Origin of the sequence: Modestobacter sp. I12A-02662, assembly GCF_041028325.1 — a bacterium.
In the GTDB taxonomy this organism is placed as follows: domain Bacteria; phylum Actinomycetota; class Actinomycetes; order Mycobacteriales; family Geodermatophilaceae; genus Modestobacter.
On record NZ_JABGDE010000012.1, the window covers coordinates 111899 to 167571 of the forward strand.

The following is a 55673-nucleotide window of genomic DNA, read 5'->3' on the forward strand; positions in this document are numbered from 1 at the left end:
GTGCACGCGGCGCAGCAGCCCGGCGCGCTCCAGGGTGGCGAGGTCCCGGCGGACGGTCTCGGTGGTGACCCCGAAGTGCTCGGCGACGGCGGTGACGGCGACCCGGCCGCGCTGCGTGACGAGCCCGGCGATGGCCTGCTGTCGCTCCTCGGCGTACATGGTGGTCACCTCCCGGCAGGTGTGGCGCTGGGGCGATCGGAACGCCGTGGGCGTGCCCGGTCATGTGGGATCGGACTTGTCTTCCTGTTGTTCTACGTGGGACCTGTTGACAAGTCAAGACCGCTTCGTGACTCTGGTCACCGGAAGCACCATCGTCGTTCCGCCGGTCCCCGATCCGCCAGTCCGTGCCGCCGCGAGGACGAGCGTCCGTTCCCGGACGTACTCCCGCTGGCCCCAAGAGACAGTGAGGCCCTCGATGTCCACCACTCCGACCCGCGCCGGGCTCGACTCGGCGGACCTCTCCCGGCCGGTCGTGCTCACCGGCACCCCCGTGGTACCCGGCGTCGCCGTGGGGCCCGTGATCCGCCCGGTCGGCGCCGTGGAGCTGCCCTCGACCGAGGGTCCGTGGATCGCCGAGGACGAGCGCGCGGCCGAGAAGGACCGCTTCGGCGCCGCCGCGGAGGCGGTGGCCCGGCGCCTGGCCGAGCGGGCCGCCGCCGCCACCGGCGTCAGCGCCGAGGTGCTCGCCACCACCGCGCAGCTCGCCCGTGACCGCGGGCTGCTCTCGGCGGTGGAGCAGCGGATCGGCGAGGGCTCTTCCGCGCCCGTGGCCACGGTCGCGGCCGCCGCGCAGTTCGTCGACCTGTTCACCAGCCTCGGGGGGGTGATGGCGGAGCGGGCCACCGACGTCCGCGACGTCCGGGACCGGATCGTCGCCGAGCTCACCGGGCAGGGGGAGCCCGGCGTACCGACGCCGGGGACGCCGTCGGTGCTGCTCGCCGACGACCTCGCCCCGGCCGACACGGCCGGCCTGGACCCCGCGCGGGTCATCGCCCTGGCCACCCGGCTGGGCGGGGCCACCAGCCACACCGCGATCATCGCCCGCCAGCTGGGCCTGCCCTGCGTCGTGGCCGTCGGCGGGCTCGACGACGTGCCCGAGGGTGCGGTCGTCCTGGTCGACGGGGAGGCCGGCACGGTGACCGTCGACCCCGACCTGCAGGACGCCGGGGCCCGGGTGGCCGCGTCGCGGGAGGCGGCCGCCGCGCTGGCCCAGTACCGCGGCCCGGGCAGCACGCGCGACGGCCACGCGGTGCAGGTGCTCGCGAACGTGCAGGACGGTCCCGGGGCGCGCGCGGCCGCTGCGGCCCACGCCGAGGGGGTCGGGCTGCTCCGCACCGAGCTGGCCTTCTTCGGCCGCACCGAGGAGCCGCCGGTCGAGGAGCAGGCGCGGATCTACGCCGAGGTCTTCGCGGCCTTCCCGGGCGGCAAGGTCGTGCTCCGCACGCTGGACGCCGGCTCGGACAAGCCGCTGCCGTTCGCCACGGCGCCGGACGAGGCCAACCCGGCCCTCGGCGTCCGCGGGCTGCGCACCGCCCGCCGGGACCCCGGCCTGCTCACCCGCCAGCTCGACGCCGTCGCCCAGGCCGCGCAGGAGACCGGTGCCGCGCCGTGGGTCATGGCGCCGATGGTCGCCACCGTGTCCGAGGCCGCCGACTTCGCCGCGCACGTGCGGGAGCGCGGGCTGGTGCCCGGGGTCATGGTCGAGGTGCCCTCGGTCGCCGTGCTCGCCGACCGGTTCCTCGAGCACCTGGACTTCCTGTCCATCGGGACCAACGACCTGTCGCAGTACACGCTGGCCGCCGACCGGCTCTCCGGTGACCTGGCCGACCTGACCGACCCGTGGCAGCCGGCGCTGCTCGCGCTGGTGGCGCAGACCGCCTCGGCCGGGCAGCAGGTGGGCAAGCCGGTGGGGGTGTGCGGCGAGGCCGCGGCCGATCCGATGCTGGCCTGCGTGCTGGTCGGCATGGGGATCACCTCGTTGTCCTGTGCGGCGTCCTCGATCGCCGGGGTCGGCGCCCGGCTGGCCACGGTCGACCTGACCACCTGCCGGGAGGCCGCGGACGTGGCGCTCGCCGCCGCGGACCCGCAGTCGGCGCGCGCCGCCGTCCGCGAGGTGCTCGCGAAGGCCTGAGGAAGGACCCCGTTCCCTCCACGCTCCGCAAGCTCAGCGCGGGCCCCCGAACGGGGCCGGAGCCCCGCCGGTACCCGACCGGCGGGGCTCTGCCGCGTTCGGGCGAACCGAGGTGAAACGGCCTCCTGAGCAACGTTTCCATGGTCATCGCCCGGACGAGTGACTCAGATCATCGGCGACTTAGGGACTCGCCCTTCGATCCTATGGAATATGTGTACGTCCACCGGTATTACTACGGGTGTAACACACATCAGGCACGACCGAGAGAAGGCAGTGACATGAGCAGCGTGACCTCCACCTGGCGTCAGCGTCGGATGGCGGCGCGTACGCGCCGGGCCCTTTCCGCCGCGATGGCCCGCTCCAGCAGCCCCGCCCTGCGCGACGAGCTGCTGACCCTGGCGAACAGCGCCCCGTTCAGCAACCTGCGCTGAGCCAGGACCCCCTCGCCCCCCGCCGCTCGCGGCAGCCCCTGCGAGGGGGCCTACGTGAAGGCCCCGTCCTCCTCGGGCGGGGCCTTCCTCAGTTCCGGAGGCGGGCGCGCAGCGCGGCCTGCTCGTCGACGCCGAAGCCGTGCTGGTCCAGCCAGCCCACCGGTCCACCCCAGCGCTCGTCGAGCAGGTCCAGGACCCGGCGCATCGACTCGGCGCGGGGCGTGTGGTGCGCGACGCCCCGGGTGGTCATGTCCTCGGCGTACGTCGGGCTGGCCGCCAGCTTGGCCACCAGCGCGTCGATGACCTCGGCGGTCTGCGCGTAGTCGGCGACGATCGCCTCCGTCGCCACGCCCGCCACCGCGAGCGCCAGGGCGACCACGACGCCGGTGCGGTCCTTGCCGGCGGCGCAGTGCACCACCGCGGCGCCCGGCCCGCCGGCGGCCAGCGAGTGCAGCGCGGCGACCACGTTCTCCGCCCCGTCGGTCAGGTAGCCGAGGTAGGAGCGGACGGCGGGCAGCTCGCCGTCGGAACCCGGCGTGACCTGGCGGGGCAGCAGCGACTCGGCCCAGTCGGCGGGCAGCCCGGCGCGGATCAGCGCCGCGTCCTCCTCCTCCGCGGCGAACACGTCGGTGCGCCGGCCGCGCTCGGGCAGCAGCGTGAAGTGCCGGTGGGTGACCGCGTCGACGTCCCGCAGCGGGCCGCGGCCCTCCAGCAGGATCTCGGCGGTGGTGCGCAGGTCGACCACCTCGGTCAGCCGGACCTCCGCGACCAGCCGGTGGACGTCGTCCGGGCTGAGGGTCTGCAGGTTGTCGCTGCGGAGGATGCGCCCGCGCACCGTCTCGCCGCCGTCCGCCGTGGGCAGGCCCCCGAGGTCCCGGGTGTTCGTCGTCCCGTCGAGGCGGATCCAGCGGTCGGTGCGGATGGCGGTCACCCACCGACCGTAAGCCGTTTCCCGGACCGCGCGTCCCGGACCCCGAGCGGGTCGGCCCGGCGGCCCTATGCCGCCTCCATGGCCAGGAGGCCGTGGTGGTGCCGGCTCGGGTTCCACGCGTACGTGACCGCGCGCCCCGTGGACGAGCAGCTCGGGCGACCGTCGAAGGTGTGCCGACGCTGCGGGAAGCGTCGTGGGTCGGGGGTCGACGACCTCCCACCCGTCGTCCTCAGCTGACCGGCGGCCCTCAGCCGTCGAGCAGGTCCCGGCAGACCGTGAGCAGCCGCTGCCGGAGCTCGTTGCCGCGGGTGGCGAACCCCCGCTGCGCCGCGACGTACTGCGCCTTCCCCGCAGGGGTCTCGATCGCGACCGGCTCGTAGCCGGCGGCGCTCAGGTCGTAGGGCGACGCGCGCATGTCCATCTCGCGGACGTCCGACGCGAGGGTGAAGCAGTCGGCGAGCAGCTCCCCGGGCACCGCGGGGCTGAGCTTGTAGGCCCACTTGTAGAGGTCCATGGTCGCGTGCAGGCAGCCGGGCTGCTCCAGCTGCGGCTGTGCCTCCCGGGTGGGCGTGAGCGTGTTCCGGGGCCGCGCGGCCGGAGTGAAGAAGCGGAACGCGTCGATGTGGCTGCACTGCACCCTGTGCCGCTCGACGACGGCGTCGGTGCCGTCCTGGCCCAGGCGCAGCGGCAGCTGCTCGTGCCGCACCCCGCCCGGCCCCGGGCGGTAGAGCATCGCCCACTCGTGCAGCCCGAAGCAGCCGAACTGCGCCGGCCGCCCGGCGGTCGCGGCCAGCAGCCCCTCGATCCACGCCGCGGCGTCCCGGCGCCGGGCCAGGAACGCGGGGCGGTCCAGGCCCACGGCGCGCACCGCCTCCCCGTCGGGGGTGGTCGCCGCCACCTCGGCGTACATCGGCCAGTCCAGCCGTCCACGGGCCGCCGCGCCGGTGAGGGCCGTGCCGAGACCAGGGTGCCAGCGGCGCAGCCGACCCGGGGACTCGGAGTAGTAGGTGAACAGGAAGTCGAGCACCGGGTGGGTCACGCCGTCCCGGCGGCGCTGCCGGTGCGGTTCCAGCCAGGTGTCCATCCGCCGCTGGTACGCCGCCTCGCGCGCACGCCAGTCGTCGACGGCGAGCGCCGTGGGGCGGGTGTCGAGCAGCGGCGGCACGCGGCCAGCGTAGGTCGCGCCGCGAGCGGGACCCGCCCCTGCCGGCGGCGTGCGCCGGAGCGGGGTCCCCGCCGGGCGGACGGTCAGTGCGCGGTCCACCCGCCGTCCATGACCAGCGAACTGCCGGTCACCGAGGTGGCCGACGGCGAGCAGAGCCAGGCGACCGCGTCCGCGACCTCCTCCGGCTCGATGAGCCGCTTGAGGGCGGCCGGCGCGAGCATGACCTGCTCGAGGACCTGGTCCTCGGTCAGCCCGTGCGCCCGGGCCTGGTCGGCGATCTGGCCCTCGACCAGCGGGGTGCGGACGTAGGCCGGGTTGACGCAGTTGGAGGTGACGCCGTGCTCGGCGCCCTCCAGGGCGATCACCTTCGACAGCCCCTCGAGCCCGTGCTTCGCCGTCACGTAGGCCGACTTGTACGGCGAGGCCCGCAGCCCGTGCACCGAGCTGACGTTCACGATCCGGCCCCAGCCGCGCTCGTACATGGACGGGAGCGCCCCGCGCACCAGGCGGAAGGGCGCCTCCAGCATCAGCCGCAGGATGAGGCTGAACCGGTCGACCGGGAACTCGTGCACCGGGGCGACGTGCTGCAGGCCGGCGTTGTTGACCAGCACGTCGACGTCGAGGTCCAGGGCGTCCACCGCGTCGAGGTCGCTGAGGTCGACGGTCACCGCGGTGCCGCCCACCTCCGCGGCCACCCGCTCCGCCGCCGCGGCGTCGCGGTCCACGACCAGCACCTTGGCGCCCGCGTCGGCGAGCCGGACGGCACACGCCCGCCCGATGCCCGATGCGCCCCCGGTGATCATCGCCCGTCGTCCGGCCAGGAAGTCGTTGTGCGCCATGGCGGCACCGTAGAGCGGTGCCCGGGTCCGGGCGACCGGTGGGGGTCCGGCGGGAGCCCCGGCCTCGGCACCGCGACGGGTGCCGAGGCCGGGGCACGTGCTCATCCGGCGGAGTTGCCCGGGCGGGTCAGGTCGTCGTCGCGCTGCGCCTCGTCGTCGGTGAGCAGGACGGTGTCCTGCTCACCGCGGTCGCCGGCGTTGTCGCCGGTCTGCCCGTCGATCAGGTTGCTGTCGGCGTCGGCCGTGTCCGGCGACTCCTGGTAGCCGGTGTTGTCGCTCTCGGTCATGGGGTCCTCCAGAGGTCGGTGCCTGGGTCAGTCGGCCGGGTTCTTCGCGCGCTCGGCGAGCTCGGGCTGACCGGTGACCCGGGCGGACTGGTCGCCGCCGGTGGCCTGGTCACGCTCGACCGCCTCGTCCCGGGTCAGCGGGACGTCGCCGAACGAGTCGGTGCCGGTCGAGCTGTCGTCCCCGGTCCCCGAGGCCGTGGGGACGTCCTGCTGGATGCGGTCGCTGCCCTGCGGGTCGCTCATGGCAGCCCCATGCCCACGTGCCGGTCGGGGAAACGGCTCAGGACGCGGCCTCGTCGACCGCCATCAGCGCGTCGGGCGTCGCACGTCGGCCGGATGCGCCGCGGGCCGCCCTGGTGCGGTGCACGGGCCGGCGCTCAGCCGTCGAGGGCCGGGCCCGCCTCGTGCCGCGGGTGGCCGGACGTGCGTTCGCGCTGCTTCATCCGGGCCTCGTACACGTGCCGGTCGCCGTCGGCGAGCTCGGTGCGGGCCCGCTCGTCGAAGGCGCGGAACGTCGACCAGTAGGTCGCGTCGTAGTCCTCCACGACCTGGAACGTCCAGCGGTCGGCGATGACGTTGCGGCCGACGAGGTCGCGGTCGAGGTCGTCGGCGAGCTGCGTGTGGCCGGCGTCCCGGAGCTGCTGGACGGCGTCCTGCAGCAGCAGGTCGGCCTTGCCGGTGAGCTGGTGGAACCCGTACAGCAGCCCGCGGGCCTGCTCCACGGTCTCCAGGGCCTCGGAGAGCTTGCCGAGGGCGGTGACGGTGTCGTCGTCGAGGTCGGGACGGGAGCGATCGGTCATGGGCCCTTCTTCAGGCGGTCGCCGCGTCGATCAGCCGCTCGGCCAGCTGCCGGCCGTGGGAGGCGGGCCCGTCGGGACCGAGCAGCCCGCCGGACAGGTACATGCCGTCGATGATCAGGTGGATCTGGGCGGCGAGGTCCTCGCCACCGCCCGGGACCAGCTCGTCGGCCAGCCGCTCGAGCCGCAGGTGCAGCTCGAACTTGTAGTCGGCGGCGGCGCTGCGGGCCGGGTGCTGCGGGTCGTCGTACTCGCTGCTCACGTTGGTGAAGGGGCAGCCGCGGAAGCCGGTGCGGGTGACGTCCCGCTCCACGACGTCCACCACCGCCAGCAGGGCCGCCCGCGGGTCACCCTCCAGCCGGGCGAGCTCGGCGTCGAGGTAGGCGAGCACGGTCGCGGCCTTGCGCGCCAGGTACGCGCCGACGAGGTCGTCCTTGCTCTTGAAGAGCCGGTACACCGTCATCTTGCCCAGACCGGTCTCGCGGACCAGTTCGTCCATCCCCACGCTGCGCGAGCTGCGCGCCGAGAAGAGGCGCTCGGCGGTGTCCAGGACGATCTCCTGGCGCTCGGCCCGGGAACGACGGGCCGGCGCACCGTCGTCGGTCGTGTGCAGGGGGAGTGCGGCTGCGGTCACGCGGCCGATGGTGCAGGACGGCGTGACGGAGCGGTTCGCGGCACGCCGACGGGCCCGGGCGTCGTCACGCACCGCCGTGGCGCATGGCGAACCCCGGGACGACGGGGGTCGGTGGTGCCGTTGTGACGAGCCCGGGGGGCGGGCTCAGGCCCGGCGGATCCGGCGCGGGTTGGCCAGCAGGCGGGCGACGGGAGCGCTGGGCGACCCCGGGGTCGCCGACGGGGAGCGGATGTCCTCCTGGCGCTGTGCGCGGTCGTCGGCCATGGCGGCCAGTCTGCCCGCGGGGGCCGGAGCCGGGACAGCCCCGGTCGCGTGAACCGAACCCGGATCGGGTGAGACGCCGCTCACTGCCCGGGCTGCGTTACGCTACTGACAATCATTCTCATTCCCACCTCGGAGGTCCGATGCCGTCCCCGTTCCGCCGTGCAGCTCTGCTCGCGGCGTCGTCCCTCGCCCTCGCCGCCGCCGCCGCCTGCGGCTCGGAGGAGGACACGGCCGACGACGACGGCGTGCGCGCGGTCGCCTCGACCGACGTCTACGGCGACGTGGTGGCGGCCATCGGCGGCGACCGCGTCGAGGTCACCTCGGTGCTCGACGACCCGTCGGCCGACCCGCACTCCTTCGAGGCCAACACCCGCACCCAGCTGGCGGTGTCCCGGGCCGATCTGGTGGTCGCGAACGGCGGGGGCTACGACGACTTCATGGACGCCCTCGTCGCCGCCGACGGCACCGACGCCGTCGTGCTGGACGCGGTCGCGGCGTCCGGGCTCGACGCCGGGGCGGAGGGCTTCAACGAGCACGTCTGGTACGACCTCGAGGCGATGGACGCCCTCGCCGGCGAGGTGGTCACCGCCCTCGGCGAGGTCGACCCGGCCGGGGCGGAGGACTACGAGGCCAACGGCGCGACGTTCCGCGCGGGCCTGCAGGAGCTGGTCGCCGCCGGGGAGCAGGCGCGGGCCACCACGCAGGGTGCGGGCGTGGCGGTCACCGAGCCGGTCCCCGGCCACCTGCTCGAGGCCCTCGGGGCGGAGGACCTCACCCCCGCGGAGTTCGCCGAGGCGGTCGAGGAGGGCGGCGACGTCTCACCGGCCGTCCTGCAGGAGACCCTCGACCTGATCGGCAGCGGGCAGGTGCGCGCGCTGGTGTACAACGAGCAGACCAGCGGCCCGCAGACCGAGCGGGTGCTGGAGGCGGCGCGGGCCGCCGGCGTCGACGTCGTCCCGGTGACCGAGACGCTGCCCGAGGGGGAGGACTACCTCTCCTGGATGCGGGGCAACCTCGACGCGGTCGTCGCCGCCCTCTCCGCGTGAGATCGTCGGAGCGATGACCACAGCCTCGGGACCAGCTCTCAGCCTGCGGGACGCCCGGATGTCGTTCGGGGACCGCGTGCTGTGGAGCGGGCTGGACCTCGAGCTGCAGCCCGGTGAGTTCCTCGCCGTCCTCGGCCCCAACGGGGTGGGCAAGTCCACGCTGCTCAAGGCGGTCCTCGGCCAGCAGCCGCTGGCCGCCGGCCAGCTGCTCGTCGGCGGGCGGCCGCCCGGCCGGGGCAGCGCCACGGTCGGGTACGTGCCCCAGCAGAAGTCGATGGACGCCGCGACCCCGCTGCGCGCCCGGGACCTGGTCGCCCTCGGGCTGGACGGGCACCGCTGGGGCGTGCCGCGGCGCTCGACGGACGCCCGCCGGCGGGTCGACGAGGCGCTCGAGGCGGTCGGGGCCACCGGCTACGCCGACGCCCCGATCGGGCTGCTCTCCGGCGGCGAGCAGCAGCGGGTCCGGATCGCCCAGGCGCTGGCCACCGACCCCACGCTGCTGCTCTGCGACGAGCCGCTGCTGTCCCTGGACCTGCGCCACCAGCGGGCGGTCTCGGCGATGATCGACCGGCGGCGCCGCGAGCACGACACCGCGGTCGTCTTCGTGACCCACGAGATCAACCCCGTGCTCGACCTGGTCGACCGGGTGCTCTACATCGCCGGGGGCCGGCACCGGGTCGGGACGCCGGCCGAGGTGCTCACCTCCGCGACCCTCAGCGAGCTGTACCGCACCCCCGTCGACGTGCTCGACGTCCGCGGCCGGATCGTGGTGGTCGGGACGCAGGAGGAGCCCGGCGGCTGCGAGCACCACGAGCAGCACGGCGACACCAGCGCCGAGCCCGCCGCGAGCGTGCGCCGTGGGTGACCTGTTCGACTACAGCGACTACGGCCAGCTGCTCGGGCTGGTGCACAACTCGCTGATCGCCGCCGCGCTGCTCGGCCTGGTCGGCGGGCTGGTCGGCGTCTTCGTGCAACTGCGGGACCTGCAGTTCGCGGTGCACGGCATCAGCGAGCTGTCCTTCGCCGGTGCGGCGGCCGCCCTGCTGCTCGGCGCCAACGTGGCGCTGGGCTCGGTGGTCGGCTCTCTGCTGGCCGCGGCGCTCATCGGCGGCCTCGGCGTCCGGGCGCGCGACCGCAACTCGGTGATCGGCGTCCTCATGCCCTTCGGGCTGGGTCTCGGCGTGCTGTTCCTGGCCCTCTACGAGGGCCGGGCGGCCAACAAGTTCGGCCTGCTCACCGGGCAGGTGGTGGCGGTGGACACCGTGCGGCTGAACTGGCTGGTCGGCGTCTCGATCGTGGTGCTCGCCGGCATGGCGCTGATCTGGCGGCCGCTGCTGTTCGTCAGCGCCGACCCGGAGGTCGCCGTCGCCCGGGGGCTGCCCGCCGGCCTGCTGTCGGTGGGCTTCACCCTGCTGCTGGGCCTCGCCGTGTCGATGGCCGTGCAGGTGGTGGGCGCGCTGCTCGTGCTGTCCCTGCTGGTCACGCCGGCCGCCGCGGCGTTCCGGGTGACGGCCTCGCCGGTGCTCGCCCCGGTGCTCAGCGTGGTGTTCGCGGTGGTCTCCGCCGTCGGCGGGATCCTGCTCGCGCTGGGCGGGAGCATCCCGATCAGCCCGTTCGTGACCACGATCTCGTTCGTGATCTACCTGGTCTGCCGGGCCGTCTCAGCCCGGCGGGTCCGCGGCGGGTGGGGGCACCGCCTCCCCGCGGCCGCGGCGCCCACCCCCGTCCCGATCCCCTGACCCCGGGAGCGCCGATGCCCGTCCAGCCCGGCCGCACCTCCTACCGCCGGCCCACGGCACCGCCCCGCCGGCCGCGGCGCGACACCGAGCCGGTCGCCTCCGACGAGGCACCACTCGCCAGGACGGTGCCCGAGGAGCCGGTCGACCCGGAACGTCCCGACGCGGCCGGACAGGGCTGACGGATCAGACGCCGGTGACCCGGTTCCCCGGGTCGACGCCGGGCTGCTCGTCGGTGTCCTCGCCCTCGGCCGGCTGCTCGGGGTGCGGGGTCTGGCCGCCGCCCTGCTGGTCGGGGGCGTCGGTGCCACCCTCGGCGGGCTCGTCGGGGTGGGGCGTCCGCTCTGCGCTGTCGGTCATGCCGCTGCGGTGCCCCGGTCGCGCGCCCGGAAACCACAGCTCACGCCGGGCGGGCAGCCGCCGCGGACAGCCGCTCAGCGGTCCGACCGGGCTCGGCGCACCGCCGGCAGCCCGAACCACAGCCCCAGGGCCAGCAGGGTGACCAGCGTGCACCCGGCGACGGCCCAGCCCCGGCCGAGCACGACGTCGAGGACGAGCAGCACCGCGCTGGCGATCCCGACGAGCAGCAGCACCAGGCCCACCAGCAGCGCCCGGTCGGCGAAGGCGACGACGGCCTCCTTCTCGTGCTGACGGAACAGCACCCGGTGGAAGGCCACCGGCGCGATGAACACGATCGCCGCGCACGTCGCGCTGATCAGGGTCAGCGGGTAGAGGTCCCGCTGGAAGGCCGTGAGGTCCTCGAACCGGGGCGTGAACGGCAGGGTGAGCAGGAACGCGAACAGGAACTGCACCCCGGCCGTGGCGACCCGCGTCTCCTGCAGGAGCTCGTGGACGTTGCGGTCCAGGGTCTGCTGCGGCGACTCCCCGCGCCGGCGCGCGGAGTCCTCGACGTCCGTCCGTTTCCTTGCCACGGAGGTGCGGTACCGCACGGACCGATCGCCGACACGACGAGGGGACGACGATGGCCGAGGACGACCCGGACACCATCCGCCGCGAGTTCGGCGAGGCGGTGAACATGACCGCGGCCGAGCTCGAGCGGTGGCTGGCGACCGAGGAGTCGCAGTCCGTGGGGCAGAAGAGCGGCGGCTCGGAGGAGTCGACCGGGCACGAGTCCGGACGGCGGATCGTCGAGCTGCTGCACACGAAGAAGGCCGACCTCACCGACGACGACCTCGCCCACATGCGGAAGGTGCACGGGTACGTGCAGCGCCACCTCGCCCAGGCGCCGGCGAAGGAGGACGTCGAGACCTCGCGGTGGCGGTACTCGCTGATGAACTGGGGTCACGACCCGCTGAAGAAGAAGTAGCGTCGCCCCGGTGCGCCGCAACGACCTGGCCCAGTACGACGAGCTGGCCGACCAGTGGTGGGAGCCGGCCGGCGGCTTCGCCATGCTGCACTGGCTGGCGGCGTCCCGGGCCGGGCACGTGCCCCCGGCGCCCGGCCCCGGCGCGGTGCTGGTCGACCTGGCCTGCGGCGGGGGGCTGATGGCGCCGCACGTGTCCCGGCTGGGCTACCGGCACGTCGGTGTCGACCTCGGCCTGGCCGGGCTGCGCGTGGCGCGGGAGCACGGGGTCGTCCCGGTGCGGGGATCGGTGCTGGCGGTCCCCCTGGCCGACGGCTGCGCCGACGTCGTCCTGGCCGGGGAGGTGCTCGAGCACGTCGACGACGCCGAGCAGGTGATCGCCGAGTGCGCCCGGCTGCTGCGGCCGGGCGGCACGCTGGTGCTCGACACGATCGCCCGGACCCGGCTGGCCCACCTGATCGCGGTGCGGATCGCCGAGCGGGTCCCCGGCGGCCCGCCCCCGGGCATCCACGACCCGGCCCTGTTCGTCGACCGCCGGCAGCTGCTCGCGGCCGCGGACCGGGTGGGCATCGACCTGCGGCTGGTCGGCCTGCGGCCCTCGGTGCGCGACGTCGTCGCCTGGCGGCTCGGCCGCCGTACCGGCGTGCGGATGCGGCAGATGCGCCTCACCACGGTGTTGTTCGCCGGCTACGGAACGCGACGGGAGGATCCGTGGCGGGCGGCCGAGCGGCGTGCCACCGAGTCCGCACGTACCGTCGGGTCATGACCGGAACGGGGCGCTGCGGGGGAACGTGCTGGTGACCGCTCCGTGAGCGCTGCGGTCGTCACGGGCTCCGGGCGCGCGCTGCCGGCGACCTACGAGCAGGACGCCGTCTGGGAGGGCTTCTTCGCCCGTCACTACGCGGGGCTGCGGTCGGCCGAGCGGATCTTCAAGAACACCGGGGTGCGCACCCGGCACGCCGTCGCCGACCCGGTCACCGAGGACCTCTCCGGCTGGGGGACCGCGGCCCGGATGACCCGGTACGTCACCGAGGCGCTGCCGCTGGGCAAGCAGGCGGTGGCCGGGGCGCTGGACGCCGCGGGGCTCGCCCCGGGGGACGTCGGCCTCTTCGCCGTCGCCACCTGCACCGGTTACGCCACCCCGGGGCTGGACATCCGGCTGGCCCAGGACCTCGGCATGCCGGCCCAGCTGCAGCGCCTGCTGGTCGGCCACATGGGCTGCTACGCCGCGCTGCCGGGGCTGGCCGCGGTCAGCGACTTCGTGGCCGCCCGGGCCCGGCCCGCGGTGCTGCTCTGCTGCGAGCTGACCAGCCTGCACGTGCAGCCGGCCCAGCGGGACCTGGAGCAGGTGGTCGCGCACGCGCTGTTCAGCGACGCGGCGGCCGCCGTCGTCGTGGAGCCCGGCGCCCGGCGCGGCCGGCGGGTGGCCGGAATGGTGGCCCGCACCGACTACGCCACCGCCGACCACATGACGTGGGACGTCACCGACCTCGGCTTCCGGATGGGGCTGTCGCCGCGGGTGCCCGACGTGCTGGCCCGGCACGTCGGCGGGGTCGTCGACGAGCTGCTGACCGGGGCGGGGCTGCGGCGGGAGGACGTCGCGGGCTGGGCGGTGCACCCCGGTGGGCCGCGCATCCTCGACGTCGTCCGCGACGAGCTGGGCCTGACCGAGGAGCAGATCGGCGCCTCCCGCCGGGTGCTGGCCGAGCACGGCAACTGCTCGTCCGCGACCGTGCTGCTGGTGCTCGACGAGCTGCGGGACGTCGACGGCCCGGTGGTCGCGATGGCGTTCGGCCCCGGGCTCACCCTCTACGCGACGCTGCTGCTCCCCTCCTGACCGCCGAGGTGGGCCTGCTTGGGGGCCAGCCCGCGGAGCGCCTCCGCGGCGACCCGGTCCCGGTCGGCGCCGCCGGCCGCGACCACCACCGCCCCGATCAGGCCCTCCACCAGCGGCCCCGGGCTGAGCAGCACCCGGTCCCGGACGCCGTCGTCGAGCAGCTCGAGCGCCGTCTCGGCGGAGAGCACGGCGCTGCCGAGGTCCATGAGCACCACGACGCCGTCACCGGAGTCGGCGGCGGCGATCGCCTCGGAGATCGCGAACGCGTCGGTGCCCAGGCCGCCGTCGTCGGTGCCGGCGGCGACCTCGACGGCCACGTCCGCGCCGGTGAGCATCTGCCGGGCGAGGGTGACCGCGGCCTCCGCCAGCGGGCGGCTGTGCGAGACGACGACCAGGCCGACCCGGGGCACGCCGGTCAGCCCTGCGCCGGGACCAGCGCCGTGGCCGCCGCCTCGACGAGCAGCGCCGCGGAGGTGGCACCCGGGTCGACGTGCCCGATGCTGCGCTCGCCCAGGTAGCTCGCCCGGCCCTTGCGGGCCTGCAGCTGCTTCGTCGCGTCCCGGCCCTCCACCGCGGCGGTCGCGGCGGCGCCCACGGCGTCGGCGAGCGGCTGACCGGCGGCCAGCGCGGCCTCCAGCGCATCGCACGCGGGGAGGAGCGCGTCGAGCATCGTCTTGTCCCCGGGCTCGGCCTTGCCGCGGGCCACGACGCCCTCGACCCCGGCGCGCAGCGCCTTCGCGACCGTGCCGGCGTCCCAGGGCCCGGCCCCGCCGGCGCCGGCGACGCGCAGGAAGAAGGTGCCGTAGAGCGGGCCGCTCGCCCCGCCGACCTTGCTCACCAGCGTGGCGCCGACGAGCTTGAACAGCGCTGCCGCGTCCGCCGGCGGCCCGCCGTCGAGCGCGGCGACCACCGCGGACATGCCCCGGTCCATGTTGGCCCCGTGGTCGGCGTCGCCGATGGCCGAGTCGAGCGCGGTCAGCTCGTCCCGGTGCTCGGCGACGGCCGCGGCGAACGCCCGGACCCAGCCCTCCAGCTCCGGGACGCCCAGCTCCGAGGCCATCAGACCCCCCACCGCAGCGCGGGCGTCCGCACCGGGGCGTCCCACAACCGCAGCAGGTCGTCGTCCATCCGCACGAGGGTGACCGAGCAGCCGGCCATCTCCAGGCTGGTCATGTAGGAGCCGACCAGCGACCGGGCCACGGGCACCCCGGACTTCTCCAGGACACCGACCACCTCGGCGTACATGAGGTACAGCTCGATCAGCGGTGAGCCGCCCATGCCGTTGAGGAAGACCAGGACGCCGTCGCCGCCGGTGAAGTCCAGGTCGCCGAGCACCGGCTCGACCAGCATCTCGGCGATCTCCCGGGCGGGGGCGACCGGGACGCGGCGCCGTCCGGGCTCCCCGTGGATGCCGATGCCGATCTCCATCTCACCCTCGGGCAGGTCGAAGGTCGGCTTCCCGGCGGCCGGCACGGTGCAGGAGGTGAGGGCGACGCCCATGCTGCGCGCCCGGGCGTTCACCGTGCGGGCGACCTCGGTGACCTCGGCGAGCGGGCGGCCCTGCTCCGCCGCGGCCCCGGCCATCTTCTCCAGGAGCACCGTGGCGCCCACCCCGCGCCGTCCGGCGGTGTACAGGCTGTCCTGCACCGCGACGTCGTCGTCGACGACCACCGCGCTGACCTCGGTGCCGGACTCGGCGGCCACCAGTTCCGCCGCCATCTCGAAGTTCATGACGTCGCCGGTGTAGTTCTTCACGATGTGCAGGACGCCGGCACCGCCGTCGACGGCGGTCGTCGCGGCGACCACCTGGTCCGGTACCGGGGAGGTGAACACCTCGCCGGCGCAGGCCGCGTCGAGCATCCCCGGGCCGACGAACCCGGCGTGCATCGGCTCGTGCCCCGAGCCGCCGCCGGAGACGAGGCCGACCTTGCCCCGCACCGGGGCGTCGCCCCGGACCACCACGCGGTTGTCCACGTCGACCCGCAGCTCGGGGTGGGCGGCGGCCATGCCGCGCAGCGCCTCGGGGACGACGTCGGCCGTCGCGTTGATGAGCTTCTTCACCGGTGCTCCTGTCTCTGAGCGCGGAGGGAGGCCCGTTCCTCGGGACGGGCCTCCGCGGGGGCGGGGTCGGTCAGGGACCGTCGGGTGCGTTCGGCCGGCCGCGGCTGCCGGACCGGACCTCGTCGTGCTCGCCGCCGCGCGGGGCGCCGGACAGGATGAGGGTGGAGGTGCCGGCGAGCTCACCGGTCAGGGTGCTTCGCTCCAGCCGATCGACCACGGGGACCTCCGGGGGAGGGGCGCCGGGACGTCGGTGTCCCGGCGGAGCAGACCCTAGGAGCGGCCCCGGCCGGCGGGCAATGCACTGCTGCGCGGCTCCTGGCGCGCATCACCACAGGTCGCCGCGGCGCCAGTCGCAGACCAGACGGCCGGTGGGGTCCAACGGCGCCGGGGTGGCCGGGGTGGGCAGCACGAGGACCGCCTCGTCCGGCGTCTCCACCGGGCCCCCGGGGGTGAGTGCCGCGGTCGGGCCGGTCCAGCGCAGCCAGCCGCGCGCCCGGTAGAAGTTGACGGCCGCCGCGCTGGACGCCAGCGCCCCGAGCTCCGCGCCGCCGGCGATCAGCCGCTCGATCTCCGCCATGACCGCGGCCCCGACCCCGCGACGGCGCATCGGCGCGGCGGTGGCGACCGCCTCCACGTACCCGGTGCGCAGGGTGCGGCCGTCGGCGATCAGCTGCCGGCCGACGAGGGACGCGTGGCCGGCCAGCTGCCCGTCCGCGCTGGCGAGCACGTGCAGCCCGCCGAGGGCGTGCGCCCAGTCCTCGTCGTCGAACCGGCCGGTGAACGCGTCGTCGAGGAGGGCGCGCACGGCGGCGAGCTCGCGGGGGGAGAGGTCGGCCGTGGGGGCGGTGCGCAGCCGCAGTCCAGGAGCGGGCACCGGGCCAGTCAAGCGCAGGCGGCCCCGCCCGTGGCCTCGGCCCGTCGGCCGGTGGCCGGAACTGCCACGATGGGCCCGTGATCGACGTCGAGCTCCTGCCCGGACCGGCGACGGGTGCGCTGACCCGCGGGTTCGCCGCCTGCCTGGCGTCGGTCACCGAGGTCCCCGTCACGGACCTGCCGCTGCCCGGCGACGACCTGGCGCACGCGCTGGGCGCCTGGCGGACCTGGCTGGCCGGGCACGGGTCGGGGCTGGTGCCCATCGCCGATCCGCAGCGCTTCCAGTGGGCCGGCTGGTGGATCGCCGTCGTCGAGGACCCGGCGGCGGCCGGGCCGGCCGAGGTCGCCGTGCTGGCCTTCGGCACGCCGCCGGGGGTGGTGCTCAGCCCGCAGGCACCTGCGCTGCTGGGCCGGGCGACGTCGGACCTCCGCATCCGGCAGGCCCACGCCGTCGCGTCCCTCGACCCGGTGCTGCACCGGCAGCAGGCCGAGCCGGAGCTGCGCGGCACCGTCGCCGGTCTCGCCGTGGCGCCCGTCGCGGAGGCCCCGATGCAGGTGCTGGAGGCCGCGCAGGCGCGCTCCGGTCGTGGTCTCGAGGGCGACCGCTATGCCGCCGGCGCCGGCACGTTCAGCCCGCGCGCGGACCGGCGACCCGGGTACGACCTCACGCTGGTGGCCGCAGAGGTCCTCGACGAGCTGGCCGCGGCCGGGCACGCCCTGGACTTCGCCGGCACCCGGCGGAACGTCCTCACCCGCGGCATCGACGTCAACGCCCTGGTCGGGCGGAAGTTCCGGATCGGGGACGTCGTCTGCGCGGGTCGCCGGCTGTGCGAGCCGTGCGCACACCTGGAACGGCTCAGCGGCCCGGGGGTCCTGCGGCCGCTGATCCACCGGGGAGGGCTGCGCGCCGACGTCCTCGGGGACGGGGAGATCCGGGTGGGGGCGGCCATCCGGCTCGCCTGACCTCGTCGGTCGGCGGCGGTCGGCTCCGCGGAGAGCGGGTGACGAGAATCGAACTCGCACTGTCAGCTTGGGAAGCTGATGTTCTACCATTGAACTACACCCGCGGAGGCTCTCCGACGGCGTGGACGTGGAGCCCGCCGCTCGGTGAGCGCTCTCGGAGATCGTACACGGGTCCCGATCGACGGTCCTCCTGCGGGGCGGGGTGCGCGCGCCGCTCAGTGAGCGTCGGTGTACTCGTCGTGGAGTCGCCACCAGACGTACGGTTCACCCTGTGGGCGACCGGCCGGGGAGTCCTCCCAGGTCTCCTGGCGGCCGAGCGGTGTGAGGTCGAGCAGGGTGAACGTGGGTCCGACTGCCTCGACCCCGCGCCCGTTGACGAAGTAGGTGCGGAACACCTCGTCACCGTCCCGGACGAACACGTTGAGGCCGAACACCTCCGCCACGCCGAAGTCCCGGGAGAAGCCCTCACCGACGAGCGTGTACCAGGGCACGCTCCACCCCATCCGCGCGCGGTAGATCTCGATCCGTTCCTGAGGTGCGGCCGACACGAAGGCGAGGGTGGTGTCGCGCGCGTTCAGGTGCGCGGGATGCGTGACGCCGTCCGCGAACATGGAGCAGCCCGAGCACGCTCCCTCCGGCCAGCCCTCGACGTCGGGCGCGTAGAAGAAGCGGTAGACGATGAGTTGCCGGCGGCCCTCGAAGAGTTCCAGCAGGCCCACCTCGCCCCCGGGTCCCACGAAGCGGTAGCCGGTGTCGACGCGCACCATCGGCATCCGCCGGCGCTCGGCGGACAGCTCGTCGCGGGCAGCCGTGAGTGCCTTCTCCTTCGCCAGCAGCGCCTCGAACGACGCGCGCCACTCGACGGGGGAGACCACCTCCGGGAGCCCGACGTCGTCGTGGTGGGTCGAGGGAGCATCCACCATGCCCGTACCCCTTCCGCTCGATCCCGCTGCCGGTCCCGCCCGGCCGGTGCGCGGACCAGCAGCCGGTCCGGCGACTGCCGGTTCGTCTGCCAATTCGTCCCGGACCAGCGACTCGTGCGCACCGACCGGGGGGATGTCGAGAACCCGGGCGCGGCTCCGTCCCAGGGGTGCACACGGCCACACTGGGCCGTACCCCACCGAGGAGGAGACCATGGCCAAGTACCTGCTGCTCAAGCACTACCGGGGCGCGCCGGCGGCGGTCAACGACGTGCCGATGGACCAGTGGACGCCGGAGGAGGTCATGGCCCACGTGCAGTACATGCGGGACTTCGCGGCCCGGCTCCAGGGCACCGGTGAGTTCGTCGACGGCCAGGAGCTCTCGCCGAGGGGCACGTTCGTCCGCTACGACGGCGAGGGGCGCCCGCCGGTCACAGACGGCCCGTTCGCGGAGACCAAGGACCTCATCGCCGGCTGGATGGTGATCGACGTCGACACCTACGACCGGGCGCTCGAGCTCGCGGGCGAGCTGTCCGCGGCTCCCGGAGCCGGTGGCAGGCCGATCCACGAGTGGCTCGAGCTGCGTCCCTTCCTGGGCGCGCCGCAGACCATCACGGAGTGACGCGGTGGACGAAGTCCAGCTGCGGGCGCTCATCCCCACCGTGATCGGGGTGCTCGGCCGCCGCGGAGCCGACTTCGCGGCGGCCGAGGACGCCGTCCAGGACGCCCTGGTCGAAGCCGTGCGCGTCTGGCCGGACGATCCGCCGCGGGACCCCAAGGGGTGGCTGGTGGCGGTGGCGTGGCGCAGGTTCCTCGACGCCGTCCGCGCCGACACCTCCCGGCAGCGGCGCGAGGTCCTCGTCGACGACGAGCCGGCGCCCGGGCCGGGCACCGAGGTGGACGACACCCTCCAGATGTACTTCCTGTGCGCCCACCCGTCCCTGACGCCGGCCTCGGCGGTCGCCCTCACCCTCCGCGCGGTCGGCGGGCTGACCACGCGTCAGATCGCTCAGGCCTACCTCGTGCCGGAGGCGACGATGGCCCAGCGGATCAGCCGGGCCAAGCGGACCGTCTCGGGCGTCCGGTTCGACCAGCCCGGGGACGTCGGCACGGTGCTGCGCGTGCTCTACCTGGTCTTCAACGAGGGCTACTCCGGCGACGTCGACCTCGCCGCGGAGGCCATCCGGCTCACCCGTCAGCTCGCGGCCAGGACCCGGCACGAGGAGGTCGCGGGCCTGCTCGCGCTCATGCTGCTGCACTCCGCGCGGCGCCCGGCCCGGACCCGCCCCGACGGCAGCCTCGTGCCGCTCGCCGAGCAGGACCGCAGCCGGTGGGACACCCGGCTCATCGCCGAGGGCGTCGACGTGCTCCAGGCCGCTCTGGCCCGGGACCGGCTGGGGGAGTACCAGGCCCAGGCCGCCATCGCCGCCCTGCACGCCGACGCCCGCACGGCCGAGGAGACCGACTGGGTGCAGATCGTCGAGTGGTACGACGAGCTGGTGCGGCTCACCGGCAGCCCGGTGGCCCGCCTCAACCGCGCCGTCGCGGTGGGTGAGGCGGACGGCGCCCGGGCCGGCCTCGCCGCCCTCGCGGAGCTCGACCCCTCCCTGCCCCGCCACGCCGCCGTCGCCGCGTACCTGCACGAGCGGGACGGGGACCTCGCCGCCGCAGCCCGGCTCTACGCCGACGCCGCCCGGGCAGCGTCGGACCTCCCCGAACGCGACCACCTCACGCGGCAGGCCGCCCGGCTCAACGCGGACCTGCGTCGCGGCTGAGCAGCGCGGCCCGGGCGCTGCCCCGGCCCTCCAGCGCCCGGGCGGGGCCCCGTCCCTAGACTCCGCAGCCATGCTGCTGTCCGACCGCGACATCCGGGCCGCGCTGGCCACCGGCCGGCTCGGCATCGAGCCCTTCGACGAGGCGATGGTGCAGCCCTCGAGCATCGACGTCCGGCTCGACCGCTTCTTCCGGGTGTTCAACAACGCCCGGTACACGCACATCGACCCGGCCCAGCAGCAGGACGACCTCACCACCCTGGTCGAGCCCGCCGGGGACGACCCGTTCGTGCTGCACCCCGGGGAGTTCGTGCTCGGCTCCACGCTGGAGGTGTTCACCGTCCCCGACGACCTCGCCGCGAGGCTCGAGGGGAAGAGCTCGCTGGGACGGCTCGGCCTGCTCACGCACTCCACCGCCGGGTTCGTCGACCCCGGTTTCAGCGGCCACATCACGCTCGAGCTGTCCAACGTCGCGAACCTGCCGATCACCCTGTGGCCGGGGATGAAGATCGGGCAGCTGTGCCTGTTCCGGCTCACGTCGGCCGCCGAGCACCCGTACGGCTCGTCGGTGTACGGCTCCCGGTACCAGGACCAGCGCGGGCCGACGCCGTCGCGCTCGTTCCGGAACTTCAGCCGCGCCGAGACCCGCCGTCCGGAACCGGCCGGTCCGCCGGACTGACCCGGCCGGAGCGGGCGGCCGGGCGAGGACCTCACCCGGCGTCGAGCACACCTCGGACGAGCCTGCTGAAGGTCCGGCCGAGGTCCTCCACCCGGTAGTGCGCCCGGACGAGCTCGGCACCGGCCGCGCCCATGGCCGCGCGGTCGGCGGGAGGCATCGCGGCCAGCTCGGCGATCCGTTCCCGGATGGAGGTGGGGTCCTCGCTGCGGGCCAGCAGCCCGTCCCGGCCCTCCTCGAACACCGGCGGCCGGCCCGAGCAGTCGGTGAAGACGGTGGGGCAGCCGGCGGCCATGGCCTCCAGGACCGAGAGCGGCAGCGCGGGACCCTCCCAGCGGGCGGTGTGCACGTAGCCGTCGGCGGCCGCCAGCAACCGGGGGACGTCGTCCCGCCAGCCCGGGAAGCTGACCCGGCGCTCCAGCCCCAGACGCCGGACCTGCCGGTGGAGGACCGCCTCGTGGTCCGCCGACCGCCGCGTCGCGACGGCGTCCCCGACGAGAGCCACGTGCACCGGCGCGGGAACGCCGTCGAGGGCCGCGAGCAGGAGGTCCTGTCCCTTCTGCGGGTCGAGCCGGCCCACGTTGAGCAGCAGGAGGTCGCCCTCGCCGGCGCCCATCTGCCCCCGCAGGCGGGCCCGCTCGGCCCCGGTCAGCGCGACCGGAGCCGGCACGGAGATGCCGTTGGGGAGGACGACGGTGCGCTCGGCCGGCACGCCGAAGGCGGTCATCTCGTCGCGCACCACCGTGGACGTGCAGACGGCGAGGGTGGTGTGCCGGGCGACGACGGCCTGGTAGCTGCGCCGCTTCGCGGCGGCCAGCGGGCGCGGGCCGTGGAAGCGGTGCTGGTTCTGCACCATGAGCACCCCGGGCACGCCGGCGCGGGCAGCGGCCAGCAGCGCCGGCGCGCGGTCGCTCTGGTTGACCCCGATGACGCAGCGGCCGCCGTCGCGGCGCACCCGCGCGGCCAGGGCGCGGACGAGCCGGGGGTCCCACGGCCGCTCCAGTCGCGGTTCGAGGACGGTCCGGACACCGACGCCGGCGACGTCGGGCAGGATGCTGGGCCCGGTGCGCGGGAGCGGGCCGTGCACGAGGGTCAGGTCGAGCCCGTCGGCGCGCAGCGCCCGCGCGAACTCCAGCGCCATCCGCGGCGCGCCGGTGCGGTCGGGCCGCCGCAGGGTCATGAACAGGCGTTCGTCCGGCACCGTCATCCGCGGCTGGTCGCCTTCCGCTCGGGGTCCCGGCACGGTAGCCGACCGGCGGCCGTCCCGCCGCGATCCACCGGGCGACCGCCGGCGCACGGTCGGGTGAACTCACGGCCGGGCGCGGGGTGACGGCGCGTGTTCCTGGGCAACACTGGGCCATGGACCCACGGGACACCGCAGTGCTGTTGCCACCGAGCTCCGGGAACCACGTCGTCGACGGCTTCTTCGACTGCGCGGAGGAGTCCGCGCACTACGCCTTCGGCGTCCAGCTCCTGCTCACCCAGTACGCGTCGGTGCTCTCGTGGGGGACCGAGGGCGTCGCGGAGCTTGGCAGCGGCGACGCCCGGGCCATCGCCCACGTGGTCCGCGCCGTCCCGGGGTTGCGGGTCCACGGCACGGACATCAGCGCCACCTCCGTCGAGCGGGCCCGGCGGACCATCGCCGGCCTGGGTGTGGCGGACCGCTACACCATCGAGCACGGCGACTTCTTCGCCTGGGCGGCGGGGGCGGGCGCGGACCGGACCCGCACCGTCATCGCCAACCCGCCGTACCTACCGGCGCCCGACGGCGACCTGCTCATGCCCGAGCTGTGGGGCGGCCGGTACGGAAACGACCTGGCGCTGCGGCTGGTGCGGGCCGGGTTCGACCACGTCCTGATGGCGCTGCCCAGCTACTCCGACCCCGCCACGACCCTGGCCTGCGCGGGGGAGCTGGGCTACCGGACGGCGAACTTCCTGGCCATGGGGCTGGAGTTCGGCGCCTACAGCCGGGAGCCGAAGGTGCGCGAGCACATCGCGCGGATCACCGCCGAGGGCCGCGGCTGGGCGGGCGAGGACGAGTACGTCGTCGCCGTCGCGCTGCTGACCCGGTCGCCGCAGATCACCCGCGACCGCACGGTGCAGCTGCTGCGGGCGCTCCAGCTGCCCGTCACCGCCGCGGCGGGCGCACCGTGACCGGGGGCTCCGTCCCGGCGACCTCCACCTCCGGCGCCAGGTGCGGACCCGACGCCCCGGGCAGCCCGGGCACCTCGTCGTCGACGTACCGCTCACGGCAGGTCAGCCAGCCGGTGATGAACAGCAGGACGACTCCGGCGTAGACGAGCACGAACATGCCGGTGTACCCGCCGGTGAGACCCCGCAGCAGCCCGACCAGCAGCGGGCCGATCCCGGCGAAGGCGTACCCCAGACCCTGGGCGACCGTGGACAGCGCCGCCACGGACTCCGGGGTGCGGCCGCGCAGACCGAACAGGGTCAGCACCATGGCGAAGGTGCCCATGCCCAGGCCCAGCAGGGTCACCCACAGCCAGCTCAGCGTCAGCGGCGCCAGCAGCAGGCCGGTCCAGCCGGCGAGGTAGCAGGCCGTGAAGCCGGCCAGCATCGGGCGCTGCAGGTGCGCCCGGACGGTGAGCATCGGGACGACGGCGCCCAGCGGGATCGCGATCAGCGCGTTGATGCCGACCAGCACGCCCGCCGCGGCCGCCGACATGCCTTGGTCGCGCAGGTACTGCGCCGTCCACCCGATGATCACGTAGGCCTGCATCGCCTGCAGGCCGAAGAACGCGGCCATGGCCCAGGTGAGCGGGCTGCCGGCGAGGGCCCGCAGCCGGACGGCGGTGTGCCCGCCGCGCGCCGCCCGCGGGTGGCGCGGGACGAACATCCACGGCAGCGCGGCGACCAGCGCGAACACCGCCCAGATCCCCAGCCCCCAGCGCCAGCCGTCCGCGCCCGTCGCCGCGGCGATCGGCGCCGTGGAGACGCCGGCGACGGCCCCGCCCACGGCCATGGCGGTGCTGTAGGCGCCGACCAGCAGGCCCGTCCGGTGCGGGAACCACTTCTTCACCAGCCCCGGCAGCAGCACGTTGCCCAGCGCACCGCCGGCCATGGTGGCCACCGTGCCGAGCAGGAATAGCCACACCGAGGTCGTCGCCACGCGGCCGACCAGGCCCGCCGTCATGACGAGCAGCGCCGCGGCGAGCACGTGCCCGTCCCGGTAGCGGGCGGCCAGCGGCGGGCCGGCGAAACCGATCAGCGCGAAGCACAGCACCGGCATGCTGGTGATCAGCCCGGCCATGCCGGAGGAGATGCCCAGGCCGTGCTCGACCTCCTCGAGCACCGGGCCGACGCTGTTCACCGAGGTGCGCAGGTTGAACCCGGTCAGGACGATCGCCGTCCCCACCACCAGGAGCCCACGTCGGGTGGGGGCGTGCGGTGCGGGAGCAGCGGTGCGGGTCACGTGCCCGGATTGTCCTCCAGCCGCCGGCGGCGATCTGGAGCCACCCCGCTGTCGACGTGTCCCGCTGCTACCGGGTGCCCTCGACGGTCACCGTGACCGCCGTCAGCTGCTCGGTCGTGCCGTCCCCGGCCACCCGCAGCAGCGCGAGCTCGTGCGGCCCGTCCCCGGCCGGGGCGGCCAGCGCCAGGGTCGGGCTCAGGCACTGCCGCAGCCGCAGCGCCGGGCCGGCGGGCGTGGTGGTGTAGCTGACGGTGCTGCCGGCGTCCCCGCGCACCGCCTCGCCGTCGAGGGTGACCACGTAGGAGGCGTCGTCCGGGCCGGTGAGCCGGTACCGCAGCACGGTGCCGGCCGTGACGACGCTGCTGGAGACCCCGATCGCCGGGGTGTCGCAGTCGGCGGCCAGCGGGACCTCGTCGCCGTCCCGGCTGCCGACGGCGGCCAGCACGGCCAGGACGACGACGAGGACGGCGAGCAGCGTCCAGTGCCCGCTGCGGCGGACGGGCGGCCGGTCCTCGGCGGCCAGGGCCCGCTCGTCGTTGACGTCGCGGGCGTAGTGCATGCGCGTGCGGCGGTTGCCCGCGGCCAGCTCGGGGTCGACCCGGCCGCGGTCCCCGCCGAAGAACGCCGTCACGCCCCCAGTGTCTTACGGCCACCCTCCAGGGCCCGCGCCGAGCTCGCGAGGCGTGGGGGGAAGGGTGGTCCTCTCACTGCGTGGCGGCGGACCCGGTGCCCGCCGGGTCGTTGGGCTCGGTGCCGACCCCCGGGCCGGACTCGGTGCCGGGCGCCCCGACCGGGGCCAGCGAGCGGAGCAGGATCTGGCTCACGTCCAGCACCTCGACGTGCTCCTTCGCCTCGCCGGCCTGCTGCTTGCTGGTGACCGCGTCGGACAGCATGGTGATGCAGAACGGGCACGCGGTGGAGATGACGTCGGGATCGAGCTCGAGCGCCTCCTCGGTGCGCTCGACGTTGATCCGCTTGCCGATCTTCTCCTCCATCCACATCCGCGCCCCGCCGGCGCCGCAGCAGAAGCCGCGGTCCTTGCAGCGGTGCATCTCCTGGGTGCGCAGGCCCTGCACGGAGTCGAGGATCTCCCGCGGCGGCGTGTAGACCTTGTTGTGCCGGCCCAGGAAGCACGGGTCGTGGTAGGTGACCTTGCGGTCGACCGGGGTGACCGGGGTGAGCCGGCCCTCCTCGACGAGCGTGCCGAGCAGCTGGGTGTGGTGGACCACCTCGTAGTCGCCGCCGAGCTGCGGGTACTCGCGGCCGAGGGAGTTGAAGCAGTGCGGGCAGGTGGCGACGATCTTCCGCCGTCCGGCCGGCCGCTCCTCGAAGACCGCGTTGAGCGTCTCGACGTTCTCCATCGCCAGCTGCTGGAAGAGGAACTCGTTGCCCATCCGGCGGGCCGGGTCACCCGAGCAGGTCTCGCCCTTGCCGAGGACGGCGAACTCCACCCCGGCGATGTGCAGCAGCTCGGCGACGGCCTTGGTGACCTTCTTCGCGCGGTCGTCGATGGCGCCGGCGCAGCCGACCCAGAACAGGTACTCGACGTCGTCGGTGATCTCGCCGTCGACCGTGCGGACCTCGAAGTCGAGGTCCTTCATCCAGTCCTCTCGGACGTTGCCGCCCACGCCCCAGGGGTTCCCGCGGTTCTCCAGGTTGCGCATCATCACGCCGGCCTCGGAGGGGAAGCTGGACTCGATCATGGTCTGGTAGCGGCGCATGTCCATGATGTGGTCGACGTGCTCGATGTCGACCGGGCACTGCTCGACGCAGGCGCCGCAGTTCGTGCAGCTCCACAGCACGTCGGGGTCGATGACCCCGCCCTCCTCGAGGGTGCCGACCAGCGGGCGGTGCGCCTGGGCGTCGTTGGTGCCGGGGATGCGGGCGTAGCCGGAGGCCCAGACCTGCTCGTCGCTGGGCTCGAGGACCGAGTAGTCGGCGAAGTCCGGGGCGTCGTCGGACGCCTTGCGCTCGCCGGTGAGGTACGGGGCCTTGGCGTACAGGTGGTCCCGCAGGTCCATCACCACCATCTTGGGCGACAGCGGCTTGCCGGTGTTCCAGGCCGGGCACTGGCTCTGGCACCGCCCGCACTCGGTGCAGGTGGTGAAGTCCAGCATCCCCTTCCAGGTGAAGTCCTCGATCTTGCCGCGGCCGAAGACGTCGTCCTCGCCCGGGTCCTCGAAGTCGATCGGCTTGCCGTCGCTCATCATCGGCTGCAGCGGGCCCAGTGCGGGGGCGCCGTCCGGGTCGCGCTTGAGGTAGATGTTGAAGAAGGCGCTGAACCGGTGCCAGGCGACGCCGAAGTTCAGGATCCGGGAGATCACGATCAGCCAGACCAGGCTGACGACCACCTTGACGAAGGCGACGACCGACAGCAGGTCGGGGTTGGCCGGGACGATGTTCGCCAGCGCCCCGGAGACCGGGTGCGACCAGGCCGGCGCGTCGGTGAGCCCGGCGGCGACCTTGATCGCGCGGATGGTCAGGATGCAGACGCCGATGACCAGGACGACGGCCTCGACGAAGTACCCGCGGCCCTCGTTGGACCCGGCGAACCGGCTGCTGCGGCCCTGCCGGCGGGGGTGGTCGAGCTGCCGCCGGACGATCAGGTACAGGATGCCCAGCGTCGTCCCGGTGCCGATGACGTCGACGAAGAGGTTCCACAGGCTCCACTCGCCGATCAGCGGCAGGCGGAACGCCGGGTCCCAGACCTCGCCGAAGGCCTCGACCAGGGTGAGGAACAGGCCGTAGAACCCGACGAAGACGAACCAGTGGGCGACGCCGATGGCCGACCACTTGAGCATCCGGGTGTGCCCCAGCGACTCGATCGCCAGCGTCTTCAGGCGCTTGCCCACCGGCTGGGTGCGGCCGGGGTCGGGCTGGCCGGTCCGGAGGATCCGCAGCATCGCCCGCACGGCCTTGGTCGCGTAGACCACCGACACGACGAGCAGGAGCACGGCCAGCGTGCCGAGGACGATCTGAAGCGGGCCCATGGGCTCCCTCTCGTGCGCGGGTGCGGGCGACGTCGCCCACCCGGCACGGACGATAACCGGGCGGCCACACGCTACTCGTCGGTAACACGCGGTCCCGGCCCTCCCGGTGTGGTCGCCTCCCCGACGGCGCACCGCGCGGGTCGCGGCCACACGGCGCGGGTGCTCGGCCGAGCGCCTGCGCGTGAGGAATCCGGGACCCGGGGAACACCACGGCCGGGCCTGCCGTTACGGTGGGCAGGAAAGTTGAGCGGACCCGGCGCAAGGCGCTCGCGGCCCCTCGACCCCGGACCAGCACCACCCCACCCGCAGCAGAGGAGAGGCCTTCCATGGCACGAGCGGTCGGAATCGACCTGGGCACCACCAACTCCGTCGTCGCGGTCCTCGAGGGCGGTGAGCCCACCGTCATCGCGAACTCCGAGGGCTCCCGCACGACCCCCTCGGTCGTCGCCTTCGCCAAGAACGGCGAGGTCCTGGTCGGCCAGTCGGCCAAGAACCAGGCCGTCACCAACGTCGACCGCACCATCCGCAGCGTCAAGCGCCACATGGGCACGACGTGGAAGACCGGCGACATCGACGGCAAGCCGTACACCCCGCAGGAGATCAGCGCCCGCGTCCTGCAGAAGCTGAAGCGGGACGCCGAGACGTACCTGGGTGAGCCGGTCACCGACGCCGTCATCACGGTCCCGGCCTACTTCGAGGACGCGCAGCGGCAGGCGACCAAGGAGGCCGGCGAGATCGCGGGCCTGAACGTCCTGCGCATCGTCAACGAGCCGACCGCGGCCGCGCTGGCCTACGGCCTGGACAAGGGCGAGACCGAGCAGACGATCCTCGTCTTCGACCTCGGTGGTGGCACGTTCGACGTGTCGCTGCTGGAGATCGGCGACGGCGTCATCGAGGTCAAGGCGACCGCCGGTGACAACCAGCTCGGTGGCGACGACTGGGACGAGCGGGTCGTCAAGCACCTGGTGCAGACCTTCAACGCCCAGAGCGGCATCGACCTGTCCAAGGACAAGCTGGCCATGCAGCGGCTCCGGGAGGCCGCCGAGAAGGCCAAGATCGAGCTGTCCGGCGCGCAGTCGACCAACGTCAACCTGCCCTACATCACCGCCGGCGCCGAGGGTCCGCTGCACCTCGACGTCACGATGACCCGCGCGGAGTTCCAGCGGATGACCCAGGACCTCCTGGACCGCGCCAAGGCCCCGTTCAACCAGGCGATCCGGGACGCCGGCGTCAAGCTCAGCGACATCGACCACGTGGTCCTCGTCGGTGGCTCGACCCGCATGCCGGCCGTCACCGACCTGGTGCGCGAGCTGACCGGCGGCAAGGAGCCCAACAAGGGCGTCAACCCCGACGAGGTCGTCGCCGTCGGCGCCGCGCTGCAGGCCGGTGTCCTCCGCGGTGAGGTCAAGGACGTCCTGCTGCTCGACGTCACCCCGCTGTCCCTGGGCATCGAGACCAAGGGCGGGATCATGACCAGGCTCATCGAGCGCAACACCACGATCCCGACCAAGCGCTCGGAGATCTTCACGACGGCCGACGACAACCAGCCGTCCGTGCAGATCCAGGTCTTCCAGGGCGAGCGCGAGATGGCCGCCTACAACAAGAAGCTCGGCATGTTCGAGCTGACCGGTCTGCCGCCGGCGCCGCGCGGCGTGCCGCAGATCGAGGTCGCCTTCGACATCGACGCGAACGGCATCGTGCACGTCCACGCCAAGGACCTCGGCACGGGCAAGGAGCAGTCGATGACGATCACCGGCGGGTCCGCCCTGCCCAAGGACGACATCGAGCGCATGATGCGGGACGCCGAGGCGCACGCCGAGGAGGACAAGCGCCGTCGCGAGGAGGCCGAGACCCGCAACCTGGCCGAGTCGCTGCAGTACCAGACGGAGAAGTTCCTGGCGGAGAACGGCGACAAGATCCCGGCCGACAAGAAGGACGAGCTCGGCGAGGCCCTCACCGAGCTGCGCTCCTCGCTGGGCGGCTCAGACATCGCCGCGATCAAGGCGGCGCAGGAGAAGGTCGCCCGGGTCTCGCAGGAGGTCGGTGGCGCGCTCTACGCCCAGGCCCAGGCCGACGGTGCCGGTGCCGCGGGCGAGCCCGGTGCCGCGGGCTTCGGCGGCGCGACCGGTGGGGCCGGCGCGACCGGCGACGCCGGCGCGACGAGGTCCTCGGACGACGACGTCGTCGACGCCGAGATCGTGGACGAGGACACCGACAAGCGGTGACGACGCCGCTGGGTTCCAGAACCGCCGGCCCGGGGTCCCGGGCCGGCGGTCGCGGAGGTGAGCGATGAGCCAGCAGGACGAGCAGGCGCCGCGGGTCGTGATCCGCGACAAGCGGCGCATCGACCCGACCGGCGCCCCGGTGGCGCAGGGAGAGCAGATGAGCGAGCACGACATGGGGGCGGCTCCGGTCGCCGAGCAGGCCCCGCTGGTGGACGACGAGCTCGCCCGCCAGCTGGCCGAGCGGACCGAGGACCTGCAGCGGGTCACCGCCGAGTACGCCAACTACCGGCGCCGGGTGGACCGCGACCGGGTCCTGGTCGTCGACCAGGCCGCCGAGCGGTTCGCCGGGCAGCTGTTCCCGATCGTCGACGACATCGAGCGGGCCCGTGACCACGGTGACCTGACCGGCGCGTTCAAGCTCGTCGCCGACCGGGTGCTGGGGCTGCTCGACGGGCTCGGCGTCGAGTCCTTCGGCAAGCCCGGTGACCCGTTCGACCCCTCACTGCACGAGGCGGTGCTGCACGACACCTCGCCGGAGGTGGCGGTGCCGACCGCCACGACGGTGCTGCGCCCGGGCTTCCGCCGGGGCGACCGGGTGCTGCGGACGGCGATGGTCGGGGTCACCGACCCCGAGCAGGCGGCCGCCCCGGCGGCAGAGCCGGTCGCGGCGGCGGAGCCGGTCGGGACGGCGGAGCCGGTCGGGACCGCGGAGCCGGCAGGGAGCGCGGAGCCGGCCGACGGGCAGCCGGGCGAGGACCCGGCGGCCCGCTGAGCCCAGCGCTCCACCCGGCCCGGTCCCCGCACAGCGGGGGCCGGGCCGGTACCCCGTCAGCACTGCAGAGAGGAGGCGCCCGATGAGCAGCACCCGGGACTTCATCGAGAAGGACTACTACGCCGCCCTGGGCGTCCCCAAGGACGCCGACGCGGCGGCCATCAAGAAGGCCTACCGGCAGCTCGCCCGCGAGCTCCACCCGGACAAGAACCCCGGCAACACGCAGGCCGAGACCCGCTTCAAGGAGGTGTCGGAGGCCTACGACGTGCTCTCCGACACCAAGCGGCGAGCCGAGTACGACGAGGCCCGGCGGCTGTTCGGGGCCGGGGGGTTCCGGCCCGGCGCCGGCACGCCCGGCGCGGGCTTCCCCGGCGGGTTCCCCGGCGGCGCCGGGGGCACGACGTTCGACTTCGGCGACCTGCTCAACGGCGCCGGTGCGGGCGCGGGGCGCGCCGGGGGGCTGGGCGACCTGTTCGGTGGCCTGTTCGGTGGCGCCGCGGGCCCCGGCGCGAGCGCGCGCACCCGGAGCCAGGCGGCGTCCGGCCCGGCTCGTGGCCAGGACGTCGAGACCGAGGCGACCCTCGCCTTCGACGAGGCCGTGCTGGGCGTGACCGTGCCGCTGCGGATGCAGAGCCCGGGCACCTGCCCGACCTGCGCCGGCACCGGCGCGAAGCCGGGGACGAGCCCGCACACCTGCCCGGTGTGCAACGGCGCCGGCGTCACCAGCCGCAGCCAGGGCGCCTTCGCCTTCTCCGAGCCGTGCCGTGAGTGCCGGGGCACCGGCTCGGTCGTCGACGACCCCTGCGCCGACTGCCGGGGCAGCGGCGTCACCACGCAGATCCGCACGATCACCGTGCGCATCCCCGCGGGGGTGAAGGACGGCCAGCGGATCCGGCTGCCCGGCAAGGGCGCGCCCGGTCGCCGTGGCGGCCCGGCCGGTGACCTGTTCGTCGTCGTCCACGTCAGCGGCCACGACCTCTTCGGCCGCAGCGGGGAGGACCTGACGCTCACCGTGCCCATCTCCTTCGCCGAGGCCGCCCTCGGGACGACGCTCACCGTCCCCACCCTCGAGGGCTCGGTGTCGCTCAAGGTGCCGGCCGGCACGTCCAGCGGCCGGACGTTCCGCGTGCGGGGGCGCGGCGTGCACGGCAAGGGCCACTCCGGGGACCTGCTGGTCACCGTCGAGGTGGCCGTGCCCACGCGGCTCACCCCCGGCGCTCGCGAGGCCGTCGAGAAGCTCGCCGCGGAGCTGCCCGACGACCCGCGCCCGGAGATCACCGCGGTCCTGCGTGAGGGGGGTTCCCGATGACCACGTCCGACACCGGCCGCGGCTTCGCCGAGGACGCCCCGGTGTTCGTCATCTCGGTGGCCGCCGAGCTGGCCGGCATGCACGCGCAGACCCTGCGCCAGTACGACCGGCTGGGCCTGGTCAGCCCGGGGCGGACCCCCGGCGGCGGTCGTCGGTACAGCCCGCGCGACGTCGAGCTGCTGCGCGAGGTGCAGCGGCTGAGCCAGGAGGACGGCGTCAACCTGGCCGGGATCAAGCGCATCATCGACCTCGAGTCGCGGGTCGAGTCGCTGCAGGTCCGGGTCACCGAGCTGCTGCACGAGCTCGAGGTCTCCGAGACCCGTCGGATCGCCGCCGAGTCGGCGGTCGCTGCGACGTACCGGCGGGACCTGGTGCCGCGCACGTCCGGCTCCGCGCTGGTGGTCTGGCGCCCGTCGTCCTGACCGGGCGGGAACGATGCGTCGTGGTCGCACGTCGGAACGGGCGTGAGCGTGAGCACTGAGCTGGACAGCCACGCGGCCTTCGTCGCCCTCGAGCGGGAGGTCGCCCTGTTGCTGCGCCGGTCGCGGGCGATCAGCGGTCGGCTGGGTGGGGAGCTCCACCGCGGCCTGGACGGCGCCGCCTACGGCCTGCTGGTCCTCCTGGACGACGCCGGGGCCCTGCGCGCCAGTGACGTCGTGACCCGGCTCGGCCTGGACAAGAGCACGGTGAGCCGCCAGGTGGCCTCGCTGGTCGACCTCGGGCTCGTCGACCGCGCGGCGGACCCCGCCGACGGTCGGGCGCAGGTGCTGTCGATCTCCGTCGAGGGACACCGGCGCCTGGCCCAGCTGCGGGACGCCCGCCGGGCCCGCTGGGAGGCCGACCTCTCCGACTGGGCGCCGCACGACGTCGCCACCCTGGCCGAGCTGCTCGGCCGGCTCAACCGACTGGGCGAGGAGCGCGAGGCCGAGGTCGACGAGCGCGCGCAGAGCTGACCGGCCGACCCGGGACGCGGACGGGTCCGGCCCCCGCGGGGGCCGGACCCGTCGCGCTGTAGGCCCCGCTGCAGGGGGCAGGGTGGTCCTCGGTCAGTCGGGGATCATCCAGCCGAGCACCGGTGTCGACTGCAGCACCACGAGCAGGCACATGAACACCAGGAGCAGCAGGCTCCAGCCGAACACCTTGCGGAAGATCTCGCCCTCCCGGCCGGCCATCCCCACCGCCGCGGCGGCGATCGCCAGGTTCTGCGGACTGACCATCTTCCCCAGCACGCCGCCGGAGGTGTTGGCCGCCGCGAGCAGGACCGGGTCCAGCCCGGCCCGGGCGGCGGTCTGCACCTGCAACGCACCGAACAGCGCGTTCGCCGAGGTGTCCGACCCGGTCACCGCGACCCCGATCCAGCCCAGGATCGGCGACAGGAAGGTGAAGAACGCCCCGGTCTGGGCCAGGTAGGCGCCCAGCGTGGTGGTCTGCCCCGACTGGTTCATCACGTAGGCCAGCGCCAGCACCGCCATCACCGTGACGATGGCCCACTTCAGCTCGTTGTAGGTGCGGCCGTAGGTCTTCAGCCCGCGGGCGGGGGAGATCTTCAGCACCAGCATGGTCAGGATGCCGGCGAAGATCATCAAGGTCCCCGCGGACGAGAACCAGTTGAGGTTGTAGTTCGTCGAGGACAGCTCGGTGTCCGAGCCCGGCCCGAAGACGTCCAGCCCCGGCCAGGGGATCAGGTAGGTCCACGGCTGCTCGGCGAAGAATGCCTTCACCGGGCCCAGGCTGAAGATCGAGAAGATCACGATGATGATCAGGTAGGGCGCGTACGCCTTGAAGACCTCGGACCCGCTGTCCCGGATCGGTCCGTCCGCCCCGGCCCCGCCGGCCCGGTGCCCGGTGCCCGGTGCGTGGTCGTCGCGCTGGTCCTGCTCGCCGGGCCGCCCGCCCAGCGTCTCGTCGGCCGTCACGCCGGCCGACCCGCCGCCGACCGGCGCGTCGTGGCGGGCCAGGTCGGGGGACTCCACCGGGCTCCACACCCGCAGGAGGGCGACGACGGCGGCCGCGGACACCAGCGCGGCGATGATGTCGGTCAGCGGCACCGAGATGTAGTTGGCCGAGATGAACTGGGCGACCCCGAAGGCGATGCCGGACACGATCGCCGGCAGCCAGGTCTGGCGCAGCCCGCGCTTGCCGTCGACGACGAAGACGAGCAGCAGCGGCACGAAGACGGCCAGGATCGGCGTCTGCCGGCCGACCATCGCGCCGAGGACCTCCGTCGTCAGACGGGGATCGTCGTTCACCCCGGAGGTGACGGTCGCCAGGGTGATGATCGGCGTGGCCAGCGCACCGAAGGCGACCGGTGCGGTGTTGGCGATGAGGGCGACGACGGCGGCCTTGAGCGGGGCGAAGCCCAGCGCCATCAGCATGACCACCGAGATCGCGACCGGGGTGCCGAAGCCGGCCAGCGCCTCGAGCAGGGCACCGAAGCAGAAGGCGATGATGATGGCCTGGATCCGCTGGTCGGGGCTGACCTTCTCGAACGAGCGGCGCAGCACGTCGAAGTGGCCGGTCTCGACCGTCAGGTTGTAGACCCAGATCGCGTTGATGACGATCCAGAGGATCGGGAAGAAGCCGAACGCCGCACCCTCGGTCGCGCTCAGCAAGACCTGGTCGACCGGCATCGAGTAGAAGACGACCGCCACCAGCATGGCGACCAGCAGGGACACCAGGCCGGCGATCCACGCCTTGACCTTCAGCGCCCCCAACAGGACGAACAGGGTGATCAACGGCAGGGTGGCGCAGAGGGCGGAGAGCCCGAGCGACCCGCCGACCGGGTCGAGTACCTGTTCGAACAACGTCTCACCTCATCGTGAGCAGGGACGAGCGTTCCGGGTGGAGCGTGACGTTCCGGAGGAGCAGGTGCAACCGGGAGCGGGTCGGTCGTGCCCGGCCCCTCCTGGGCCGGGCACGACCGGGCGAGCGGTGGCCGGCAGGCTCCCTTCTCAGCCGGGTCGGATCACTGGTCCGTGGTGGCCGGCTGGGCCAGGGCGGTGCCCGGCCCGGACAGGGCACGCTCGAGCAGCTCCTCGACGGGCACGCCACGGATCGAGGCGTCGAGCACCTGCACGGTGTGCGCGACCGGCATCCGCTTGCCCATCCGGGCCAGCGTCGTCGCCACCTGCATCCAGCAGCCGGGGTTCGCGGTCACCATCAGGTCCGCTCCGGTGGCGAGGACGGCGGCCGCCTTGCGCTCACCCAGCTCCCGGGCCGGTTCCGGCTGCAGCATGTTGTAGGTACCGGCGCTGCCGCAGCACAGTTCGGCCTCGGTGAGCTGCTTGAGCTCGATGCCGGGGATGCCCCGCAGCACCTTCCGCGGCTCCTCGCGGATGCCCTGCGCGTGGGCCAGGTGGCAGGCGTCCTGGTAGGCCACGGTCATGGGCAGCGGGTGCCGCTCGGCGACCGGCCCGAGCGCCACGAGGATCTCGCTGATGTCCCGGGCCTTCTTCGCCAGCGCCTCCGCCCGCTCGGCCCATTCCGGCTCGTCGCGCAGCTGGTGGCCGTACTCCTTGACGTTCGACCCGCAGCCGGCGGCGTTCAGGACGACGTAGTCGACCCCGGCCCGCTCGAAGGTCTCGATCGTCCGCTTGGCGAAGCCGAGGGCCTGCTCCTCGCGCCCCCCGTGGCCCGGCAGGGCCCCGCAGCAGCCCTGGCTGCGCGGCACGATGACGTCACAGCCCTCGGCGGCCAGGACCCGCACGGTGGCGGCGTTGACGTCGGGGAAGAAGGTGCCCTGGACGCACCCGGCGAGCAGTCCGACGACCGCCCGCCGCTGGCCGACGGCCGGCGTCCGCTCGGGGACGCGTTCCACCGGGCCGAGCTTCGGTGCGAGCGACTCCATGGCCTGCAGCGGTGCCGGCAGCTTGCGCATCAGCCCGGTGCGGGTCAGCAGGCTGCCGAGCCGACTGGCCTGGTAGGCGCGCAGCGGCCCCCGCAGGGCCCGCAGCCGCTTCGGGTAGGGGAACAGGTTGTAGATGAGGTCGCGGTAGAGCTTCTCCGCCCGCGACCGCTCGTACCGCCGCTCGATCTGCGGGCGGGTGGCCTCGATGAGCTTGTCGTACTGGACGCCGGACGGGCACGCGGTGACGCACGCCATGCAGCCCAGGCACTGGTCGAAGTGCCGCACCATCGAGTCGTCGAGGGGCTCGCCCTCCAGGGCCTCCTTCATGAGGTAGATCCGCCCGCGGGGGCTGTCCATCTCCTCGCCCCAGAGCACGTACGTGGGGCAGGTCGGCAGGCAGAACCCGCAGTGGACGCAGTCGCCGATGAGGGCCGGGTCCGGCGGGTGGTGGTCGTCGAAGGCCGGCTGCACGGCCTGCCGGGTGCTCGGCAGCCCGAGCAGGGTCGAGGTGCCCACGGTGGCGGCCCCGGTGCCGGCGGGCAGGTCGATGTCCTGGCCGAGGTCCAGCGGGCGGCGTGCGCCGACGACCGCGGAGGGCGCCGCGTCGGTGGCCCGGGCGGCGCCGGTGGGCGAGCCGTCGGGCAGGTCGGCGACCGAGTCGCGCACCGGGTTGGTGTTCGCGGAGGCGCCCGGGGACCCGGGCGGCGGCGAGTCGCCCTGACCGTGGCTGCCCGGGGTGATCTCCGTCATCTACAACCCTCCGACGAACCGGCCCGGCGACATCCGTCGCTCGGGGTCGAACCGCTCCTTCACGCGCCGCATCAGGTCCAGCGCATCCCCGACCGGGCCCCAGTGGTCCAGCTGGTCGCGGACGCCGTCGGGTGCCCGCAGCACCACCGCGGTCCCGTCGTGCGGCGCCAGGGCGGCACGCAGCCGGGGGAGCGACTCTGCCGCGTCCGCAGCCGGAACGGCCACGTGGGACACGCCCGTGGCGGCGTGCGCAGCCACCGAGGCGCCGGCGGGGAGCGCGGCCAGCACCGCCGACAGCGACGCCGGTGCGTGGGCCACCCGCAGCAGCACGTCGTCCGCGCCCCCGGGCCGCCGGCCGAAGTCCTCCGGCAGGTCCTCGGACTCCTCGCCCCCGCCGAGCAGGGTGACGGCGGCCCGGGCCTGTCCCGCCACCGACTCCGCGATCGACTCGAACAGCACGACCAGCCGCGCGGGGCCGTCGGCGTCCGCGATCAGCTCCACGGCTGACGGGGTGAGGGTCGAGCGGGCCAGGGTGATCGACAGGGGGCCGGCAGCCGCGGCGTCGGGCAGCTCGAGCGTGACCACCCGGCGCGCGGGCGGAACGGGGTGCAACCGCCAGGTCGTGGAGGCGACCACGCCGAGCGTCCCGTGCGCCCCGGTGAACAGCTTGCCGAGGTCGTACCCGGCGACGTTCTTGACGACCTTGCCGCCGGCGTGCGCCACGGTGCCGTCGGCGAGGACGACGGTGATGCCGATGAGCAGGTCGCGCGTGGTGCCGTACTTCAGCCGGCGCGGGCCCGACGCGTTCGCGCTGACCACGCCGCCCAGCGTGGCGCCGTCCTCGGGCGGGTCCAGCCCCAGCAGCTGGCCGGCCCCGCCGACCTGCGCCTGGAGGTCGGCCAGCGGCACCCCGGCCTCGGCCACGACGGTGAGGTCGCCGGCCACGTGCTCGACGACCCGGTCGAGACCGGTGAGGTCGAGCAGCAGGTCGCAGGACTCCGGCGGGGCCGCCCAGGTCAGCTTGCTGCGCGCGCCGACCGGCACGACGGTGCGCCCGTCGGCCGCCGCGGCCCGCATGACGTCGGCGACCTCCTCGACGGTGCCGGGCCGGACGACCTCGGCCGGCACCACGCCACCGACGGCGTCGTCCGGGCCGCCGGTCCGGCCGGTGAGGGCGGGTGCCGTCATCAGAAGACCTCGCCCAGGCCCGCTGCCTGCACCGGGTGCTCGCCCTTCCGGGCACCGGGCCGCTCGCCGCACAGGCGCGGGGTCGGGAAGACCTTGCCGGGGTTGGCGATGCCGTCGGGGTCGAACGCGCACCTCAGCAACTGCATGGTGTCCAGGTCCTCGGGGGTGAACTGCTTGCCCATCTTCATGCGCTTCTCGTGGCCCACCCCGTGCTCCCCGGTGATGGAGCCGCCGGAGGTGATGCAGAGCTCGAGGATGTCGCCGGCCAGCTCCTCCGCCTCGTGGGCCTGGCCCTCGACCGCGTCGTCGAACAGCACCAGCGGGTGCAGGTTGCCGTCGCCGGCGTGGAACACGTTGGCCACCCGCAGGCCGCGCTCGTCGGCCATGCGCTTCATCTCGGCCAGCACCTCGGGCAGCTTGGTGCGCGGGATGACGCCGTCCTGCACGTAGTAGCTGGGGCTGATCCGGCCGACCGCCGCGAACGCCGACTTGCGGCCCTTCCACATCAGCGCCCGCTCCGCGGCGTCCGCGGCGATGCGGATCTCGAAGGCGTTGCGCGCCCGGGCCATCTCCTCGACCTGCGCGAACTGGGCCTCGACCTCGACCTGCGGGCCGTCGAGCTCGATGACCAGCACCGCCACCGCGCCCTCGGGGTAGCCGCAGGCCACCGCGGCCTCGGCGGCCTCGATGGCCAGCGCGTCCATCATCTCGACGGCGGCGGGCAGGATCCCGGCAGCGATGATGTCGCTGACCGTGCCGGCGGCGTCCTCGACCGTGCGGTAACCCACCAGCATGGTCTGCACGGCCTCGGGGACCCGGATCAGCCGCAGGGTCAGCTCCGTCGCGACCCCGAGGGTGCCCTCGCTGCCGATGAAGGCGCCCAGCAGGTCGTAGCCGGGGTGCTCGGGGGCGCGCCCGCCCAGGTGCACGACCTCGCCGTCCGGCAGCACCACCTCGGCGCCGAGCACGTGGTTGACCGTGAACCCGTACTTCAGGCAGTGGGCACCACCGGCGTTCTCGGCCACGTTGCCGCCGATCGAGCAGACCAGCTGGGACGACGGGTCGGGTGCGTAGGCCAGGTCGAAGGGTGCCGCGTCACGGGTGACCCACAGGTTGATGACCCCGGGCTCGACGGTGACCTGGCGGTTGTCCGCGTCCACCGGGCTGAGCGCGCGCAGGCGGGACAGCACGAGCAGGACGCCGTCCGCGCTGGGGAGCGCACCGCCGGAGAGCCCGGTCCCTGAGCCGCGCGCCACGAACGGGACGCCGGCCGCGGAGCACAGCCGGACCGTGTCGACGACGTGCTGCCGGCTCTCGGCCAGCACCACGATCGCCGGGGTGACCTTGAAGTTGGCCAGCCCGTCGCACTCGTAGGTGCGCACCTGGGTGCGGTCGGTGAGCACGCGCTCGATGCCGACCGCGGCTCGGAGCTGTTCGGCCAGCGCGGTCGTGCGCGCGGACACGGCTGGCTCGGCCAGCGCGGTCATGCCGTCTTCTCCATGCCGCTCATGGTGTTCCGCCTCCGTCGCCGGACCTGCAGGGGTGGAGCGCCCGAGGGGCCGGAGAATCCACTCCGGCCCCTCGGGGTCGTACGTCAGGTCGTGCGCTCGCCCGCCGGGACGGTCAGGGGTCGGGTGCTCGCCGGCCAGGGCCGTCTCGGTGCACGTGCGTGACCATCGTCTCACCGACCCCCGGCGAGGGCATCTCCACCCATGGTGATCACACCGTTCACCAGCGAAGAAACTTCCACGAGATGGAAGGTTCCATCTACCAAGTGGAAAACGTATTCTCCCTACCAGTCGGGTCAAGGCGACGGGAATGCCCCGCGCGGTCCGGCGGAGGACGGGAGAGTGGCGGGTATGGCCGCGATCAAGGGTGCGGTGGGCAGCACGGGGGACGGCGGTGTGCAGTCCCTCGAGCGCGCGTTCCTGATCCTCGAGCTGATGGCCGACGACGGCGGCGAGGTGGCGCTCTCCCGGCTGGCCGTGGAGAGCGGCCTGCCGCTGTCCACGATCCACCGCCTGGTGCGCACGCTGGTCGCCCGTGGCTATGTGCGCCAGCTCCCCTCCCGCCGGTACGTGCTCGGCCCCCGGCTGATCCACCTCGGCGAGAGCTCGTCGCGGACCATGGGCAGCTGGGCCCGCCCGCACCTGAGCGCCCTGGTGGACAGCACGGGCGAGACCGCCAACCTGGCGATGCTGGACGGCGACAAGGTCGTCTACGTGGCCCAGGTGCCCTCGCGGCACTCGATGCGCATGTTCACCGAGGTGGGCCGCCGGGTGCACCTGCACTGCACCGGGGTGGGCAAGGCGCTGCTGGCCCAGCTGCCGGAGGACACCGCCCGCGAGCTGCTGGAGCGGGGCGGGATGCCCCCGCGCACCGTCAAGACGGTCACCGACGTCGACGAGCTGCTCGCCCAGCTGCCGCAGATCGCCGCGCAGGGCTACGCCCTCGACGACGGGGAGCAGGAGATCGGCGTCCGGTGCATCGCCGTGGCCGTCCCGGGCGGGCCGGCGGCCACGGCGATCTCGGTCTCCGGGCCCGAGGGGCGCGTGCCGATGGAGAGCGTCCCGGGCATCGTCGCCGAGCTGCGGGCCACCGCCGTCTCGCTCGCGAGCGAGTTCGACGAGGATGGCCCGCGGGCGCTCAGCGGCCGGTCCAGCTGACCTGCTCCCGGGCCACGAAGGCGGCGACGCCGGCCCGGAAGTCCGCGCTGCCGAACACCTCCCGGACCAGGTCGTCGCCGTCGGGCAGGTTGGCCCGCCGGAGCCGGGCGACCGCCTGGCCGGTGGCCTTCATGCTGAGCGGGGCATGGCTGAGGAGCACCTCGACCAGCGCGGTCAGCGCGGGCTGCAGCTCGCCGTCGGGCACCACCTGGCTGACGAACCCGGCGCCGGCGGCGTCCTCGGCCGACAGCAGCCGGGCCCGCAGCAGCATGTCCAGCGTCCGCGCCGGCCCCAGGTGGTGCACCAGCAGGGAGTAGCTGTTCATCGACAGGCAGTTGCCGAGGGTCCGGGCGATGGGCACCCCGAAACGCGAGGACACGGTCGCGATCCGCAGGTGGCAGGCGGCCGCGATGGCCAGCCCGCCGCCGACGCAGGCGCCCTCGACCGCGGCGATCGTCGGGACGCCGACGTCCTCGAGCCGGTTCACCACCCGGGTGATGCGCTCCTCGTAGGCGATGCCGTCCTCGCCGCTGGTGAACTCCTGGAACTGGCTGATGTCGGTGCCGGCCACGAAGGCCCGGCCGCCGGCCCCGCGGAGCACCATCACCCGCACGGAGTCGTCCCCGTCGGCCCGGTCGCAGGCCTCCACCAGCCCCTCGTACATCGCGAAGGTCATCGCGTTGCGCGCCTCGGGCCGGTTGAACAGCACGTGCAGGACGGCGCCGTCCTGGGTGACCTCGAGCTCGCTCATGCGCCTTCACCCGGAACGGCGGGCTGCGGGCGGGTGGGGGCGGCGACCTCGGAGTCCAGCGGCGGGGGACCGGGCGGGGCCACCGCGTCCACGACGTCGGCCGGCACGCCGGCCCGGGTGAGCACGGTCCGGGTGTCGGCGCCCAGCGGCGGCCCGGCGACCCCGCGGACGGCGGGGGTGCGCGACATCCGCATCGGCGAGCCGATCTGCCGCACGGGTCCCAGCGAGGGGTGCTGTGCGTCCCAGAAGAAGTCCCGCTGGCCCAGGTGGTCGTCGGTGAAGACCTGGCCGTAGTCGTTGATCGGCGCGGACGGGACGCCGGCCTCGTTGAGCGCCGCCAGCAGGTCCGCGGTCGTGCGGGTGCGGGTCCGGGACTCGATGACGTCCAGCAGCTCGCCGCGGCGGGCGTGCCGGCGGGATGGGTCGGAGTACCCCTCGTCGGCCAGCTGCTCGGCCATGTCCAGCGTGCTGCACAGGCCGGCCCAGGTGTTGGGCGTGTTCGCCCCGATGGTGATCCAGCCGTCGGCGGTCTGGAAGGCCTGGTACGGGGCCTGGCTCTGGTGCGCCGAGCCCAGCGGGCCACCCACCTCGCCGGTGGCGAAGTACTTGCCGGCCTCCCACACGGCGAGGCTCACCCCGGCCTCGAACAGGGAGACGTCGATCGCCTGGCCCAGCCCGGTCCGGTCGCGCTCGCGCAGCGCCGCGGTGACCCCCAGGGCGAGGTACAGCCCGCACACCAGGTCGCACACCGGGACGCCGACCTTGACCGGCTCGCCGCCGGGGGTGCCGGTGATGCTCATGATCCCGCTGCGCGCCTGGGCCATGATGTCCAGCCCGGGCAGCGGCGCGAGCGGCCCGTCCTGCCCCCAGCCGGAGCCGGAGGCGTAGACGACCCGCGGGTTGACCTCCCAGATGTCGGCGGCGCCGAGGCCGAGCCGCTTCATCGCCCCGGGCCGCAGGTTCTCGATGACGACGTCGGCGGTCCGGACGAGGGCGAGGAACGCGTCCTTGCCCGCCGCGGACTTCAGGTCGAGCGCGACGGACTGCTTGTTCCGGTTGAGCCGCAGGTACGGGGAGCTCTCCCCGTCGAGGAAGGGGCCGCTGGCCCGGACCGGGTCCCCGGCCCGGGGGTCCTCGACCTTGATCACCTGCGCGCCGAGGTCGGCGAGCTGCATGGCCGCGTAGGGGGCGGCCATGAAGACGCCCACCTCCAGCACGGTGATCCCGGTGAGGGGCGGGCGGGCGGTGTCTTCCGTGGGTGCGGGTCTGCTCATGGGTTGCCTCCGCGTGTGGTTGCCGTGGGTGGATCGTGGCCTGCACATGACTGCGCCCCGGCAGGCGGGTCGGCCGGCCGGGGCGCAGTTCGTCGATCAGGGCAGTGCTGCTGCCGTCCTCACAGCCAGCCGGGGACGACCAGGATCAGCCAGGTGACCAGCGGGATGATCGCGACCATCGAGAAGCCCCAGACCATGAGGTTCTTGAAGGTCCGGTCGCGCTCGGCCTCGGTGGCGTTGGCCACCACCAGGGCACCGCTGGTGGAGAACGGGCTGGAGTCCACGATGGAGGACGACAGCGCCAGCGCGGTGATGAGGCCGATCGCCCCGATCGCGTTGTCGCCCTGCAGGAACGGCACGGCCAGCGGGATGAGCGCACCGAGGATGCCGGTGGTCGACGCGAAGGCCGAGACGATGCCACCGATGTAGAGGATGAGCAGCGCGGCGATCAGCGGGACGCCCAGCTTGGCGACGTTGTCACCGAGCCAGCCGGGGACGTTCTGGTCCTGCATGAGCCCGACGTAGGTGACGATGCCGCAGATCAGCAGCACGGTCGGCCAGGCGATCTGGCCCACGGCGCCCTTCGCGCCGCGCGGGGCGACGATCGACAGGAGCACGCCGACGGTGATGGCCATCAGACCGATGTCCAGGTCGAAGACCAGCGCGCCGAGCACCAGCAGCACCAGGCCGCCCAGGGTGAGCGCCCGGTCCCGGTCCAGCGTGGTGACCTGGCCCTCGTGCGGCTCCTCGGCCAGCGCGGTGGTCTGCACGGCCTTGGTGTCCGCACGCTCGCCGGCGGTGGGGTGGTGGTGTCCGGGCTCGCCGTGCCGCGGCTCGGTGACCTGGCCGCCGGAGATCGCGGCACCGCCGGTGCTGGTGCTGCCCACCGCGGTGCGGCGGGCCGGAGCCGGGCCACCGGGGATGTCGGCCCCGGTGTCCTCGGTGGCGTCGCCGGCGACGGTGGCCGCGACGAAGTCGTCGTCACCCCGGTCGGTGACGTCCACCCGGCCGCCGCCCAGCAGCTTGCGGCCGCCGAAGAGGAAGAACACGACGATCGACAGCAGGATGTTGATGACGATCGAGGCGCCCCACAGGAACATCGGGCTGCCCGGCAGGTCGTTGTCCGCGACCACGGTGTTGGTGATGACACCGAAGATCGACAGCGGCGAGAAGCCGCCGGCGGTGGCGCCGTTGATGATGAACAGGCCCATCAGCACCGGGTTGATCCCGTACCGGCGGGCGAAGGACATGCCGACGGGGGCGATGATGGCCACCACGGCCGGCACCACGCCGCCGATCGCGGTCAGCGCGCCGGTGACGGCGAACATGGCCCACGGGATGGCCACCAGCTTGCCGCCGGAGGCCTTGACCGCGGCGTGGACGAGCCAGTCGACCGTGCCGTTGTTCTTGGCGATGGCGAAGAGGTAGGTGACACCGACCAGGACGACGAACAGCGACCCCGGGAAGAACCCGAAGACCATGTCGTCGTAGCCCTCTTCACCCCCGGAGTAGATGAAGTAGGCGGCGACGAAGGCCGCGACGAACCCGAGGGCCCCCATGTGCACGGGCAGCACCGTGGCGACCAGGAAGATCACCAGAAGTATCAAGATCAGGACTAGCTGTACGGACACCGGCGTCCTCAGGCTCGGAGCGGGCACCATCGCCCGCTGGTTGAGCTTCCGCGATGCGGAAGTGCGTTTTCGCTAGCGGGGAAGTCAAGACGACTAGCACCCCCGTGTCAAGCGTCACACGTCACGTTGCCTCGACTTCGGTAATCCGCCTGACGGTAGTAGTCTCCCGCATGGTGGACTTCGAGCATCACCGCCGGAGTCTGATGACCGAGAGGCCGGAGGCATGTCAGTGACGACGAGCACGGGTGGAAGGCACTTCCTGCAGATCCCGGGGCCGACCAACGTCCCGGACCGGGTGCTGCGGGCGATGGACTTCCCCACGATCGACCACCGGGGACCGGAGTTCGCCGCGCTGGGCAAGGAGGTGCTGGAGGCCGTCAAGGCGCCGTTCGGCACGACGCAGCCGGTGATCATCTACCCCGCCTCAGGCACCGGCGCCTGGGAGGCGGCGCTGGTCAACACGCTGTCCCCCGGCGACCGGGTGCTGTGCTTCGAGACCGGCCACTTCGCGACCCTGTGGCAGAAGATGGCGACCGAGATGGGCCTCGAGGTCGACTTCGTGCCGGGCGACTGGCGGCACGGCGTCCCGCCGGAGGCGGTGCAGGAGAAGCTGGCCGCGGACACCGGGCACGAGATCAAGGCCGTCATGGTGGTCCACAACGAGACCTCCACCGGCGTCACCAGCCGGGTCGGTGAGGTGCGCCAGGCGATCGACGCCGCCGGGCACCCCGCCCTGCTGCTGGTCGACACGATCTCCTCGCTGGGCAGCATCGACTACCGCCACGACGAGTGGGGCGTCGACGTGACCATCTCCGGGTCGCAGAAGGGGCTCATGCTGCCGCCGGGGATCAGCTTCAACGCCATCAGCGACAAGGCCCTCGAGGCGTCGAAGACGGCGAAGCTGCCGCGGTCCTACTGGAACTGGGAGCCGATCCTCGCCGCCAACGCGAACGGCTTCTGGCCCTACACGCCGGCCACGAACATCCTCTTCGGCCTCAAGGAGGCCCTGAAGATGCTGGACGAGGAGGGCCTGCCGAACGTCTACGCCCGGCACACCCGGCACGCCGAGGCCACCCGCGCCGCGGTCCGCGGCTGGGGCCTGGAGGTGCTCGCCCTCGACGAGCGCGAGTACTCCGGCTCGCTCACCGCGGTCCTGCTCTCCGACGAGTACGACGCCGACGCCGTGCGGGAGCTGATCCTGCGTGAGTACGACATGTCCCTCGGCGCCGGCCTCACCAAGCTGGCGGGCAAGGTCTTCCGCATCGGCCACCTCGGCCACTTCAACGACCTGACCCTGGCCGGCACGCTCGCCGGCGTCCAGATGGGTCTGGTGCGCAGCGGCGTGAAGATCGACCCGACCGGTCTGCAGGCCGCTCTCGACCGGCTCCAGCAGCCGTGACCGCCGCGCCCGAGCGCGCTCGCGTGGGCGCGGAGGAGCTGGAGCGGGAGCTGACCCGCGCCCTGGACGGGGAGGTCGCCTTCGACGACTACACCCGGCACCTGTTCAGCCAGGACGCGTCGATGTACACGATGATGCCGATCGGCGTCGCCTACCCGGCGCACGCCGCGGACGTCGCGGCCGCGGTCCGGCTGGCCAACGAGGCCGGTGTCCCGGTGCTCGCCCGCGGGGCGGGCACCAGCCTGGCCGGGCAGACCGTCGGCCCGGGTCTGGTGCTCGACCTCTCCCGGCACATGCACCGGATCACCGAGATCGACCCGGAGGCGCGCACGGCCCGGGTCGAGCCCGGCGTGGTGCAGGACGACCTGAACCGGGCCGCCGCCACGCACAAGCTGATGTTCGGGCCGGACACGTCGACGTCCAACCGCGCCACCATCGGCGGGATGATCGGCAACAACTCCGCCGGCAGCGGCTCGGTGCGCTTCGGCATGACGATCGACCACGTCGAGGAGGTCGACGTCGTCCTGGCCGACGGGTCGACGGCCACCTTCGGCGTCGTCGACGAGGCCGAGCGGGCCCGCCGCGCGCAGGGGGACACGCTCGAGGCGGAGATCTACCGCCGGCTGCCGGAGATCGTCGCCGCGAACGGCGCGGCGATCGCGTCCGGGTTCCCGGAGTTCTGGCGGCGGGCCGGTGGCTACCGCCTGGACCGGCTCACCGACGGGCAGCCGTTCGACCTGGCGAAGTTCATCGTCGGCTCCGAGGGCACCCTGGCGATCGTCACGGCGGCGCGCGTGGGCCTGGTGCCCAAGCCGTCGAAGCAGGTCTTCGCCGTCGGTCACTTCGAGACCGTGCAGAAGGCGATCAACGCCACCGAGGACGCGCTCTCCCTCGAGCCCGCCGGCGTGGAGCTGCTGGACCGCACGATCCTCGACCTGTCCCGGCAGAAGATCGAGTACGCCGCGCTCGGCAAGATCCTGGTCGGCGACCCGGACGGGCTGCTGTTCGTCTCCTTCACCGGGGACGACGAGGCCGAGCTGGTCGACAAGATGGACCGGTTGATCGAGCTCTGGGAGCGCAACGGGCACGGGTACCACACGCTGCGGGCGGTCACCCCGGCCCAGCAGGGTGCCCTGATGAAGGTGCGCAAGTCCGCCCTCGGGCTGCTGATGGCCAACTCCGTCGGTGCCCGGCGGCCGCTGGCGTTCGTCGAGGACACCGCCGTCGACCCGAAGTACCTGGCCGAGTACACCGCCCGGTTCAAGGACGTGCTGGACCGGCACGACCTCGAGGCCGGGTTCTACGGCCACTGCTCGGTCGGCTGCCTGCACATCCGCCCCTTCGTCGACCTGACCAAGCCGGGTCAGGTCGAGGTGATGCGCTCGGTCGCCGTGGAGATCAAGGACCTGGTCCGCGAGTACGGCGGGGTCAACTCCAGCGAGCACGGCGACGGGCTGGCCCGCAGCGAGTTCAACCGCGAGCTGTTCGGCGACGACCTGTACGAGGCCATGCGTGAGGTGAAGCGGGTCTTCGACCCGCAGAACCGGCTCAACCCGGGCAAGATCGTCGACTCCCCGTCGATGACCGAGCACCTGCGCGACGCCAACCCGCCCCAGCCGGGGCCGCTGCGCACCCGGCTGCAGTTCGACGTGGTCGGCGGCATGTTCGGCACCGCCGACCGGTGCATGAACATCGGGTTGTGCCGGAAGTCGACCACCGGCGCGATGTGCCCGTCCTACATCGCCACCCGGATGGAGGAGCACTCCACCCGCGGCCGGGCCGGTGCCCTGGTCAAGGCGCTGAGCGAGGGCGACCCGCACACCGCTCTGGGCGACGAGCGGCTGCACGAGGCGCTGGACCTGTGCCTGATGTGCAAGGCCTGCAAGAGCGAGTGCCCGTTGGGCGTGGACATGGCCGCGATGAAGGCCGAGGCGCTGGCGCACAAGTACGACGAGCACGGCATCCCGCTCCGGTCCCGGGTGTTCGGCGCCATCCGCACGCTGAACCGGCTGGGATCGGCGACGGCGCCGCTGTCGAACCTGCCCGGGAAGATCAAGCCGCTGCGGGCGGTGCTCGACTCGAGGCTCGGGATCGCCCGCCAGCGGAGGCTGCCGGTCTTCCAGCGGACCACGCTGATCCGCTGGTTCAAGAAGCACCAGGCACCGGCCAACGCGACCCAGCAGCCGGTCACCATGCTGGCCGACTCCTTCACCAGCTACACCGAGCCGGGCATCGGCCAGGCCGTGGTGCGGCTGCTGGAGGCGGCAGGGCACCCGGTGCGGCTGGAGAGCAAGGGCTGCTGCGGCCGCTCGAGCATCTCCAAGGGGTTGCTCGACGACGCCCGGGGCAAGGCGCAGAAGCTGGCGGCGAACCTGTGCGCCGGCGCCGAGCCCGGGTCGCCGATCGTGGGGTGCGAGCCCTCCTGCATCCTCACGCTGCGCGCCGAGCACGTGCAGCTGCTGCCCGACGACCCGAACGTGCGCGACGTCGCCGCACGGGTCCGGCTGCCGGAGGAGCTCCTCGTCGAGGCCATCGACGACGGGCGCCTGCGGCTGCGGGAGGACAGCTGGCTGGCCGGGCGGACGGTCGTGTTCCACGGCCACTGCCACCAGAAGGCCGAGGCGGGCACCGCGGCGACCGTGGCGCTGCTGCAGCGGATCCCGGGCGTCACGGTGCAGGAGCTCGACGCCGGGTGCTGCGGCATGGCCGGGTCCTTCGGGTACGAGTCCGAGCACTACGACGTGTCGCTGCAGGTCGGGGAGGACCGGCTCTTCCCGGCGGTCCGGGCGGCCGCGCCGGACGCGGTCATCGCCGCGACCGGCGTCTCCTGCCGGGAGCAGATCTTCCACGGCACGGAGCGGAACGCGTGGCACCCCGCCGAGCTGGTCCTGGAGGCCCTCGCCTCGTAGTAGAAGGGCCCCCTCGCCCCCACCGCTCGCAAGCTCGCGGCGGGACCCTGCGAGGGGGCCGCACGACGCAAGGCCCGTCCCCGGAGACCCCGGGGGCGGGCCTTCCGTCGTCGTGCGTCCGTGGGGACCGTCACATCTTCGTGAGGTTGCTTGCGGCAACCAATGAGCGCACGATGTGTGCTGTCTACATGTAGCGGGGGTCCCCCCGCGGACGGCGAACAAGGACGGCGACGTGCACCTCACCCCGGAGACCTCCGAGCGGCTGACCGCCGGCGTGGCCCGGCTGACGCGCACCGCCCGACAGCTCGGCCACCGGGTGGCCGCCGACCTGTACGGCGACCTGCCCTCCTTCGGCTGGGCGATGCTCGTGCCGCTGGAGCAGGACGGCCCGCAGCGGTGCAGCGCGCTCGCCGTCGCCGCCGGGGTCGACGTCTCGGTCGCCAGCCGGCAGGTGGCGGCGCTGGAGCGGGCCGGCTACGTGCAGCGGCAGCCCGACCCGCGGGACGGGCGGGCCAGCCTGATCAACCTCAGCGCCGCCGGCGTCGCCGCGCTCGCCCGCACCCGCGAGGTGCGTGGCCAGTGGGCCGTCGCCGCGCTCGACGACTGGACCGAGGGCGAGGCCCGTCAGCTCACCGCACTGCTGGAGAAGCTGGCCGACGGGCTCGACCGGGCCGGCCGCCGCCCGGTCGTGCCGCCGTCCCGACTCCCGGCCGATGCGCCGCCGACCGCCGCCGTCCGGTGACCCCCGCCGTCGTCCCCCGCCGCCCTGAACGCACCACCAGGAGAACCCGCATGAACACCCCCGCCGCCGTCCGGCCCGCCGCCGGACCCGCTGCGCCACCGGCTGAGCAGCAGGGCCGGATGAGCCACCGGCAGATCCTGGAGGCGCTCTCCGGGATGTTGCTGGCGATGTTCGTGGCCTTCCTGTCCTCGACCGTGGTCTCCAACGCCCTGCCGACGATCATCACCGACCTGCGCGGCACGCAGAGCCAGTACACCTGGGTGGTCACCGCCACCCTGCTGGCCTCGACGGCGTCCACGCCGATCTGGGGCAAGCTCGCCGACCTGTTCAGCAAGAAGCTGCTGATCCAGCTGTCGATCGTCATCTTCATCGTCGGCTCGATGCTGGCCGGGCTCGCCCAGTCGGTGGACACGCTGATCGGCTGGCGGGTGCTGCAGGGGCTGGGGCTCGGCGGGCTGCAGGCCCTCGTGCAGATCGCGATGGCGGCGATGATCAGCCCGCGGGAGCGCGGCCGGTACTCCGGGCTGCTCGGCTCGGTGATGGCGGTGGCCACGGTCGGTGGCCCGCTCCTCGGTGGCCTGCTGGTCGACACGAGCTGGCTGGGCTGGCGCTGGTGCTTCTACGTCGGAGTCCCGTTCGCCGTCGTCGCCCTGGTGCTGCTGCAGCGGACTCTGAACCTGCCGGTCACCAAGCGGAAGGTCACGATCGACTACCTCGGCGCCGCCTTCCTCACCGCAGGTGTCTCCGCGCTGCTGATCTGGGTCACCCTGGCCGGCAGCAGCTTCGCCTGGGCCTCGGTCGAGACCGCGCTGTTCCTCGCCGGCGGCGTGCTGGCGATCATCGCCTTCGTCGTCACCGAGCTGCGGGCGGTGGAGCCGATCGTGCCGCTGCGGCTGTTCGAGGACCGGACGACGACGCTCGCGATCATCGCCAGCGTGGCGATCGGTGTCGCGATGTTCGGCTCGACCGTCTTCCTCGGCCAGTACCTGCAGATCTCGCGGGGCTACTCGCCGACCGCGGCCGGCCTGCTCACCATCCCGATGGTCGGCGGCCTGCTGGTCTCCTCGACCGTCTCCGGCATCCTGATCACCCGCCACGGCAGGTGGAAGCGGTACCTCGTCGCCGGGTCGCTGCTCGTGGCCGGCGGCTTCGGGCTGCTGGCCACGATCGACCACGCGACCGACATGGTCCTGCTGGGCGTCTTCCTGGCGGTGCTCGGCATCGGGATCGGGATGACGATGCAGAACCTGGTGCTGGCCGTGCAGAACACCGTCGCGGCGACCGACCTGGGGGCGGCCAGCTCCGCGGTCGCCTTCTTCCGCAGCCTGGGCGGCACCATCGGTGTCTCGGTGCTCGGCGCGGTGCTGTCCAACCGGGTCGGCGACCTCATCCAGCAGGGCCTCGCGACCGTCCCCGGCGCGGCGGAGGCCGCGGCCGGCGGCTCCGGGGAGATCGGCCTGGCCTCGCTGGCCAACGCGCCGGCGCCGATCCGCGAGCTGATCCAGGTCTCCTACGGGGACGCCACCGGCCGGATCTTCCTGATCTCCGCGTGCCTCTCGGTCATCACGGTCCTCGCCATCGTCTTCATCCGGGAGGTGGCGCTGCGGACCGAGACCGGTGACGAACGGATGCGGACCGAGGCCGACGCCACCGCCGACGTCGACGGGGAGCTCGCCGGCCACCCCCGCGGCTGAGCCCGGACGACGAGGGCCTGCCTCCCCGCGTGGGAGGCAGGCCCTCGTGTCCCCCCTGCAGTGGGGGCAGGAGGGTCCTTCGTCACACCAGCGCGGCGTCCAAGGTGATCTCGTCGACCGCGGCGAGCGCCTTGCTGACCGGGCAGCCCTCCTTGGCGGCCTGCGCGGCCTTCTGGAAGCCGTCGGCGTCCAGGCCGGTGACCTCGCCGCGCACGGTGAGCGCGATCTTGGTGATGGCGCCGGCGCCGAGGGTCACCTCGGCGGTCACGTCGAGGGACTCGGTCGTCCCGCCGGCCTTGCCGATCTCGCTGGACAGCGCCATGGAGAAGCACGACGAGTGCGCGGCGGCGATGAGCTCCTCGGGGCTGGTCGTGCCCCCGGCCTCGTCCGCCGTGCGCTTCGGGTAGCTGACGTCGAAGGTGCCGACCTTCGAGCTGGTGAGCTCGACCTGGCCGGACCCCTCCTGCAGGGAACCGTTCCAGGCGGTGCGGGCAGTACGGGTGGGCATCGGACCTCCTTGCGGCTGCGTCCGCCGGCGCGGGATGCGCCAGGGACGATCACCGTGTCGTGTCGGGGACAACCCTGGCCAGCCGACGCCGTTCCCGCCACCCCAGTCGGCCCGGCCGTGCGGCCCCCTTGCAGGGCCCCGCCGCGAGCCTGCGAGTGGCGGGGGCAAGGGGGTCCTTCCTCAGACGGCGGCGTCCTGGCGGGGCTGGGCGACGCGCTCGGTGAGCAGCCGGAGCTGCCCCTTCAGATCGGCGAACTGCTGCCTGTCCAGCGCCAGCACGTCGATCATCTCGGCGGAGATCGAGCAGGCGGGGCCCTGGAGCGCCCGGCCCGCATCGGTGAGGCGCACCGACACCGACCGCTCGTCGTCGGCCCGGCGGTGCCGGGTGACCAGACCGGCGGTGGTCAGTCGCTTGAGCAGCGGGGAGAGGGTGCCGGAGTCCAGTGCCAAGCGGTTGCCCAGCTGGCCGACCGTCTGCCCGTCCTGCTCCCACAGCAGCATCAGCACGAGGTACTGCGGATAGGTCACGCCCAGCTCGTCGAGCAGCGGACGGTAGCGCGCTGTGACCGCCCGGGAGGCCGCGTAGAGCGCGAAGCACAGTTGGTCGTCGAGGGCCACGCTCGGCGACGGGGTGTCCGTCATGGCCCCCAGAGTAGGGCGCAACCTGGCGGCAGGCCGCCGTGTCGTCCGTCTCGCCGGTCGGCCGGCGGCGTGCAACCGTTCCCGCGGCGAGCGGCCGCGCGGCGGCTGGACGGGCAGGGTTGAGTGGAACAGACTCAACTCCTCCGTCGTTGTGCTGAGCGACATGCCGGCCACCGTGCCGGCACCCGATCGAGAGGACGCACGACCCGACCATGCAGAGCAAGCTGACCACGCGTTCGCAGGAGGCGATCACCGCCGCCCAGCGGCTGGCGGTCGACCGCGGCCAGGCGGCGCTCGAGCCCCTGCACCTGCTCGTCGCGCTGCTCGAGCAGACCGACGGCATCGCCGGCCCGCTGCTCCGGGCGACCGGCGCCGACCCGGCCGACGTCCGGGCCAAGGCCGACGCGGCCCTGCGCCGGATGCCGAGCGTCAGCGGTGCCACGGTCCCCGCGCCCCAGCCGTCCCGCGAGCTGCTCCGGGCCATCAACGCCGCGAGCGAGCAGGCCGGCGCGCTCGGCGACGAGTACGTCTCCACCGAGCACCTGCTCGTCGGCCTCGCCACCACGGAGGGGGAGGCCCGCGCGGTCCTCGCCGGCTCCGGTGCCACGCGCGACGCGCTGCTGGCCGCCTTCCGCACCGTCCGCGGCAACCGGAAGGTCACCACCGCCGACCCGGAGGGCACCTTCCAGGCGCTGCAGAAGTACGCCGTCGACCTCACCGAGCGCGCGCGGGACGGCAAGGTCGACCCGGTCATCGGGCGGGACACCGAGATCCGCCGGGTGGTGCAGGTGCTCTCCCGGCGCACCAAGAACAACCCCGTGCTGATCGGTGAGCCCGGCGTCGGGAAGACCGCGATCGTCGAGGGCCTCGCCCAGCGGATCGTGGCCGGCGACGTCCCCGAGAGCCTCAAGGGCAAGCGGCTGATGGCGCTGGACCTGAGCGCGATGGTCGCCGGGGCCAAGTACCGCGGCGAGTTCGAGGAACGGCTCAAGGCCGTGCTGCAGGAGATCACCGAGGCCGAGGGCCAGGTGATCACCTTCATCGACGAGCTGCACACCATCGTCGGCGCCGGGGCCACCGGCGACTCGGCGATGGACGCGGGCAACATGATCAAGCCCATGCTCGCCCGCGGCGAGCTGCGGATGGTCGGGGCCACCACGCTGGACGAGTACCGCGAGCACATCGAGAAGGACCCTGCGCTGGAGCGCCGGTTTCAGCAGGTGTACGTCGGCGAGCCCTCGGTCGAGGACACGATCGGCATCCTGCGCGGGCTCAAGGAGCGCTACGAGGTGCACCACGGCGTGCGGATCACCGACACCGCGATCGTCGCCGCCGCGACGCTGTCCGACCGGTACGTCTCCGCCCGGTTCCTGCCGGACAAGGCGATCGACCTGGTCGACGAGGCCGCCAGCCGGCTGCGCATGGAGATCGACAGCCGCCCCGTCGAGGTCGACGAGGTGGAGCGGATCGTGCGCCGGCTGGAGATCGAGGAGATGGCGCTGGCCAAGGAGGACGACGAGCCCTCCATCGAGCGGCTGGCGGCGCTGCGCAGCGAGCTGGCCGACCGCCGGCAGGAGCTCGACGAGCTGACCGCCCGCTGGCAGCAGGACAAGACCGCGATCGACCGCATCCAGCACATCAAGGAGGAGCTGGAGGCTGCCCGGCTCGACGCCGAGCGCGCCGAGCGGAACGGCGACCTGGCGCACGTCGCCGAGCTCCGCTACGGCCGGCTGCCGCAGCTGCAGCGCGAGCTGGACGAGGCCGAGGCCCAGGTCGCGAACCGCGAGTCGATGCTCAAGGAGGAGGTCGGCCCGGACGACATCGCCGACGTCGTCCAGGCCTGGACCGGCATCCCCGCCGGCCGGCTGCTCGAGGGGGAGACGCAGAAGCTGCTGCGGATGGAGGAGGGGCTCGGCAAGCGCGTCGTCGGCCAGCCCGACGCGGTCCGCGCCGTCTCCGACGCCGTCCGCCGGGCGCGCTCGGGCGTCTCCGACCCCGACCGGCCCACCGGGTCCTTCCTGTTCCTCGGCCCCACCGGCGTCGGCAAGACCGAGCTGGCCAAGGCGCTGGCGGAGTTCCTCTTCGACGACGAGCGGGCGATGGTCCGCATCGACATGAGCGAGTACTCCGAGAAGCACTCGGTGGCCCGGCTGGTCGGCGCCCCGCCCGGCTACGTCGGGTACGAGGCCGGTGGCCAGCTCACCGAGGCGGTGCGGCGGCGCCCGTACACCGTCGTCCTGATGGACGAGGTGGAGAAGGCGCACCCGGACGTCTTCGACGTGCTCCTGCAGGTGCTCGACGACGGCCGGCTGACCGACGGCCAGGGGCGGACGGTGGACTTCCGGAACACCATCCTGATCCTGACGTCGAACCTCGGCTCGCAGGTGATCGCCGACCAGTCGATCCCCGACGAGCAGAAGCAGAAGGCCGTGATGGAGGTCGTCCGGGCGCACTTCAAGCCGGAGTTCCTCAACCGGCTCGACGACGTGGTGATGTTCCGGGCCCTCGGGTCGGAGGAGCTCGCCGGCATCGTCGACATCCAGGTGGGTGTGCTCGGCCGCCGGCTCGCGGCGCGCCGGCTGACCCTGCAGGTCACCGACGCCGCCCGCGAGTGGCTCGCGCTCAACGGGTTCGACCCGGTCTACGGGGCGCGGCCGCTGCGCCGGCTGGTCCAGTCGGCCATCGGCGACCAGCTGGCCAAGGCGCTGCTGTCCGGCGAGATCCGGGACGGCGACCAGGTCCTCGTCGACTGGCCGGTCGACGTCGCCGACGACTCGATCGGGCTGCAGGTCACCCGCGCCTGATGCCCGGGCGGAGCCCGTCACCCCCGGCAGGGGTGGCGGGCTCCGTCGCATGCGGACCCCGATCCCCGCGCGGCTGGACGCGCCGCCGGGCTCCGGATGGCCGATGATCATCAACGTCGGCAACGGAGAGGGCAGGAGCGTCATGACGTCAGGACCGCAGGACCCGCAGCAGGGCGGCGGGTACGGGCAGCCGCCGTTCGGCCAGTCCCCGTCGGGCCAGCCGCAGTACGGCCAGCCACAACCCGGTCAGCAGCCACCGTACGGCGGACCACCGTACGGCGGACCGCAGTACGGCGGACCGCAGCACGACCAGCCCGGCTACGGGCAGCAGGGCTTCGGGGCCTACCCGAACGCACCCGCCGGCTGGCAGGGCGGCGGCGCGCCCGCCGCCCCGACCGAGCGGCCCAGCACCGTGAAGCTCGGCATCGGCGCGTTCCTGCTGAGCACCGTGCTGGGGCTGCTCGGCTCGTTGCTCACCTTCTCCGACCTGAACCGGGTGGCGGCCCAGCTCGGCCGCGATTCGGGGCTCAGCGAGAGCGAGGCGTCCGCGGTCGTGACGACGGGTGTGGTCATCAGCCTGCTGTTCGTCGCCGCCTACCTGCTGGTGATCTGGTTCGCCTGGCAGGGGCGGAACTGGGCGCGGATCGTGCTGTGGGTGCTCGGCGGCCTCAGCCTGGCGTCCGCCTTCGCGGCGCCGGGGGCCGAGACCGGGATCCTGGGCTTCCTGCAGTTGCTGCTCGTGCTCGTCGGCGTCGTCGCCCTGGCCCTGAAGCCGTCCAACCACTGGTACGCGGCCGAGCGCGACCGGCGGCGGGCCTACCGCGGCTGACGGACCGGGAGAGCGTCACCCCTCGACGCTCTCCCGGAGGCACTGCTCGTGCCGGGCCTGGTCGCCGGTCTGGTCGAACTCGGTCGTGCAGTCCCCGGTGGTCCGCACGAAGAAGACCGCGCCGGCGAGGACGAGGACGCCGAGCAGCAGGCCGAGGACGCCGAGCAGCAGGCCGAGGGCGCCGGTGACGACGCCGGTGATCGCCATGCCGCGGTTGTCCGCCCGGCGCGCCTCGACCCGGCGCAGGGCCACGATGCCCAGCACGAGCGCGATCAGGCCGAGCACGATGCCCGGCACGCCGACCAGGAAGGCGCCCGGCAGGGACAGGATGCCGAGCACCAGCGCGGCGATGCCGAGGCCGGTGGACCGCGGCGGCTCGCCGTACCCGCCGTAGGGCGCCGGCTGGCCGTACTGGCCGCTCGGCACGGGGTGGCCCGGCGACTGCGGGTGCTGGGGACCGGAGGGCGTCGTCATCCGCGGGAGCGTAGGCAGTCGCTCCGGCCGTGGCCCGGTGCGACGTGTCAGCAGCACGCCCACGCCGCGCCCGACGACGGTCACCGCCGGCCTCGGCGCCTTCCTGGCCTACACCGTGATCGGCGTGATCGCCTCGATCATCACGTTTG

Annotated in this window: 57 protein-coding genes and 1 tRNA gene (2 of these 58 running past the window's edge); 26 read left to right on the plus strand and 32 right to left on the minus strand. The window is 73.8% G+C overall.

Features of this window, described 5'->3' with window-relative positions:
- Window positions 1–159, minus strand: the 5' portion of a protein-coding gene (locus HL189_RS17960) for a DeoR/GlpR family DNA-binding transcription regulator (protein WP_369135083.1). 609 nt of this gene lie to the left of the window's left edge; 159 of the gene's 768 nt are visible here — the first part of the coding sequence; it begins with the start codon at window positions 157–159; its stop codon lies beyond the left edge, outside the window.
- Window positions 160–415: 256 nt separating this feature from the next.
- Here HL189_RS17960 and HL189_RS17965 point away from each other — a divergent pair, with 256 nt between their 5' ends.
- Both HL189_RS17965 and HL189_RS17970 read left to right on the plus strand, forming a co-directional pair.
- The gene (locus HL189_RS17965; RefSeq protein ID WP_369135084.1) at window positions 416–2131 is read left to right on the plus strand and encodes a phosphoenolpyruvate--protein phosphotransferase; all 1716 of its coding nucleotides are present in this window, start codon (window positions 416–418) and stop codon (window positions 2129–2131) included.
- 278 nt (window positions 2132–2409) lie between these two features.
- Window positions 2410–2562 carry a hypothetical protein gene (locus HL189_RS17970; protein WP_369135085.1) on the plus strand — a complete coding sequence of 51 codons (153 nt, stop codon included), beginning with the start codon at window positions 2410–2412 and terminating at the stop codon, window positions 2560–2562.
- Between the two features lie 88 nt (window positions 2563–2650).
- Here HL189_RS17970 and HL189_RS17975 read toward each other — a convergent pair whose 3' ends face one another.
- The 7 genes from HL189_RS17975 to HL189_RS18005 all read right to left on the minus strand — a co-directional run bounded on the left by HL189_RS17975 (window position 2651) and on the right by HL189_RS18005 (window position 7215).
- Complete coding sequence (locus HL189_RS17975; RefSeq protein ID WP_369135086.1) at window positions 2651–3493, minus strand: tyrosine-protein phosphatase; 843 nt, start codon at window positions 3491–3493, stop codon at window positions 2651–2653.
- Between the two features lie 247 nt (window positions 3494–3740).
- A complete protein-coding gene (locus HL189_RS17980; RefSeq protein WP_369135087.1) occupies window positions 3741–4658 on the minus strand; it encodes a 3-methyladenine DNA glycosylase in 918 nt (305 codons plus the stop codon).
- An 83-nt stretch (window positions 4659–4741) separates the two neighbouring features.
- Complete coding sequence (locus HL189_RS17985) at window positions 4742–5497, minus strand: 3-hydroxybutyrate dehydrogenase (RefSeq protein WP_369135088.1); 756 nt, start codon at window positions 5495–5497, stop codon at window positions 4742–4744.
- 101 nt (window positions 5498–5598) lie between these two features.
- Complete coding sequence (locus HL189_RS17990; protein ID WP_369135089.1) at window positions 5599–5784, minus strand: hypothetical protein; 186 nt, start codon at window positions 5782–5784, stop codon at window positions 5599–5601.
- A gap of 27 nt (window positions 5785–5811) precedes the next feature.
- Window positions 5812–6027 carry a hypothetical protein gene (locus tag HL189_RS17995; RefSeq protein WP_369135090.1) on the minus strand — a complete coding sequence of 72 codons (216 nt, stop codon included), beginning with the start codon at window positions 6025–6027 and terminating at the stop codon, window positions 5812–5814.
- Window positions 6028–6161: 134 nt separating this feature from the next.
- A complete protein-coding gene (locus tag HL189_RS18000; protein ID WP_369135091.1) occupies window positions 6162–6584 on the minus strand; it encodes a hypothetical protein in 423 nt (140 codons plus the stop codon).
- Window positions 6585–6594: 10 nt separating this feature from the next.
- On the minus strand, window positions 6595–7215 hold the full coding sequence (locus tag HL189_RS18005) for a TetR/AcrR family transcriptional regulator (RefSeq protein WP_369135092.1): 621 nt from the start codon (window positions 7213–7215) through the stop codon (window positions 6595–6597).
- Between the two features lie 404 nt (window positions 7216–7619).
- Between HL189_RS18005 and HL189_RS18010 the strand changes: the two genes are divergently transcribed.
- The 4 genes from HL189_RS18010 to HL189_RS18025 are packed head-to-tail and all read left to right on the plus strand — an operon-like array spanning window position 7620 to window position 10443.
- Window positions 7620–8525 (plus strand): metal ABC transporter solute-binding protein, Zn/Mn family, encoded by a 906-nt coding sequence (locus tag HL189_RS18010; protein ID WP_369135093.1) that lies wholly within the window; start codon window positions 7620–7622, stop codon window positions 8523–8525.
- A gap of 13 nt (window positions 8526–8538) precedes the next feature.
- Complete coding sequence (locus HL189_RS18015; protein ID WP_369135094.1) at window positions 8539–9390, plus strand: metal ABC transporter ATP-binding protein; 852 nt, start codon at window positions 8539–8541, stop codon at window positions 9388–9390.
- Window positions 9383–10264, plus strand: coding sequence for a metal ABC transporter permease (locus tag HL189_RS18020; protein ID WP_369135095.1), 882 nt, complete (start codon window positions 9383–9385; stop codon window positions 10262–10264). The genes HL189_RS18015 and HL189_RS18020 overlap by 8 nt, the downstream gene beginning before the upstream one ends.
- A 14-nt stretch (window positions 10265–10278) precedes the next feature.
- The gene (locus HL189_RS18025; protein WP_369135096.1) at window positions 10279–10443 is read left to right on the plus strand and encodes a hypothetical protein; all 165 of its coding nucleotides are present in this window, start codon (window positions 10279–10281) and stop codon (window positions 10441–10443) included.
- 4 nt (window positions 10444–10447) lie between these two features.
- Here the strand turns inward: HL189_RS18025 and HL189_RS18030 are convergent, their stop codons facing one another.
- Both HL189_RS18030 and HL189_RS18035 read right to left on the minus strand, forming a co-directional pair.
- Window positions 10448–10621 carry a hypothetical protein gene (locus HL189_RS18030; protein WP_369135097.1) on the minus strand — a complete coding sequence of 58 codons (174 nt, stop codon included), beginning with the start codon at window positions 10619–10621 and terminating at the stop codon, window positions 10448–10450.
- Between the two features lie 74 nt (window positions 10622–10695).
- The gene (locus HL189_RS18035; protein ID WP_369135098.1) at window positions 10696–11193 is read right to left on the minus strand and encodes a DUF6328 family protein; all 498 of its coding nucleotides are present in this window, start codon (window positions 11191–11193) and stop codon (window positions 10696–10698) included.
- Window positions 11194–11243: 50 nt separating this feature from the next.
- On the opposite strand from HL189_RS18035, the gene HL189_RS18040 reads away from it, so the two are divergent.
- The 3 genes from HL189_RS18040 to HL189_RS18050 are packed head-to-tail and all read left to right on the plus strand — an operon-like array spanning window position 11244 to window position 13422.
- The gene (locus HL189_RS18040) at window positions 11244–11588 is read left to right on the plus strand and encodes a DUF3140 domain-containing protein (RefSeq protein ID WP_369135099.1); all 345 of its coding nucleotides are present in this window, start codon (window positions 11244–11246) and stop codon (window positions 11586–11588) included.
- Between the two features lie 10 nt (window positions 11589–11598).
- The gene (locus tag HL189_RS18045; RefSeq protein ID WP_369135100.1) at window positions 11599–12351 is read left to right on the plus strand and encodes a methyltransferase domain-containing protein; all 753 of its coding nucleotides are present in this window, start codon (window positions 11599–11601) and stop codon (window positions 12349–12351) included.
- A gap of 42 nt (window positions 12352–12393) precedes the next feature.
- The gene (locus HL189_RS18050; RefSeq protein ID WP_369135101.1) at window positions 12394–13422 is read left to right on the plus strand and encodes a type III polyketide synthase; all 1029 of its coding nucleotides are present in this window, start codon (window positions 12394–12396) and stop codon (window positions 13420–13422) included.
- Here the strand turns inward: HL189_RS18050 and dhaM are convergent.
- From dhaM to HL189_RS18075, 5 genes are all read right to left on the minus strand, one after another.
- Window positions 13395–13832 (minus strand): dihydroxyacetone kinase phosphoryl donor subunit DhaM, encoded by a 438-nt coding sequence (gene dhaM / locus HL189_RS18055; RefSeq protein ID WP_369135102.1) that lies wholly within the window; start codon window positions 13830–13832, stop codon window positions 13395–13397. The two genes, HL189_RS18050 and dhaM, sit on opposite strands and share 28 nt — an antisense overlap.
- A gap of 5 nt (window positions 13833–13837) precedes the next feature.
- Complete coding sequence (gene dhaL, locus HL189_RS18060; RefSeq protein ID WP_369135103.1) at window positions 13838–14482, minus strand: dihydroxyacetone kinase subunit DhaL; 645 nt, start codon at window positions 14480–14482, stop codon at window positions 13838–13840.
- A complete protein-coding gene (gene dhaK, locus HL189_RS18065; RefSeq protein WP_369135104.1) occupies window positions 14482–15483 on the minus strand; it encodes a dihydroxyacetone kinase subunit DhaK in 1002 nt (333 codons plus the stop codon). The genes dhaL and dhaK overlap by 1 nt, the downstream gene beginning before the upstream one ends.
- A 70-nt stretch (window positions 15484–15553) precedes the next feature.
- On the minus strand, window positions 15554–15700 hold the full coding sequence (locus HL189_RS18070; RefSeq protein WP_369135105.1) for a hypothetical protein: 147 nt from the start codon (window positions 15698–15700) through the stop codon (window positions 15554–15556).
- 108 nt (window positions 15701–15808) lie between these two features.
- Window positions 15809–16357 carry a GNAT family N-acetyltransferase gene (locus HL189_RS18075; protein WP_369135106.1) on the minus strand — a complete coding sequence of 183 codons (549 nt, stop codon included), beginning with the start codon at window positions 16355–16357 and terminating at the stop codon, window positions 15809–15811.
- A gap of 77 nt (window positions 16358–16434) precedes the next feature.
- Here HL189_RS18075 and HL189_RS18080 point away from each other — a divergent pair, with 77 nt between their 5' ends.
- Window positions 16435–17319 (plus strand): MOSC domain-containing protein, encoded by an 885-nt coding sequence (locus HL189_RS18080; RefSeq protein ID WP_369135107.1) that lies wholly within the window; start codon window positions 16435–16437, stop codon window positions 17317–17319.
- Window positions 17320–17352: 33 nt separating this feature from the next.
- On the opposite strand, the gene HL189_RS18085 is transcribed toward HL189_RS18080, so the two are convergent.
- Both HL189_RS18085 and HL189_RS18090 read right to left on the minus strand, forming a co-directional pair.
- Window positions 17353–17423 (minus strand) — tRNA-Gly (locus HL189_RS18085).
- Window positions 17424–17534: 111 nt separating this feature from the next.
- Window positions 17535–18242 carry a DUF899 domain-containing protein gene (locus HL189_RS18090; protein ID WP_369135108.1) on the minus strand — a complete coding sequence of 236 codons (708 nt, stop codon included), beginning with the start codon at window positions 18240–18242 and terminating at the stop codon, window positions 17535–17537.
- Window positions 18243–18453: 211 nt separating this feature from the next.
- Between HL189_RS18090 and HL189_RS18095 the strand changes: the two genes are divergently transcribed.
- The 3 genes from HL189_RS18095 (at window position 18454) to dcd (ending at window position 20690) form a co-directional block, all read left to right on the plus strand.
- Window positions 18454–18861, plus strand: a complete 408-nt coding sequence (locus HL189_RS18095; protein ID WP_369135109.1) for a YciI family protein — start codon at window positions 18454–18456, stop codon at window positions 18859–18861.
- Between the two features lie 4 nt (window positions 18862–18865).
- The gene (locus tag HL189_RS18100) at window positions 18866–20014 is read left to right on the plus strand and encodes an RNA polymerase sigma factor (protein WP_369135110.1); all 1149 of its coding nucleotides are present in this window, start codon (window positions 18866–18868) and stop codon (window positions 20012–20014) included.
- Window positions 20015–20084: 70 nt separating this feature from the next.
- Window positions 20085–20690 carry a dCTP deaminase gene (dcd, locus tag HL189_RS18105; RefSeq protein WP_369135111.1) on the plus strand — a complete coding sequence of 202 codons (606 nt, stop codon included), beginning with the start codon at window positions 20085–20087 and terminating at the stop codon, window positions 20688–20690.
- A gap of 31 nt (window positions 20691–20721) precedes the next feature.
- On the opposite strand, the gene HL189_RS18110 is transcribed toward dcd, so the two are convergent.
- A complete protein-coding gene (locus HL189_RS18110) occupies window positions 20722–21894 on the minus strand; it encodes a glycosyltransferase family 4 protein (protein WP_369135112.1) in 1173 nt (390 codons plus the stop codon).
- Window positions 21895–22046: 152 nt separating this feature from the next.
- Here HL189_RS18110 and HL189_RS18115 point away from each other — a divergent pair, with 152 nt between their 5' ends.
- Entirely contained in the window at window positions 22047–22841 is a 795-nt protein-coding gene (locus HL189_RS18115; RefSeq protein ID WP_369135113.1) for a methylase, read from the plus strand.
- Here the strand turns inward: HL189_RS18115 and HL189_RS18120 are convergent.
- The 3 genes from HL189_RS18120 to HL189_RS18130 form a co-directional block, all read right to left on the minus strand.
- On the minus strand, window positions 22816–24120 hold the full coding sequence (locus HL189_RS18120; protein WP_369135114.1) for a CynX/NimT family MFS transporter: 1305 nt from the start codon (window positions 24118–24120) through the stop codon (window positions 22816–22818). The two genes, HL189_RS18115 and HL189_RS18120, sit on opposite strands and share 26 nt — an antisense overlap.
- A gap of 67 nt (window positions 24121–24187) precedes the next feature.
- Complete coding sequence (locus HL189_RS18125; protein ID WP_369135115.1) at window positions 24188–24751, minus strand: hypothetical protein; 564 nt, start codon at window positions 24749–24751, stop codon at window positions 24188–24190.
- 73 nt (window positions 24752–24824) lie between these two features.
- The gene (locus HL189_RS18130; RefSeq protein WP_369135116.1) at window positions 24825–27110 is read right to left on the minus strand and encodes a (Fe-S)-binding protein; all 2286 of its coding nucleotides are present in this window, start codon (window positions 27108–27110) and stop codon (window positions 24825–24827) included.
- Window positions 27111–27436: 326 nt separating this feature from the next.
- Here HL189_RS18130 and dnaK point away from each other — a divergent pair, with 326 nt between their 5' ends.
- The 5 genes from dnaK (at window position 27437) to HL189_RS18155 (ending at window position 32369) form a co-directional block, all read left to right on the plus strand.
- Window positions 27437–29335, plus strand: coding sequence for a molecular chaperone DnaK (gene dnaK, locus HL189_RS18135; protein WP_369135117.1), 1899 nt, complete (start codon window positions 27437–27439; stop codon window positions 29333–29335).
- Between the two features lie 64 nt (window positions 29336–29399).
- On the plus strand, window positions 29400–30107 hold the full coding sequence (gene grpE, locus HL189_RS18140; protein ID WP_369135118.1) for a nucleotide exchange factor GrpE: 708 nt from the start codon (window positions 29400–29402) through the stop codon (window positions 30105–30107).
- Window positions 30108–30189: 82 nt separating this feature from the next.
- A complete protein-coding gene (gene dnaJ / locus HL189_RS18145; RefSeq protein ID WP_369135119.1) occupies window positions 30190–31416 on the plus strand; it encodes a molecular chaperone DnaJ in 1227 nt (408 codons plus the stop codon).
- Window positions 31413–31838, plus strand: a complete 426-nt coding sequence (locus HL189_RS18150) for a helix-turn-helix transcriptional regulator (protein ID WP_369135120.1) — start codon at window positions 31413–31415, stop codon at window positions 31836–31838. Before dnaJ ends, HL189_RS18150 begins: the two co-directional genes overlap by 4 nt.
- Before the next feature lie 42 nt (window positions 31839–31880).
- Window positions 31881–32369, plus strand: coding sequence for a MarR family winged helix-turn-helix transcriptional regulator (locus tag HL189_RS18155; RefSeq protein ID WP_369135121.1), 489 nt, complete (start codon window positions 31881–31883; stop codon window positions 32367–32369).
- Window positions 32370–32462: 93 nt separating this feature from the next.
- Here HL189_RS18155 and HL189_RS18160 read toward each other — a convergent pair whose 3' ends face one another.
- The 4 genes from HL189_RS18160 to HL189_RS18175 all read right to left on the minus strand — a co-directional run bounded on the left by HL189_RS18160 (window position 32463) and on the right by HL189_RS18175 (window position 38688).
- Entirely contained in the window at window positions 32463–34220 is a 1758-nt protein-coding gene (locus tag HL189_RS18160; RefSeq protein ID WP_369135122.1) for an L-lactate permease, read from the minus strand.
- Between the two features lie 161 nt (window positions 34221–34381).
- Entirely contained in the window at window positions 34382–36013 is a 1632-nt protein-coding gene (gene glcF / locus HL189_RS18165) for a glycolate oxidase subunit GlcF (RefSeq protein ID WP_369135123.1), read from the minus strand.
- Window positions 36014–37201, minus strand: a complete 1188-nt coding sequence (locus HL189_RS18170; RefSeq protein ID WP_369135124.1) for an FAD-binding oxidoreductase — start codon at window positions 37199–37201, stop codon at window positions 36014–36016.
- Window positions 37201–38688 carry an FAD-linked oxidase C-terminal domain-containing protein gene (locus HL189_RS18175; protein ID WP_369135125.1) on the minus strand — a complete coding sequence of 496 codons (1488 nt, stop codon included), beginning with the start codon at window positions 38686–38688 and terminating at the stop codon, window positions 37201–37203. Before HL189_RS18175 ends, HL189_RS18170 begins: the two co-directional genes overlap by 1 nt.
- 372 nt (window positions 38689–39060) lie before the next feature.
- Here HL189_RS18175 and HL189_RS18180 point away from each other — a divergent pair, with 372 nt between their 5' ends.
- Complete coding sequence (locus HL189_RS18180; RefSeq protein WP_369135126.1) at window positions 39061–39867, plus strand: IclR family transcriptional regulator; 807 nt, start codon at window positions 39061–39063, stop codon at window positions 39865–39867.
- Here the strand turns inward: HL189_RS18180 and HL189_RS18185 are convergent.
- The 3 genes from HL189_RS18185 to HL189_RS18195 all read right to left on the minus strand — a co-directional run bounded on the left by HL189_RS18185 (window position 39848) and on the right by HL189_RS18195 (window position 43523).
- A complete protein-coding gene (locus HL189_RS18185) occupies window positions 39848–40618 on the minus strand; it encodes an enoyl-CoA hydratase/isomerase family protein (protein ID WP_369135127.1) in 771 nt (256 codons plus the stop codon). The two genes, HL189_RS18180 and HL189_RS18185, sit on opposite strands and share 20 nt — an antisense overlap.
- Window positions 40615–41892, minus strand: coding sequence for a CaiB/BaiF CoA transferase family protein (locus HL189_RS18190; protein WP_369135128.1), 1278 nt, complete (start codon window positions 41890–41892; stop codon window positions 40615–40617). Before HL189_RS18190 ends, HL189_RS18185 begins: the two co-directional genes overlap by 4 nt.
- A 119-nt stretch (window positions 41893–42011) precedes the next feature.
- Window positions 42012–43523, minus strand: coding sequence for an SLC13 family permease (locus HL189_RS18195; RefSeq protein ID WP_369135129.1), 1512 nt, complete (start codon window positions 43521–43523; stop codon window positions 42012–42014).
- Between the two features lie 223 nt (window positions 43524–43746).
- Here HL189_RS18195 and HL189_RS18200 point away from each other — a divergent pair, with 223 nt between their 5' ends.
- From HL189_RS18200 to HL189_RS18215, 4 genes are all read left to right on the plus strand, one after another.
- Window positions 43747–44922: an alanine--glyoxylate aminotransferase family protein gene (locus HL189_RS18200; RefSeq protein WP_369135130.1), complete on the plus strand. Its 1176-nt coding sequence runs from the start codon at window positions 43747–43749 to the stop codon at window positions 44920–44922.
- Complete coding sequence (locus HL189_RS18205) at window positions 44919–47831, plus strand: FAD-binding and (Fe-S)-binding domain-containing protein (RefSeq protein ID WP_369135131.1); 2913 nt, start codon at window positions 44919–44921, stop codon at window positions 47829–47831. Before HL189_RS18200 ends, HL189_RS18205 begins: the two co-directional genes overlap by 4 nt.
- A 232-nt stretch (window positions 47832–48063) precedes the next feature.
- Window positions 48064–48573, plus strand: coding sequence for a MarR family winged helix-turn-helix transcriptional regulator (locus tag HL189_RS18210; RefSeq protein WP_369135132.1), 510 nt, complete (start codon window positions 48064–48066; stop codon window positions 48571–48573).
- Between the two features lie 50 nt (window positions 48574–48623).
- Window positions 48624–50267, plus strand: coding sequence for a DHA2 family efflux MFS transporter permease subunit (locus tag HL189_RS18215; protein WP_369135133.1), 1644 nt, complete (start codon window positions 48624–48626; stop codon window positions 50265–50267).
- An 82-nt stretch (window positions 50268–50349) separates the two neighbouring features.
- On the opposite strand, the gene HL189_RS18220 is transcribed toward HL189_RS18215, so the two are convergent.
- On the minus strand, window positions 50350–50775 hold the full coding sequence (locus tag HL189_RS18220) for an OsmC family peroxiredoxin (RefSeq protein ID WP_369135134.1): 426 nt from the start codon (window positions 50773–50775) through the stop codon (window positions 50350–50352).
- Window positions 50776–50955: 180 nt separating this feature from the next.
- Window positions 50956–51417: a MarR family winged helix-turn-helix transcriptional regulator gene (locus HL189_RS18225; RefSeq protein WP_369135135.1), complete on the minus strand. Its 462-nt coding sequence runs from the start codon at window positions 51415–51417 to the stop codon at window positions 50956–50958.
- Window positions 51418–51629: 212 nt separating this feature from the next.
- Here HL189_RS18225 and clpB point away from each other — a divergent pair, with 212 nt between their 5' ends.
- Complete coding sequence (clpB, locus tag HL189_RS18230; protein WP_369135136.1) at window positions 51630–54221, plus strand: ATP-dependent chaperone ClpB; 2592 nt, start codon at window positions 51630–51632, stop codon at window positions 54219–54221.
- 142 nt (window positions 54222–54363) lie between these two features.
- Entirely contained in the window at window positions 54364–55050 is a 687-nt protein-coding gene (locus HL189_RS18235; protein ID WP_369135137.1) for a hypothetical protein, read from the plus strand.
- Window positions 55051–55065: 15 nt separating this feature from the next.
- Here the strand turns inward: HL189_RS18235 and HL189_RS18240 are convergent, their stop codons facing one another.
- Complete coding sequence (locus tag HL189_RS18240) at window positions 55066–55524, minus strand: DUF4190 domain-containing protein (RefSeq protein ID WP_369135138.1); 459 nt, start codon at window positions 55522–55524, stop codon at window positions 55066–55068.
- Between the two features lie 108 nt (window positions 55525–55632).
- Window positions 55633–55673 carry the final stretch of a hypothetical protein gene (locus tag HL189_RS18245; RefSeq protein WP_369135139.1) on the minus strand. It continues 190 nt past the right edge of the window, so 41 of the gene's 231 nt are visible here — the last part of the coding sequence; its start codon lies off the right edge, out of view; it ends in the stop codon at window positions 55633–55635.

Bases quoted from the DNA above. Each gene is read 5' to 3' on its own strand.
- HL189_RS18150 (WP_369135120.1), top strand. From the start codon at position 31,413: ATGACCACGTCCGACACCGGCCGCGGCTTCGCCGAGGACGCCCCGGTG.
- HL189_RS17995 (WP_369135090.1), bottom strand. From the start codon at position 6,027: ATGAGCGACCCGCAGGGCAGCGACCGCATCCAGCAGGACGTCCCCACG.
- HL189_RS18010 (WP_369135093.1), top strand. From the start codon at position 7,620: ATGCCGTCCCCGTTCCGCCGTGCAGCTCTGCTCGCGGCGTCGTCCCTC.
- clpB (WP_369135136.1), top strand. From the start codon at position 51,630: ATGCAGAGCAAGCTGACCACGCGTTCGCAGGAGGCGATCACCGCCGCC.
- HL189_RS18130 (WP_369135116.1), bottom strand. From the start codon at position 27,110: ATGGGCCCGCTTCAGATCGTCCTCGGCACGCTGGCCGTGCTCCTGCTC.
- HL189_RS18235 (WP_369135137.1), top strand. From the start codon at position 54,364: ATGACGTCAGGACCGCAGGACCCGCAGCAGGGCGGCGGGTACGGGCAG.
- dcd (WP_369135111.1), top strand. From the start codon at position 20,085: ATGCTGCTGTCCGACCGCGACATCCGGGCCGCGCTGGCCACCGGCCGG.
- HL189_RS18110 (WP_369135112.1), bottom strand. From the start codon at position 21,894: ATGACGGTGCCGGACGAACGCCTGTTCATGACCCTGCGGCGGCCCGAC.
- HL189_RS18030 (WP_369135097.1), bottom strand. From the start codon at position 10,621: ATGACCGACAGCGCAGAGCGGACGCCCCACCCCGACGAGCCCGCCGAG.
- HL189_RS18225 (WP_369135135.1), bottom strand. From the start codon at position 51,417: ATGACGGACACCCCGTCGCCGAGCGTGGCCCTCGACGACCAACTGTGC.
- HL189_RS18090 (WP_369135108.1), bottom strand. From the start codon at position 18,242: ATGGTGGATGCTCCCTCGACCCACCACGACGACGTCGGGCTCCCGGAG.
- HL189_RS18025 (WP_369135096.1), top strand. From the start codon at position 10,279: ATGCCCGTCCAGCCCGGCCGCACCTCCTACCGCCGGCCCACGGCACCG.
- HL189_RS18220 (WP_369135134.1), bottom strand. From the start codon at position 50,775: ATGCCCACCCGTACTGCCCGCACCGCCTGGAACGGTTCCCTGCAGGAG.
- HL189_RS18095 (WP_369135109.1), top strand. From the start codon at position 18,454: ATGGCCAAGTACCTGCTGCTCAAGCACTACCGGGGCGCGCCGGCGGCG.
- HL189_RS18215 (WP_369135133.1), top strand. From the start codon at position 48,624: ATGAACACCCCCGCCGCCGTCCGGCCCGCCGCCGGACCCGCTGCGCCA.
- HL189_RS18190 (WP_369135128.1), bottom strand. From the start codon at position 41,892: ATGAGCAGACCCGCACCCACGGAAGACACCGCCCGCCCGCCCCTCACC.
- HL189_RS18000 (WP_369135091.1), bottom strand. From the start codon at position 6,584: ATGACCGATCGCTCCCGTCCCGACCTCGACGACGACACCGTCACCGCC.
- HL189_RS17985 (WP_369135088.1), bottom strand. From the start codon at position 5,497: ATGGCGCACAACGACTTCCTGGCCGGACGACGGGCGATGATCACCGGG.
- HL189_RS18185 (WP_369135127.1), bottom strand. From the start codon at position 40,618: ATGAGCGAGCTCGAGGTCACCCAGGACGGCGCCGTCCTGCACGTGCTG.
- dnaJ (WP_369135119.1), top strand. From the start codon at position 30,190: ATGAGCAGCACCCGGGACTTCATCGAGAAGGACTACTACGCCGCCCTG.
- HL189_RS18200 (WP_369135130.1), top strand. From the start codon at position 43,747: ATGTCAGTGACGACGAGCACGGGTGGAAGGCACTTCCTGCAGATCCCG.
- HL189_RS18170 (WP_369135124.1), bottom strand. From the start codon at position 37,201: ATGACGGCACCCGCCCTCACCGGCCGGACCGGCGGCCCGGACGACGCC.
- HL189_RS18115 (WP_369135113.1), top strand. From the start codon at position 22,047: ATGGACCCACGGGACACCGCAGTGCTGTTGCCACCGAGCTCCGGGAAC.
- HL189_RS17970 (WP_369135085.1), top strand. From the start codon at position 2,410: ATGAGCAGCGTGACCTCCACCTGGCGTCAGCGTCGGATGGCGGCGCGT.
- HL189_RS18015 (WP_369135094.1), top strand. From the start codon at position 8,539: ATGACCACAGCCTCGGGACCAGCTCTCAGCCTGCGGGACGCCCGGATG.
- dhaL (WP_369135103.1), bottom strand. From the start codon at position 14,482: ATGGCCTCGGAGCTGGGCGTCCCGGAGCTGGAGGGCTGGGTCCGGGCG.
- HL189_RS17965 (WP_369135084.1), top strand. From the start codon at position 416: ATGTCCACCACTCCGACCCGCGCCGGGCTCGACTCGGCGGACCTCTCC.
- dnaK (WP_369135117.1), top strand. From the start codon at position 27,437: ATGGCACGAGCGGTCGGAATCGACCTGGGCACCACCAACTCCGTCGTC.
- HL189_RS18180 (WP_369135126.1), top strand. From the start codon at position 39,061: ATGGCCGCGATCAAGGGTGCGGTGGGCAGCACGGGGGACGGCGGTGTG.
- HL189_RS18240 (WP_369135138.1), bottom strand. From the start codon at position 55,524: ATGACGACGCCCTCCGGTCCCCAGCACCCGCAGTCGCCGGGCCACCCC.
- grpE (WP_369135118.1), top strand. From the start codon at position 29,400: ATGAGCCAGCAGGACGAGCAGGCGCCGCGGGTCGTGATCCGCGACAAG.
- HL189_RS17990 (WP_369135089.1), bottom strand. From the start codon at position 5,784: ATGACCGAGAGCGACAACACCGGCTACCAGGAGTCGCCGGACACGGCC.
- glcF (WP_369135123.1), bottom strand. From the start codon at position 36,013: ATGACGGAGATCACCCCGGGCAGCCACGGTCAGGGCGACTCGCCGCCG.
- HL189_RS18040 (WP_369135099.1), top strand. From the start codon at position 11,244: ATGGCCGAGGACGACCCGGACACCATCCGCCGCGAGTTCGGCGAGGCG.
- HL189_RS18175 (WP_369135125.1), bottom strand. From the start codon at position 38,688: ATGACCGCGCTGGCCGAGCCAGCCGTGTCCGCGCGCACGACCGCGCTG.